Genomic DNA, 56,951 nt, shown 5'->3' with positions numbered 1-56,951 from the left:
CCAATGAGCGGACCTTCGACCGCAAGGTGAAGGAAGCAATTCTTTCGATGCGGATCGAGCAGGCCTATTCGAAGGACAAGATCCTCGAACTCTATCTGAACGAGATCTATCTCGGCATGGGGTCCTACGGCATCGCGGCCGCGGCACTCGGCTATTTCGACAAGTCCGTCAACGAGCTGACGATCGAGGAGGCGGCCTATCTCGCCGCCCTTCCCAAGGCGCCCGAGAACTACAATCCCTTCCGCAATGCGGACCGTGCGCTCGCGCGCCGCAACTGGGTCATCGGCCAGATGGAGAGCAACGGCTTCATCACCGCCGCCGAGGCCGAGGACGCGCGCTCCAAGCCGCTCGGCGTCAATCCGCGTCCTTCCGGCACCTATCTGGCGACGGCCGAATACTTCACCGAGGACGTGCGCCGCGAGATCGTCGAGCGCTACGGCATCGACGCGCTCTACGAGGGCGGCCTTTCGGTGCGCACGACGCTCGATCCCAAGATGCAGGGCTATGCGCGCGAGGCGCTGCAGCACGCCCTCGTCAAGTTCGACGAGGCGCACGGCTATCGCGGGCCGGTCGAGACCGCCGAGATCGGCAGCGACTGGGGCCAGACCCTCGGCAAGGTCAACGGCCTGTCGGACGTTCCGGAATGGCATCTTGCGATCGTTCTTTCGGCCGATGCCGACAGCGCGAGTATCGGCCTGCAGCCGGCCCGCAACGCCGGCGACAAGCTCGACGGCGAGCGCCAGATCGGAACCATCCGCAAGTCGAACATGGCCTGGGCCATGCGTCTTGCGACGCCAGAGCGAAAGGGAACGGTCGGATCGGTGTCCGAGGTGCTTCACCGGGGCGACGTCGTCTATGTTCAGGCGACCGACGAGGACGGGCAATGGCGCCTTCGCCAGCCGCCGGAAGTCCAGGGCGGCCTCGTCGCCATGGAGCCGGAAACCGGCCGCGTGCGCGCCATGGTCGGCGGCTTCTCCTATGCCGAATCCGAGTTCAACCGTGCCTCCCAGGCCTATCGCCAGCCGGGCTCCTCGTTCAAGCCGTTCGTCTACGCGGCAGCGCTCGACAACGGATACACGCCGGCCTCGGTGATTCTCGACGCGCCGATCTCCATTCCCGACGGCCGCGGCGGCTTCTGGACCCCCTCCAATTACGGCGGCGGTTCGGCCGGCCCTTCGACCCTTCGGCTCGGCATCGAGAAGAGCCGGAACCTGATGACTGTGCGGCTCGCGCGGGACATGGGAATGAAGCTCGTCGCCGAATATGCTGAGCGTTTCGGCGTCTACGACAAGCTCGCGCCCTTCCTGCCGATGTCGCTGGGAGCCGGCGAGACCACGGTGCTGCGCATGGTCGGTGCCTATTCGGTTCTCGCCAATGGCGGGCGCTCGATCGAGCCGACGCTGATCGACCGCGTCCAGGACCGGTATGGCCGCACGATCTACAAGCACGACCAGCGCTTCTGCGCCGAATGCAATCCGGGTGACTACGCCGGTCAGGCCGAGCCGGAGCTCGTCGACGAGCGTGACCAGGTCCTCGATCCGATGACCGCCTACCAGATCACCTCGATGATGGAAGGCGTCGTCCAGCGCGGCACCGCGACGAGGGTCAAGGAGCTGGGCTTCCCGGTCGCCGGCAAGACCGGAACGACCAATGAGGAGAAGGACGTCTGGTTCGTCGGCTTCACGCCCGATCTCGTCGTCGGCGTCTATCTTGGCTACGACCAGCCGCGCCCCATGGGCAAGAGCGCGACCGGCGGCGGCATGGCGGCTCCCGTCTTCATCGACTTCATGTCGAAGGCGATGGAAGGCCAGCCGCCCGTGGACTTCGTCGTTCCTGAAGGCATGGAACTCGTCGCGGTCAATCGTTCGAACGGCATGCGCGCGTCCGGTGAAGGGGAGGGCGTCATCATGGAGGCGTTCAAGCCGGGCACCGGACCTGCCGACAGCTACAGCGTCATCGGCATGGATGCGATCGCCTCGGACGTCCAGCGCGGTGTGGTGTCCGAACAGACGCGACAGGCCATTTCGCAAGGCGCGGGCGGGCTTTTCTGAGCCCGCTTCACCTAGCCAAGACGGTCCGATCCCGTTATACCGCGACATGAAAAAGGGACGGCGCTCGCGACCGTCCCTTTTCTTCGAGCCCTCCGCCGCAGCGCCGTCGGAGACCGTCCGCTCGCAGGATCCCAGGGTCCTGATCATCCAAGGAGGACAGCGCCGTGCGCGCCGAAATCGAACACATCGTCGACGAGACCAAGCAGACCATCGGGCTGCTGAGGAGGCATCTTTGACTGGGATCAGGCACTTCGTCGTCTCGACCATCTGAACAATAAGGCCGAGGACCCGTCCATCTGGGACGATCCGTCCGAGGCTCAGGCCCTGATGCGCGAGCGTCAGAGTCTGGAATCCAGCATCACCGCGATCCGCGAACTCGAAGGCGCCGTCGAGGAGAATGTCGAACTCATCGCCATGGGCGAGGAAGAGGGCGACAGTAGCATCGTCGAGGAGGCCGAGGCCACGCTGAAGGCGCTTCTGGCCGATGCCAGCAAGCGGCAGATCGAGACGCTTCTGTCCGGCGAGGCGGACTCCAACGACACCTATATGGAAGTCCATTCCGGCGCCGGCGGCACCGAGAGCCAGGATTGGGCCTCGATGCTGCAGCGCATGTATCTGCGCTGGGCCGAGCGCTCCAAGTTCAAGGTCGAGGTTCTGGAAGAGCAGGGCGGGGAAGAGGCCGGCATCAAGAGCACCACGCTCCTGATCAAGGGCCACAACGCCTATGGCTGGGCGAAGACCGAGTCCGGCGTGCACCGTCTGGTGCGCATCTCGCCCTATGACAGCCAGGCGCGCCGCCATACCTCGTTCGCATCCGTCTGGGTCTATCCGGTCGTCGACGACACTATCGATATCGAGGTGAACGAAGGCGATGTGCGCATCGATACCTACCGGGCCTCGGGCGCCGGCGGCCAGCACGTCAACACGACCGACTCGGCCGTGCGTATCACGCATCTCAAATCCGGGATCGTGGTCCAGTGCCAGAGCGAGCGTTCGCAGCACAAGAACCGGGCGACCGCCTGGAACATGCTGAGGGCGCGTCTCTACGAGGCGGAGCTGGAGAAGCGCGAGGCCGAGGCCAATGCCGAGGCGGCGTCCAAGACCGATATCGGCTGGGGACACCAGATCCGCTCCTACGTCCTCCAGCCCTATCAGCTGGTGAAGGACCTGCGGACCGGGATCGAGAGCACCTCGCCCCAGGACGTGCTCGACGGCAAGCTCGACGACTTCATGGAGGCAGCTCTCGCGGCCCGTGTGGAAGGCAAGCTCGCCTCCGTCGAGGACGCGGACTGACGCCGAGAGCTTCGGACCCGATTTGAGAATCGGGTCCGAAGCTCCGGCTGATCGTTGACGCATCGGATGGTCCGGAAACCGGGCCCACTTTTCGGTCCGATGCTGTAGACGCCAAGAGAGGCGGCGATCCACTCGCCGCCCCTCTCCGGAAAATCAGAAACCGTCAGCTGAGAGTTTCGAGCTTGCGTCCGGCCCGGATGAACCCCATCGGGTCCACCGCCTTCTTGCCGCGCCGGATCTCGTAGTGAAGATGGGGACCCGTGCTGCGTCCGGTCGAGCCGACGGCGCCGATCGTCTGGCCGCGTTCCACCTTGTCGCCCGGCTTCACGTCGATCCGCGACAGATGGCCGAACCTCGTTCTGACATCGTTGCCGTGATCGATCTCCACCAGATTGCCGTAGCCGCCTGCGCGCTTGGCGCGCACGACCGTGCCGGATGCCGTGGCGCGGACCGGCGTTCCGGTGCGCACGGCGTAATCGATGCCCGCATGGAGCGCTCTGCGCCCAAGGAACGGGTCCTTCCGGACGCCGAAAGTCGACGACATCAGGCTCGCATCCATCGGTGCGGCGAAGGGGAGGCCCTCCGAAAGCCCCCTCAGGCCCTCGAGACGCTCGAGCGCGGTGTCGAGCTCGGCATAGTGGACGTCGAAATCCAACTCGTCGGGGACCGGCTCGAAGGGACCTCCGACGCCGCGTTCGGCCCTCGTGCCCGGACGAATGCCCACCGAGGCGAGGACGGACGAGATCTGAGTGGTCCGGTCCTGCGCCTGCGACACGAGGAGCCGCAGATTGGAAATCTGCTGGAGCTCGGCCACATCGATCGCCTCGCGAAAATCGCCCAGGGTTTCCGGCGAGATCTCGATATTCGACTGGCGTAGGGAGGCGGTCTGCAACGGATCGAGGATCGGGCTCTCCTGCGAGGCCGCATCCTGTGGGTCCGCGTCCCGGTTCGTTGAGGATAGTGTGGCCGCCGGCGTTCTGAGGGCACCGGGTCCGGCCTCGGCTTCGGCCTTGATATAGGCGTCTGCGGCCGATCCGGGGCGAGGTGTGGGCACCGGCATGTCGATCCGATCGACGCCCGGCAGGATGCCGTTCTCGCGGGCGCGCCGGAACAGCGGCTCCAGCCGCTCGTAGCGCTCGGCGATCACCTCCTGCTGGTCGAGCAGGAGGTCGACCTTGGATTCGAGCATCTTCTGGGCCACGAACTGCCGGCTCGTCGCCTCGTCGAGCTGGGTGCGGAGTTCGGCGAGGCGCAGTTCGTAGGAGTGGCGAAGCTCGCTCTCGCCCGGAACGGCCGGCACCGCCTCGACTGGTCCGAAGTGGTATGTGGCCGCCGTCAGGCACAGGCCGCAGATGACCGCGACGAAGCCGCTTCGAACGAAATGGCGTCGTTCCAGGGTGATGTGGCGGACCGTTTCGCCGCGAGCGACGACGAAGGTGATCGGCTGCCTGCGTCGACCGAAGCTTTGCCTTTGTCCTGTCGTCGCTGTCATGGCTGGAAAAACGCCCCGATTCTCGTCTACGATTGCAGGGGACGATCGCTTGTCTGCGACACGCTCCGTTTCGCCGCATTAGAGCCGCTTAACCTTAACAAAGGCTTTCCTGCGCTCGTGCGAGGGGCGAGCGCGCACCGGAAGACCGATGGGAAGGCGATCCAGGAAGGAAAAGCAGGACGCGGATTCGCGCGGTCTGGCGGGCCTGGATTAGAGCAAAATCCCGCTTCGACATTTGCCGGCAAAGCGTGTGAATTCGGCAGTCCGATGCCGTTATCCAGCGCGACCGCATTCGCCGGGAGGGGCCATCCTCACCACCCGGCGAGGCCTCCTAGAACAGGCCGAGCTTCTGGCAGTTGCTGTAGACGATCAGCTTCTGGGTGCCCGTTTCGGCAAGGCTGCGCAGATAGACCGCATCGCCGCTCCGATCGATCTCGGATCGGAAGATCCCGCTTCGCTTCTGGCTTCCATCGGAGGAGGCGGCGGAATAGAGCCCGCAGGTCTGGATGCGGCCGCGTCTGTCGCTGCCGGAATTGGTTCGCAGGATCGTGAGGGCCCAGCCTGGCGGCAATTCGCGGGTCAGGGCGATCCGCTGGGCCTGTTCCTCGCCCTGGGTCAGGGCGGCGGAGACGGTCGGCTCGAACTTGGACCTCGAAGACGTGCCCGACAATTGGTCGACGAAGCCGGGCATATCCGGCATCGACATGGTCGGGAGGCGAAGACCGCTATTGCCGCAGGCCGACAGGATGCAAACCAGAGCGGTGACCCCTGCGAACGAGAATATCCGTCGCGCGCTCCTTCTTCCGCAAACCATCACTGTCACCGCAGCCGGATCATGGATTGATACGGTCCGTTCTCGTCATGTCGATCGGAAGGTGGGGAGGCTTGCATTTCCGTGGTTTCGCGCCGTTTGATGCCTGCATGAAGGGTTAACACAGGCGCGGCCTCTGCACCAAGGGGTCGCAGGCCGACAGCGCAAGGGATGCCGGGAGCGGGTCGGGCGATCCACAGACCTATCGATACGCTTTCGCGCGCCGCGCCGGTCGATCCAATGTGCTGGGAAAGGTTCGCGGCCCGGGGGCGCGAGATATCGATGGAGGCCTCGGCCGGAATCGAACCGGCGTGCAAGGATTTGCAGTCCTCTGCGTAACCACTCCGCCACGAGGCCCCGTGCGGCGCTAACTAGCCAGTCCGCTTCGCTTTCGCAAGGGCTTTCTCCTTGCCCCGGCACTCATGGACCCGGATGGCCTGCGACCTTCGGCGTGCCTTGCCTTCGCCTTGCTCGCGGTGGAAAAGATCGGGAACGAGACGAAAGGGGCGAACAGCCCGCAAAACCGAATGGCGGCGGTTTTCGATGAATGCGTTGGCGCGCCGGATGCGGCAGGACGAATGTGAATGGCTGGAGACGGGCATCGCCGGAGAGGCCGTGCTGCTCGATCCTGCGGGCGTGATGGTTCATCCCGCCTCGAAGACGCTCGTCGTCTCCGATCTGCACATCGAGAAGGGCGCCGCCTTCGCGCGCCGTGGCATGATGCTGCCGCCTTACGACACGGCGATGACGTTGACGCTCCTGGAACGGGTGCTCACGCGCCTGCAGCCGCGCCGTGTGGTCTGTCTCGGCGACTCGTTCCACGACCGACATGCGGCAGCCGCGCTTCCCGAGATTCACAGGCAGACCCTGCGCAGGCTGATGACCGGCCGGGACTGGACCTGGATCATGGGCAATCACGATCCCGAGCCGCCGGCCGATATCGGTGGCGATGCGTGCGAGGAGCTTGGCATCGGCGATCTCGTCCTGCGCCATGTGCCGAGTGCTTCGCCCGCCCATGGAGAAATCGCGGGCCATCTTCATCCGGTCGCCAAGGTCCGTGGCGGCGGAAGGGCCGTGCGGGGAACCTGCTTCGTCGGCGACGGAACCCGGCTGATCATGCCCTCCTTCGGGGTGACGACTGGCGGCCTCAACGTGCTGGACCGCGCCTATGCGGGCATGTTCGACAGGCCGCGTGCCCGGGCCTTCGTCACCGGCATGCGCAAGGTCTATCCGATCGGCTTCGGCTCCCTCTGCTGAAGCCGTCCGGCTCAGATCACCGCTCCGAGAACAGCCCGGCATCCTCGCCCGCCAGAAACAGCTCGCCATCCCTGCGCCCGGCATCCCAGGCCGCATGCAGCTTGTCGCGATCGGTAAAGTCGATCTTGTCGGCCGGCACCTCTCCCGAAGGCTGGACGTAGAGCCGGCGCGGGGTCTGGGGCAGGTTCCGGAAGCGACGGGTGAGAAGGATGAGCGATCGTCCCTCGTCCGGTTCGGGAATTGGCGCCTTGGTGGTCATGCCGCCATCGATGACCTTCTCGCCGTCCCAGCCCTCGACGTTGAAGACCGGCGGGATGACGGCGGCCGCGCAGATGAGGTCGACGAGGCGGCCTTCGCGTGCCGCGAGCCGCGCATCGATGAGATCGTTGTCGGCGCCGAGTGCTTCGGGCCATTTCACATGCGGGGTCGAGCGGACCGCAAGGTCGAGGAGATAGGCGGCGATCAGGGGAAAGGTCGACCATTTGGGAAACCTCTCGGTCGGCGGATGGGCGATCATCACCTGGAAGGCGGGTCCGTCTGCGATCGCCTCGATGGCGTCCGCATCGAAGACCTCGCCGACCACCTCACGGTAGATCCTTTGATGGGGCGTGATCCCGTCCTCGTTCGCCTCCTCAAGGCTCGTGCTGACATTGTGACCGCGATCGGCGAAGGCCTCGCCCATCACGGCGAGGAGCTTCTCCTCGCGCCGCGAGATGAAGCAGGCAGCCGACAAAGCCCCGCCCGAGGCGCCGGTGATGCGCTCTGGCTCCAAGGCGAGCGGCCGCCTCACCACCTCGCAGAAGCCGCCATGCCAGAAGCATCGGGTCCCGCCGCCGGAAAAGATCAATTGCCGGAACGGATCGTCCCGAACGCTGGCGAGGATAGGAGAGGCTGGGTCCGCCATGGCAAATTCCCGTTCTTCGTGTGAAGGACGCCGGTCGTGCGACCATCGAACAAAAGCCCCCGACTTGCGACGGGGGCTCTGGACTTGAGGGCTGCAATGGACCGAGGCGGACGGGGCAATCACTGCCCCGCCACCATTCGCGACCGTATCTCTGCGGGTTAGAGGACGATGTTCGTCCGCGTCCCGTCAGATCCGCTCGACGCACATGGCAACACCCATGCCGCCGCCGACGCAGAGGGTCGCGAGGCCCTTGCGCGAGCCGCGACGCTGCATCTCGTGGATCAGCGTGTTGAGGATGCGGTTGCCAGACGCGCCGACCGGATGGCCGATGGCGATCGAGCCGCCGTTGACGTTGACGATCTCCGGATCCCAGCCGAGATCCTTGTTCACGGCACAGGCCTGTGCGGCGAAGGCTTCGTTCGATTCGACGAGATCGAGATCCTCGATCTTCCAGCCGGCCTTTTCGAGCGCCTTGCGGCTCGCCGGGATCGGGCCGGTGCCCATGATCGCCGGATCGACGCCCGCCGTCGCCCAGGAGACGATGCGAACGAGCGGGGTGACGCCGCGCCGCTCGGCTTCCGCCTCGCTCATGAGGACCGTCGCCGCGCCGCCGTCATTGATGCCCGATGCGTTGGCGGCGGTGACGGAGCCTTCCTTGTCGAAGGCCGGACGAAGCTTGGCGATGCCCTCGGCGGTGACGCCGTACTTGATGTACTCGTCCGCGTCGATGACCGTATCGCCCTTGCGGCCCTTCACGGTGAAGGGGACGATCTCGTCCTTGAAGCGGCCGGCCTTCTGGGCTTCCTCGGCGCGGTTCTGCGAGGTGGCGGCGAACTTGTCCTGCATCTCGCGGGTGATCTGCCACTGGTTCGCGACGTTCTCCGCCGTATTGCCCATGTGGTAGCCGTTGAAGGCGTCGATCAGTCCGTCCTTCAGCATGGTGTCGACGAGCTTCAGGTCGCCCATCTTCTGGCCCTGGCGAAGATGCTGGGCGTGGGGGGCCATCGACATGGATTCCTGCCCGCCGGCCACGATGATCTTCGCATCGCCCATGGCGATCTGCTGCATGCCGATGGCGACGGTGCGAAGACCCGAGCCGCAGAGCTGGTTGAGGCCCCAGGCAGTCGTCTCCTTCGGGCAGCCGGCGGCCATGGCGGCCTGACGGGCGGGGTTCTGCCCCTGCGCGGCGGTCAGGATCTGCCCCATGATCACCTCGTCGACCTCGCTCGGGTCGACCTTGGCCCGCGACAGGGCCTCCTTGATCGCGGCGGCCCCGAGTTCATGGGCCGGCACGTTTGCAAAGCCGCCATTGAAGGAGCCGACGGCGGTACGGGCCGCGCCTGCGATCACGATGGATTGTGTATTGCTCATATTCGGTCTCCCACTGTTCTTTGCGTGATGGACACCGCGCTTGAACGGCGTCGCAACCGGTTGCCCTCGTCTGGCTCGCTCAAATTGAGCTTTGTACGCTCCAAGTCAAATCGAACTGCCCGTTCGTCAGCGGTAAGCTCGCCGTGCGAATCGCCGGGCTTCGACGCCGAAATTGGGGTCCGGCTCCGGTTTGGAAAGCGCGGGAAAGTGTGCCACTCCTTCTTGCAGCGCAGCGTCGCGGGGAGCGATCCCGCAGCGGTGCATGAGCACTTGCCCTTGGGGATGCGAAGAGATGGCCAAGCAGTCCGACGTCACCGTGATCAAGAAGTACGCCAACCGACGGCTCTACAACACCGGGACGAGCCAGTACGTCACCCTCGACAACCTCGCGACCATGATCAAGAACAACGAGGAGTTCACGGTCCAGGACGCCAAGAGCGGCGACGACATCACCCATTCCGTCCTGACCCAGATCATCTTCGAGCAGGAGAGCAAGACCGGCCAGGCCTTGATGCCGACCGCCTTCCTGCGCCAGCTGATCGGCTTTTACGGCGATCAGATGCAGATGGTCGTGCCCTCCTATCTCGAACAGTCCATGTCCTCGCTGGCGCGCGAACAGGAGCGGTTCCGCGAAACGATGAAAAGTGCGGTCGGCCGGTCGCCCATGGAGCTGATGGAGGCCCAGGTGCGGGCGAACACCGAGATGTTCCGCAAGGCGATGTCGATGTTCAATCCGTTCGTTCACGAATCCGCGAAAGAGGGACAGGACAGTCGGCCCGGCCCCTCCGAGAACCAGCATGACGAGCTCGAATCGATGCGCCGACAGCTCGCGGAGATGCAGGACAAGATCGACAAGCTGACGCCGAAGGGCTGAGAAGGCCGATGCTGGTGGGCTGAGGCCAGCCCATCGCGAATCGATCGGGCGCCCCGCTCGAAGCCGGTACGCCGTTTCGGGTCGGCCCGGTTGCACGGCATGCCTCGGCCGCCACCCGGCATGAGCCCGAGGCGTGGTCAGGCCAGGAAAGCGTCGATTCCGGCGGCGATGGTTCGCAGGATCTCGCCGGCCGGGCGCGCCTCGGCAAGGCGTGCCGACTGGCCGGCCCAGGCCTGCATTCGGTCGATATCGCCATCCTTCGCCGCCGCCTTGCGCATGTTCGCCGTCAGGCCGCGCTGCACGGGGTAGGGGGCCGGCTCGGGCAGGTCGCCGCTCGCCACCGCCTCGGTATAGCGTGTGCGAATCGCGCGTCCGGTCCGGCCGGAAAATCCTCGTGTCAAAACGGTGCCTTCAGGCGCAAGGCCGGTGATGGCGTCCGCCCAGCCCCGGTTGGTCGCAGCTTCCGGCGTCCGCAGAAAACCGGTGCCGATCTGCACGCCGGATGCGCCGAGTGCGAGCGCCGCGATGGCACCCCGTGCGTCGGCGATGCCGCCGGCGGCAACGACCGGACATGAGACCGCATCGACGATCGCCGGGATGAGAGCAAGGGAGCCGATCGCCTGGCGCTCGGCATTCTCGGCGCGGAAGGCGCCGCGATGCCCGCCGGCCTCCGCGCCCTGTGCGACGATGACGTCGGCACCGGCCTCTACGGCCGCGCGCGCCTCCTCGGGCGTCGTCACCGTCGCGAACCAGAGGATTCCCGCCCGCTTCACCTCAGCGATCACCTGCTCGGACGGCAGGCCCATGATGGTGGAGAAGCCGAGCGGCTTTACCGCGATGACCGCCTCGACCTGCGCGCCGAAATCCTGCAGCGGCGCATCGCCCGCATCCGGCTCGACGGCAGGGCCCCAGTCCGAGAGTGCGGCCCTAATGCTCGCCTCGTGCCGGGCATCGCGCAGCGGTTCGGGATCGGGGACCCAGAGATTGATCAGGAACGGACCGTCCGAGCCGGCGCGGAAGGCGCGGGCCCATTCGGCGATTTCGGCAGGAGAGGAGAGAAGCGCGCCGCAGGAGCCGATTCCCCCGGCCTTACAGACCGCGATCGAAAGCTCGGGCGGACAGGCACCGGCCATGGGCGCAAGGCCGATGGAAGTGTGCGCGCCGGTCAGCGCCTGAAAATCGGCGATGCGTGCCGCGATCTCGCTGCGCATGATGTCTTGTCCTCCTCTTCACGTCCGTTCCGACCAGCGAGCCTCAAGCCGGAGGCAATGAAGGGTGCATGTGTGCAGAGAAGGCGCAAGACGCAAAAAACCCGGCGGCCTCGGAAGGCGCCGGGTCGAAACTTAAGCTGACGGCGAGGCGATCAGTCCTTCGGCGTCAGGATCTGACGGCCACGATACATGCCGGACTTCAGGTCCACATGATGCGGGCGACGCAGTTCGCCGGAGTTCTTGTCCTCGATATAGGTCGGGTTCTTCAGCGCGTCGGCCGAACGGCGCATGCCGCGCTTGGAAGGGGTGGTCTTTCGCTTGGGTACGGCCATGGTCTGCTCCGCTCGGGTTCGGTCCGCAGCATGGCATCCGCCATATCTCGCTCCGACCGAAACGTTCGTTGTTCGTGTCTTCGGCAAACCGGTTGATCTGCCGACAGCCCGTACCGACAAAGTTCGAAGCTTCGCAACGCTGTGCGAAAGGTCGAGCTTCACCATGACGGGAAATCTTGGGCTGGCCCATAGCAAAACTGGAGCCGTTTGCAAAGGGGCTCTCGTTTCGCGGGGCCGATATCTACCCGCTTTCGGTCTTCACGCAACCCACATAGCTGCCCGAGGCTCGCGCGAGCCTCTGGACCCTGTCTGCGAGCGCGTTCATGCGGCGGCTCGGGGCGGCCGGATTGCGGGTGACCGGACTGGGGAGGGTGACCGCAAGAAGCGCCGCCTGCCGGGCCGTTAGGCTGTCGGCGGAGCGGCCGAAATAGTGCTGGCTCGCCGCTTCGATGCCGTAGACGCCTTCGTCCCATTCGGCGATGTTCAGATAGATCTCGAGGATCCGTTCCTTGGAGAGGACGAGATTGAGGTAGAGAGCCAGTGGCAGTTCCAGCGCCTTGCGCACATAGGAGCGGCCGTTCCAGAGGAAGAGATTCTTGACCGTCTGCATCGGGATGGTCGAGGCGCCGCGCGTCTCCGCGCCTTCGAGGAATTCGTCGACCACCGAGGCCATCTCGCCCCAGTCCACCCCGTCGTGCCGGCAGAACTGGCCGTCCTCGGACATGATGACCGAATAGCGCATGACGGGCGCGATCTCATTCAGATCCACCCAGTCGCGAAGATAGGGCCGAAAGGAGAAATGGTCGCGAAGGATGAGTGTGGAGACCGGATGGATCGCCGGAATCGCGTAGATCGGCACGAGAACGACGGGAATGGCGACGAGCATCGATATCACGACGGCGGCGGCGATGAGGAACTTGCGCAGCATCGAGAAATCGGAACTCTTCGGATGGTCGAAACGAGGATGACGGTGGCGAAGTCCACCTCTTCGGTTTAGACGGCGCAGGACGATGGAGCAACGTTCCCGAATTGGGCAGGGCTCCGAGAAAATCCGCTGCAGGCCCCCGCGAGCTGGTCGTCCGGTCACGGGACCTTGCGCCGACAGGACGAGGCCAGAAGCTCCGATGTTCGAAGAACGCCTGCTAGTCGCCGCCGAACGGGTCGAGAATCGGCTGGCCGAGATCCTGTCGGTCGATGCGCCGGGCCGGCGGCAGGCTCCCGCACGGCTCGTTGCGGCCATGCGGCACGGGGCGCTCGGCGGGGGCAAGCGGCTCCGGCCTTTCCTCGTCATCGAGAGCGCACGCCTTTTCGGCCTGTCCGATGAGGCGGTGCTCGACATCGCCTGCGCGCTGGAAGCCATCCACTGTTATTCCCTCGTCCATGACGATCTTCCGGCGATGGACGACGACGACATGCGGCGGGGACGGCCGACCGTCCACAAGGCGTTCGACGAGGCGACCGCGATTCTCGCCGGCGACAGCCTGCTGACGCTCGCCTTCGAACTCGTCGCGGGATCGGAGGCGATCGCGCCAGCCGCGCGCCTCGCCCTCGTCTCGCTTCTGGCGAGGGATTCGGGCATGGCCGGCATGGCCGGCGGACAGATGCTCGATCTCGCGGCCGAAACGCAGGACCTGTCGGAAGACGAGATCGCCCGCATGCAGGCCATGAAGACCGGCGCGCTGATCGCCTTCGCCTGCGAGGCCGGGCCTGTCGCGGCGGGCGCGGGCGATGAGGAGCGGCGGCGACTGCGCCGCTTCGGCGAGATCGTCGGGCTCGCATTCCAGCTTGCCGACGATCTCCTCGACGAGACCGCCGATGCCGCGCAGCTCGGAAAGGCGGCCGGCAAGGACCGGGAGCGGGGCAAGAAGACCCTTCCCGCGCTCCATGGCATCGAATGGACCCGGAATCGGCTCGCCGTCCTCATCGGCGATGCGGAGGGCGAACTCGCATCCTTCGGTCCGTCGGCCGACGTGCTTCTGGAGGCCGCGCGCTTCGTCGCGAACCGCGATCGGTAGGCGCGGCGTATCTGGAACGTCACCCGGAATGGTTCGATCCGGCGGGGCAGGGGTTTGTAACGGGCGGCTCGGTGGGCCATAGCACCCCTCGAACGTTCCCTATCGAACCAGAGGTTCACGATGCTTCTCGCCCTCGGCCGCCTTTCGGCATTGTTCGGCCGCTTCTTCGCGCTCATCACGGTCCTGTTCGCCGTGCTCGGCTTCTTCCTCCCGAACGTCTTCACCGTGTTCGTTCCCTGGATCGTTCCACTCCTCGGCATCATCATGTTCGGGATGGGGCTGACGATCTCGTTTGCGGACCTGAAGGAGGTCGCGCGCCGCCCCTTCGACGTCGGGCTCGCCGTCGTCCTCCAGTTCCTCATCATGCCGCTCGCAGCCCTGGTGCTCACGCTGGTCATCCCGATGTCGCCGGAGGTCGCAGCTGGCGTCATCCTCGTCGGCTGCTGCCCGGGCGGCACCTCGTCCAACGTCATGACCTATCTCGCCAAGGGGGATGTCGCCCTCTCGGTCGCCTGCACCTCGGTCTCCACCCTTCTCGCTCCGGTGCTGACGCCTCTTCTCGTCTACCTGCTCGCGAGCCAGTACCTGCCGGTGGATGCCGGCGCGATGTTCGTCTCCATCCTTCAGATCGTGCTCGTTCCCGTCGTGCTCGGCATTCTGTGCCAGCGCTTCTTCTCCGGCGCCGTGAAGGCTGCGGTGACGATCCTGCCGCTGGTGAGCGTCACGGGCATCGTCCTCATCGTGGCGGCCGTCGTCGCCGTCAATCAGGAGCGTATCGCGACGAGCGGGGCGGCGATCCTCCTCATCGTCGCGCTCCATAACGGCATCGGTCTCGTTCTCGGCTACCTCGCCGCGCGGGCCTTTTCCGTTCCAACGCGCAAGGCGAAGACGATTTCCCTCGAAGTCGGTCTGCAGAATTCCGGCCTCGGGGCAGCTCTTGCGACCGCGCATTTCTCGCCGCTCGCTGCGGTGCCGAGTGCGATCTTCTCCGTCTGGCACAACATCTCGGGCGCGATCGCGGCGAACATCTTCGCCCGCATGGGCGATGCGTCGGCGAGATCCCGGACCGCTTCCGGCCGCTGAGAAACGGAGGTCCATACGGGCGGGAAACGCCTCCCGCCCGTATGGATCAGTTCTTCATGACCATGCAGGCGCCGCCCGCCTGGCGCAGGCGTCCGCAGAGCGCGTTCGCTTCCGATTGGGAATCGGCCCCGATGCGCACGGCGTAGATCGAGCGGCGCGGGCCCGTGCGGCGACGCAGGACCGAAGGCTCGGTCGATCCGATGATCGAGGCGTAGGCGTTCTTCACCCGGGCGAACATGCGCATGGCGATGTCCCGCCGCTCATGGCCGGCGACCTGCACGCCCCAGGGCTTGGGAGGAACGCCGGGCGTAGCGTCGTCCAGCGAGGCGAAGACCGCGCGCGTGCGCATGATCGGCAGCTTCTTGCACGACTCGATGAAGGAGAGCGTGTCGTCCAGCGGCCGCTTCTCGACGTCGCGTCCGGGCTCGAGAAACCATTCGACCGGGCGATGGGTGATGGCGTTGACGTAGTCGACCGTCTCATAGGGCAGGACACCGCTCGCCCCGCCCGCGATCCAGCGCTTCATCCGGTTGATGCCGCCATTATAGGCCGCGGCCGCAAGACCCCAATTGCCCAGCTCGTTTCGAAGATCGCGCAGGTATGAGGCCGAATGGTGGATCGCCTCCTCGTAATCGTAAGGGTTTGCGAGCCCGCGTTCGCGTGCCGTGTACGGCATGAACTGCGCAATTCCCCGCGCGCCGACCGGTGAGATTGCACCGACGTCGAACCGGCTCTCCTTCCAGATCAGGCGTGCGAAGAAGTCCGGATCCATCGAGACGCGCTCGGCATTTCCTGCGATGACGCGGCAGATCTCGGCGGTCGTCGGGGGCGATTTCGCGGGAGCCGGCGCGATCTCGGGCCGGATGGGGCCGATGAACGCCGTCTTCTCGTCCGGTTCGTTCGTCTCCGACGCAGAGGCGGCCTTGCCGGATTCGGGTTCGCTAGGATTCTCCCGGTCGTTGCCTCCGGCCTCCTCTGCGGCGTCCGGCGCCCTGTCTTCCAGAGCGCTCGTCGCGGCAGCCCCGATGGCTCCGGTCTGCTGTGGGAAGGCTGCGGAGGAGGACAGGAGAGCGGTGACGAGTACGAGGCCGGCGAGGGGTGATCGCGACTGCAATTGAAGTCTCCGCAGGACGGTCATCGTGTTCGCCGGCCGAGGCGTCATCCTTCGAGGAGACGGACCGGACGGCGACGCGAAAGAAGGTATGGCATTCGCCTCGCGGACCACGGGACGTGCGAGGCGGTGCGAAGAGATCGAACCGGTTCGTGACGCAAAGCCATGAGAGGCTTACGACATCTGCGGGTCGATCGCTACCGAAGCTTATCGTCGCAGAACCTCACGCCTCGGTTCGCGCGTGGTCCTTCGAGCCGAACCTCTTCTCGATATAGTCCGCCACCATCACCTCGAAATCGGCGGCGATGTTCGGCCCGCGAAGGGTGCCGGCCTTCTGGCCGTCGATGAAGATCGGGGCGGCGGGCGATTCGCCTGTGCCAGGCAGGGAAATGCCGATATCGGCGTGCTTGGATTCGCCCGGACCGTTCACGATGCATCCCATGACGGCAACGTTCAGCGCCTCGACGCCCGGATATTTCTCGCGCCAGACCGGCATGTTCCGACGGATATCGCCCTGGATCTTCTCGGCAAGCTCTTGGAACACCGTGGACGTGGTGCGCCCGCAGCCGGGGCAGGCCGCGACGACGGGAAGGAACTGCCGGAAGCCCATGGTCTGGAGGAGTTCCTGCGCCACCTGGACCTCGCGGGTGCGATCGCCGCCGGGCTCGGGTGTCAGGGAGACACGGATCGTGTCGCCGATGCCTTCCTGAAGAAGGATGCCCATGGCGGCGGAGGAGGCGACGATGCCCTTGGACCCCATGCCGGCCTCCGTCAGCCCGAGATGAAGAGCATGATCCGTGCGGCCGGCCAGATCGCGATAGACGGCGATGAGATCCTGGACGTTGGAGACCTTGGCGGAGAGAAGGATGCGATTGCGCGCAAGCCCGATGGATTCGGCGAGTTCGGCGGACATCAGCGCCGACTGGATGATCGCCTCGCGGGTCACGGCCCGTGCCGAACGCGGATTCGGCAGATCGTTGTTCGCGTCCATCAGCCGCGTCAGCAGCTCCTGGTCGAGAGAGCCCCAGTTGACGCCGATGCGAACGGGCTTCTGGTACTTGATCGCCATCTCGATGATGGCTCCGAACTGCGCGTCCTTCTTGCTCTTGAAGCCGACATTGCCCGGATTGATGCGATATTTCGCAAGCGCTTCGGCGCAGGCCGGGTGATCTGCGAGGAGCTTGTGGCCGATATAGTGGAAGTCGCCGACCAGCGGCACGTCGAGCCCGAGCCGTTCGAGCCGCTCGCGGACCTTCGGGACGGCCGCCGCCGACTCGTCCCGGTCGACGGTGATGCGCACGATCTCCGATCCCGCCCGCGAAAGCGCCGCGACCTGGGCGACCGTCGCGTCCACATCGGCGGTGTCCGTGTTCGTCATCGATTGGACGACGACCGGCGCCCCGCCGCCGACTATGACACCGCCCACGTCGACGCCGATGGTCCGGCGGCGTTCGAGCGGGCCGGCCTGAGGGCCTTCGAGGGGGATGGTCAAATCGTCCATGGTCGAAACTGCTCGTTGCAAGAGGTGATGGGGCGGAGGTGGGCCGGGATCATTCGCTTGTCAATTGACCTTCCGCCGATGGCACGCATGTGACGCTCTCAGCACCGTATGTCGCAGAGAGAGTATTGCACCCATGGAAGTCGGTTTCGGTCCGATCGTCGTCGTCATCGCATTTCTGGTCATGATCATGGCGGTTCCCATCTGGCCGTGGGCGCGGCCCTTCGGCTACCGCCCGACGATCATCCTCGCGATCGTCTTCATGATGGTCGCCGTCTACGTGGCGATCGGCGGATTCGGCTCCTTCTGACGCGAAGCGGGCGGGCGGGCGACGCTGCCGCCATCGGCGCTCCAAGGGCATGGAGCCGGGCGCGAGATGGCCGTTCAGCCCCGCTTCATGACGGAGCCTTCATAAGATGGGCCATGGCAATGCCCCAATGTCGGGATCATATCCGAAACGGAACGCGGCCTCGAGTTCATGTGGAACGGGCCGTTCGAGACGATGCCTCCGAGACCGGGGCGCAACTTTCTGAGATCATGAGTATGGTAGAAGCGATGAACCGAAACATGTCGTCCCACAAGGCACGGTCCTTTGCAAAGCGCCTGGCGCTTTCGGCCGCCCTCGCTTTCGGCGTGGCAGCCCCCACGCTGACGCTTGCCACCGTTCCCGCCAGCGCGCAGAGCGCCGCGCAGAGCATCGCGGATCACTTCTCGAGCATGTCCTCGCTGCATGGGGACTTCGTCCAGTTCGATCCGAACGGACGCCAGAGCGAAGGCAAGTTCTACATCGAGAAGCCCGGCAAGGTCCGCTTCGACTATTCCAACGCGCCGCTCCGCGTCATCGCGGACGGCTCGAACGTCGCGGTCAACAACCGTAAGCTCAACACCTGGGACACCTATCCGCTGTCTCAGACGCCGCTGAAGCTGCTTCTCGACCGTCGGATCGACCTGTCGGCGGCCAATATCCGTAGCGTGAAGGAGGAGCCGGACCTCACCACCATCGTGATGGGCGATCGCTCGGTCTTCGGAAATTCGACCATCACCATGATGTTCGATCCGAAGTCGAAGGACCTCAAGCAGTGGACCATCCGCGACAAACAGGGCCGGGATACGAGCGTCATGGTCTATAACGTCCAGAAGGGCGGCAATATCCAGGATTCCGCGTTCACGATCCCCTACACGGCGATCAGCCAGGGCCAGACCGGCAACTGATCGCCCAGGGCGGGCCGGCAAGGCCCGCCATTGCCCGCATTCCCTTCGCAGGAGCCTCGCAAAATCCGACTGGCTTTCAAGCCGGCGACCGCGAGGAGGCGTGACAAGATGACCTTCAAAGCGCCCCGGGGCCCGGTTCGACAGACCGGTCCGGGGCGCTTTTTTATTGAGAGATCGCGGACTTTCGGACGTTTCTCGACGCTGCCGGCTCAGGAAATGCCGGCCGACAGGAGCATGTGCATCGTCAGAATGCCGACCAGCTTCCGGTTCTCGACCACTGCCAGCGCATTGACCTTGTGCCGGGTCATGATCGTGAGAGCGGTGACACCCAGAATATCGGGCGAACATGTATAGGGGTTCGGCGTGAACACCTTCGAGACCGGCAAGGCGAGAAGGTCTCCCGTCATGTGCCGGCGCAGATCGCCATCGGTCACGATCCCGAGGACTTCCATGTCATCGGTGACGACGAAGGCGCTGCCGAGGCTCTGGGACGTCATCTGGAGCACGACTTCCGACATGCTCGCTTCCTTCTTGACGAAGGCGACCATCGGCATCGGGCGCATCAGCTGGCCCACGGTGCGCAGCGAGCTTCCGAGCTTTCCGCCCGGATGGAAGCGGTGGAAGTTGGCGGGCGTGAATTCGCGCTGTTCGAGAAGGGCGATCGCGATCGCATCGCCCAGCGAAAGCTGCAGCATGGTGGAGGTCGTCGGGGCCAGCCCGTGCGGACAGGCCTCCTTGGCGCCCGGCAGTTCGAGAACGATATCGGCCGTCGCGCCCAGCCAGCTGTCGCGCCTGCTCGTGACGACGGCGAGCGGGACGCCATAGCGCTGGCAGTAGGAGGCGATGTCGCCGAGTTCCTTCGTCTCGCCGGACCAGGAGAAGGCGAGGATCATGTCGTGGCTCGTCACCATGCCGAGATCGCCATGGCTCGCCTCGGCGGGATGCATGAAGAGGCTGGGCGTTCCCGTCGAGGTCAAGGTGGCGGCGACCTTCCGGCCGATATGGCCGCTCTTGCCCATGCCGCATACGATCACGCGGCCGGGCAAAGCGAGAACGTCGCGCACGAAGCGCAGCGTCGCCGCCCCGAGTTCCCCCTTCAGGGCCTCGCGAAGCGCGACCAGACCTTCGATTTCGATATCCATCGTCCGAAGGACGGAGGCGGAGAAACGATCTTCCGGAACGGCACTGGCTTCGACAGGAGGTTGGGTCTGCATCACATCGCTCCGAATGGCGGACAATCCCGCGGCTGGGAGATTTCAGGTCCCCGATAAGGGTCGGTCTCGTATGGCTTCCAGATCCCCGGAAGGTCGAGCACGCCTGCCGTTCTTCACGGGAAGGACGACACCCCGGCCGGCGTCGCGCCCTCCTGCTTGAGGTGCGGCGAAGCGGCGGTCGGGCCCGGCGTCAGGCAGGAAGGGCGATTAGGCCGAGGCCTGATCGTTTCGGCTCTTTTCGTAGTGTTCGCGTTCCGCCATCCAGAGATCGGCATAGTCGACATGCTGCCAGTTCTCGAACCACGGGCCGCCATTGGTGAAATGGATCGCGTTCGGAACCTCGTCGGGCTTCGGATATTCGCCTTCGAGGAAGTTCCAGCCGAGGGGCAGGGAGCCGATCATCGCATCGTCCGGCACCCAGCTGAAACGGTGGAGGAAGGCAGGGCTCTCGTTGTTCACGACTTCGGGCGTCAGCGCCTTCACCAGCGGATGGGCATTGTTGAACAGGATGAAGGACGACCAGTTCTTGCGCGGATAGCTCGCCTGCGCCTGCCCGTCCATCTTCGTGGCATTGGCCGGCGTGTAGTCGTGCTGGACCACGTGCACGGCCTTCTCCCGGCTCGCTCCTTGCGTCACCTTCACGATATCGGTGGTGAACAGGAAGTCGCAGTCGACGAAGACGGTCCACCCGTCATGGGCGGCGAGATAAGGGACGAGGAAGCGGGTCAGGGAAAACTCTGTCGCCGCCTTGTCGGCCGATCGGGTGTAGAGGCCGAGTTCGCGAAGTGCCGTCTGCTTCAGCGGATAGACTTCGATCTCCGCGCTCGCATGACGCAGGAGAGAATGCCGGCACACCTGCCAGGCGATGTCCTCTCGGCTGTCATAACCCACATAGACCTTGATCTTCTCGCTCATGAGACCGCTCTCGTATCGACTATTCCATATCCCCCTTGAAGGGAGTGTCTGTCCCTAGCAGCATCGGGAAGGCAGGGGAAAGACGGGCACCGGCTTCCCGAACCCAAAAGGATCGATGTTTCCGTGTTCGGCCGGCGCGATTATGGGCGGCAGAATGGATGGCAGACCGGTTCCGATCCGCATGGGATACGCTCCATCATCTGTCCCTTGAGAGCGGGCCGGACAAGGTCGGCCGGGTGCAACGGGTGCCAGCTTCATGTTTGCGATCAACTCTGTTATGAGCCCGCCGAACTTCGTGGAACGAGGCATGCGGCGTCCCTGTGATCAGCTTCGGACATATCGGACCGATGCCGGAGAGCCGGACCTGTCCGATGGCGCGGTCGAGCCTTTCGGCGCATGGAGACGGCGGACAAGAGCCGGGAGATCGCGGTGGGATGAGGCGGCCCGTTCGCGAGGAGCGATCCGGTCGGGTCGTCGTCTGTGGCTTGAAGACCGTGTTGGAAACCGTCACTACGGACGATATCGGCAACGACCGACCGGAGAGGCGGCTAGCTGAGTTCGGGCCACGGAAGATCGCAGGTTCTCCACTCCCTGGTCCTCGCGGTCGAGCGCAAAGACGTCGAACCGGCTGCGCGATCGCAGCCCTCGACGGTTTGAAGAAAGAACTGAAATGACAATGGCCGAAGCGAACCTCGAACCCGAACGATCGGAAAGGCTTCGCACGACCCTCGGGCGCCTTTCGGTCGCCTGGCAGGATCTGCGCGAGGGCATCGCGATGCGCGAGCTCTGGATCTTCCTGGGCTGGCGGGACGTGCGCAAGCACTACCGTCGCTCGGTGATCGGCCCGTTCTGGCTGACCCTTTCCATGGGTATCATGGTCGGAAGCTTGGGCTTCCTCTATTCCCAGATCTTCGGCACGGACATTTCGACCTATCTGCCGTTCCTTGCCGTCGGGTTTATCCTGTGGGGCTATATCAGCGGCACGATCACCGCAGCCTGCAACGTGTTCTCGGGCGCCGCGGCATCGATCCGGCAGATCCGTCTGCCGTTCAGCGTCTACATCTACCAGTTCGTCTGGTCACAGCTGATCAATCTCAGCCACAACTTTCTGATCTATTTCATCGTTCTCGTGCTCTTCAGCATTCCGATCGGATGGTCGGTCTTCCTCTTCCTTCCCGCGATGGCGCTCTACATTCTCAACGGCGTCTTCTTCGTGATGATCCTCGGCCCGCTCTGTGCGCGGTTTCGCGACATTCCGATGATCGTCGGCAGCATCGTCCAGGTCATCTTCTTCATGACGCCGATCCTCTGGAGTGCTGAGCAGATCCCGGACCGGGTCGCATTCGTCGCGCTGAACCCTTTCTACCACTTCATCGAGATCGCCCGCGACCCGCTTCTGGGTGGAACCGGCACGCTCACGAACTGGCTGGCCTGCGTTGGAATGACGATCGTCCTCGGGGTGATCGCGACCCTCTTCTTCGCACGGTTCCGAAGCCGCATCGCTTATTGGGCTTGAACACATGACATCCATCGAGCTGACCCATGTCACGGTCGACATTCCCATCTTCGATGCCGGCAGCCGTTCGCTGAAGAACAACGTCATGGCGGCTGCGACCGGAGGGCAGATCAAGCCGCGCGACGGCACCCGCAAGGTTTCCATCCGCGCCATCGACGACCTGACCCTCGATCTGCAGCATGGGACGAAGATCGGCCTCATCGGGCATAACGGAGCCGGCAAGTCGACGATCCTGAGGACGATCGCCGGGATCTACGAACCGAACGAAGGACGTGTGGACGTCGACGGCAGCGTCGCTGCCATGTTCGACATCGGCTTCGGAATGGACCCCGATTCCACCGGCTGGGAGAACATCATCCTACGCGGCATGCTCATCGGCTTCTCGCGCAAGGAAATCGAGGCAAGGGCAGCCGATATCGGCGAATGGAGCGGGCTCGGCGAATTCCTCGACATGCCGCTCCGCACCTATTCGAGCGGCATGTCCACGCGCCTCGCCTTCGCCGTCTCGACATCGATCACGCCCGATATCCTGCTCATTGACGAAGGCATTGGCGCAGGTGACGCGGCCTTCATCGACAAGGCGAAGGCGCGCCTCGAGGAGTTCATCGGCAATGCCGGCCTCCTCGTCATGGCGTCCCATTCCGACGATCTTCTGCGCCAGTGGTGCACCGAGGGGCTCTGGATGGAGCATGGCAAGGTGCGCTTCCACGGCCCGATCGACGAAACACTCGACCGCTACTCCGCCTCGCGAACCGCGTAGCGCTCCTTCCTGACCGCGCGATGCGGTCGTGCGAGGCCGCAAGCCGTCCCGTTCGCCTCGTCGCCATTGGATGCGCGACGCGGCGGGGAGCGAGCCTCCATCACGGCCATCAATCTCTTCTTGTCATGCCTCGCGCGTCGGACGACACTCTGCGATGCGATGGGGCGTGCAGGAGAGGGCTGACATGACGAGACAAGATGCGACGACGCTCACGGGGCTTCGGCCACTCGCCTTGTGGACGGGTGTCCTGATGATCTCCGTGCTGCCGACCGGTCTTTCCGCGCAGGAAAACGGTTATCCCCACGCCGACGAACCGATCGGCACCGTGGAAGAGATGTATGGCGGCAAATTGCTTCCCGACGAGGCGGTGTCGACCTTTCGCAATATCGACCGCCTCTTTCCCGTCCGCACGATCGAAGCCGGGGGCGAAGTCCACTCCCTGCCGAATGCGCCGCAGGATCTGGAGAGCCTGACCTTCGTCAGCGGCGAAAAGACCTACGACCTCTACGATTTCCTGGCCCTCGACAACATCACCGCACTTCTCGTCCTGAAGGACGGCAAGATCGCCTACGAGACCTATCAGCGAGGCAACACGCCCGAGACGCGCTGGATGTCGATGTCGATCGCCAAGTCGATCACCTCGACCCTTGCCGCGATCGCGATCGAGGACGGTCGTCTCGATGGCCTCGACGCGCAGGTGACCGAATACGTGCCTTCGCTGAAGGGCAGTGCCTATGACGGCGTGAGCGTGCGGGACGTTCTCATGATGGCGTCGGGCGTCGCGTGGAACGAGACCTATACGGACCCTGCTTCGGACCGCCGTGCGCTCCTGAAGGCGCAGATATCGCAGGAACCCGGATCGCTGATGGAGGTCATGGCTGCCCTGCCGCGGGCGGCCGAGCCGGGCATGCGCAACAATTACAGCACCGGCGAGACGCAGGTGCTCGCCGAGGTCGTTCGCGGTGCGGTCGGCAAGCCGCTCGCCGACTACCTGTCCGAGAAGATCTGGAAGCCATACGGGATGGAGGCCGACGCCAATTGGTGGCTCGATTCGCCCGATGGCGCCGAAATCGGCGGAAGCGGCATCAGCGCGACCCTGCGCGATTACGGTCGCTTCGGTCTCTTCATCCTCGACGAGGGCAGGATCGATGGCCAGTCCGTCCTGCCGGAGGGCTGGGTGCGCGAGGCGGCCGGGCCAAGCGAACTCGCCGACGGGAAACCCCTCGACTACGGATATATGTGGTGGACCGGCTGGACCGAGGCGTCCAAGGCGGACGGCGCGTTCGCGGCGGTCGGCATCCAAGGCCAGAACATCTACATCAATCCGGCGAAGAACGTGGTGATCGTCACCTTCGGTGCGCAGCCCAAGCCCGTCGGAAAGGAGCCGATCGATCCGATGGTGTTCTTCGATGCGGTCTCGGCAGCCTTGAAATAGGGCGTTTTCGCCCCGCTGACCCCGGACACCCGGCTCGGCAGTGTGGCACCTTTCGACGCTGAGGCAGACTGCCGGACCAACCGTTCATGTCCTCTGCTGCACAAGTGGAGGCCCTGCACGCGCCTCGGCGTTTTGACTGCAGTCTGATGCGTTCGTCAATCTTGCGGATAGGCTCTGCGCGTTCCCGGGCCCGCGACCATTTTCACATCCGATGAGCCCGCAATCGTGCGGAGCGGCGCCTGATTTCCCCAGGCCGATCCTTCACCGCGCTTGCATCCGTTCTATAGCGGGTCTAATAATATGATCATTGGTCTGGAGTTGGGAGGCTCGCACCGATGCCTTCACCGCGTCCGAAGACAAGTCGAACCGCAGAGCTCGCCGCCACTTACGGCCGGCGAATCGCGAGCGGCGCCCTGCGTTCGGGCGACGCGCTGCCGATCGAGAGCGAGCTTGCGAGCGAGTGGGGCGTGTCGCGCACGGTGGTGCGCGAGGCGATGCGGCTTCTCGGGGCGAAGGGATTGATCAAGGTCGGGCCCAAGGTCGGGACGCGCGTGCTTCCGGCTCAGGACTGGAACATGCTGGATCCTGATGTCATGGCCTGGCACCTGTTTGCGGAGGACCGGTGGGGGTTCGTGAGTGCGCTCTACGAGATGCGCCTCATCAACGAGCCGCCGGCGGCGCGGATCGCGGCCCAGCGGATTACGCAGGCGGATCGTGAGAGGCTGCGGGAAGCCTTCGAGCGCATGGAGCGATATCCGCGCGGATCGAGCGAACTGATCGCTGCGGATCTCGACTTTCATCGTATCATTCTGGAAGCGACGGGAAATCCGATCCTTCGCTCCCTCGGTGCGATGATCGAGAAGAGCCTGTCCATCTCGTTCTCGCTGTCATGGCGGCAGAACCCACAGGTCGAGACCCTGCGTCAGCATCAGCGGGTGCTCGATGCGATCCTCGGTGGCGATGCCGAGGCGGCCGAACTGTTCATGCGAAGGCTCATCGAGAGCGCCTTCGAGGACGTCAGTCAGGCGCTCGAGGGGGAGGGAGGCAGGGCTTCCGAGGCGCGCCGGCGCGTGGGAGACCCGGCCCCTTCGAATGTCGACAATGCACTCGCCGGCTGACGGCGGGGCGAAAAGTGAACCAATACAGGGAGGAAGCAGGATGAAACTGAAGAAGACACTCGTGATCGCCGCAGCGGCGGTCGGCCTTCTGGCCACGCAGTCGATGGGCGCACTCGCCCAGGACAAGGGCACGGTCGGCATCTCCATGCCCACGAAGTCGTCCGCTCGCTGGATCGACGACGGCAACAACATGGTCAAGCAGTTCGAGGAGGCCGGTTTCGCCGCCGATCTTCAATATGCCGACGACGATATCCCGAACCAGCTCTCCCAGGTGGAGAACATGGTGACCAAGGGCGTCGACGCGCTGGTGATCGCCGCAATCGATGGAACGACCCTGTCCAACACTCTCGCCAATGCGGCGGCATCGGGCATTCCGGTCATCGCCTATGACCGCCTGATCCGCGATTCCGGCGATGTGGACTATTACGCGACCTTCGATAATTTCCAGGTGGGCGTCCTTCAGGGGCAGTCGCTCGTCGACGGTCTGAAGGAGCGTTTCCCGGACGCCGAGACATGGAATGTGGAACTGTTCGGCGGCTCGCCCGACGACAACAACGCCTACTTCTTCTACGATGGCGCCATGAGCGTGCTGCAGCCGCTCATCGACGAGGGCAAGATCAAGATCGTCTCCGGCCAGACCGGCATGCAGACGGTCGGCACGCTGCGTTGGGACGGTTCGGTCGCCCAGGCCCGCATGGATAATCTCCTGTCGGCGAACTACACGAACGAGACGCTGCACGGCGTTCTATCCCCCTATGACGGTCTTTCCATCGGCATCATCTCCTCCCTGAAGGGCGTCGGCTACGGCTCCGGCGACATGAAGATGCCGATCATCACGGGGCAGGACGCCGAGGTTCAGTCGGTCAAGGCGATCGAGCGCGGCGACCAGTATTCGACGATCTTCAAGGACACCCGCGAACTGGCGAAGGTCACCGTCTCGATGGTCCAGGCCGTTCTCGAAGGCAGCGAGCCCGAGATCAACGACACCGAGACCTACAACAACGGCGTGAAGGTGGTCCCCTCCTACCTCTTGAAGCCTGTGCTGGTGACGAAGGGCGATATCGAGCCGGTGCTCGTGGAATCCGGCTACTACACCGAGGACCAGCTGAAATAAGTCTCAAGGGCGAAGGCGGGGCCGCGCTCGCGCGGTCCCGTCCAGCCAAATTTTCGTCTGCCCGCCGGCGGGCAGGCGAGGCATCGGACCGATGAGGGGATCATCGGCCCGATGCCGCAACCCGGTGTCAGATCTTCCCGAAGAGTGCGAGCATGCGACCCATCCTGGAAATGCGGGGCATCACCAAGACGTTTCCCGGCGTCAAGGCGCTCGACGACGTCAACCTGAAGGTCGCCGAGGGCGAGATCCACGCCCTTTGCGGGGAGAACGGCGCCGGCAAGTCGACGCTCATGAAGGTCCTGTCGGGCATCTATCCCTACGGGTCCTACGAGGGCGAGATCGCCTTTCGCGGCGAGGAATGCCGCTTCACGGGCATTCGGGACTCGGAGCGCCTCGGCATCATCATCATCCATCAGGAACTCGCCCTGATCCCGCTTCTTTCGATCGCCGAAAACATCTTTCTGGGCAACGAGCAAGCGTCCAAGGGCGTCATCGACTGGCGCGCGACCTTCGAGCGCACCGGCGAACTCCTGAAGCGCGTCGGTCTGAAGGAGAGCCCGCAGGAACTCGTTACCAATCTCGGCCTCGGCAAGCAGCAACTCGTCGAGATCGCGAAGGCCCTGTCGAAGGAGGTCAAGCTCCTGATCCTCGACGAGCCCACATCCTCTCTCAACGAGAACGATTCCCAGGCCCTGCTCGACCTGCTGCTCGAATTCAAGCAGCGTGGGATCGCCTCGATCATGATCAGCCACAAGCTGAACGAGATTTCGAGGGTCGCCGATTCCATCACCGTGCTGCGCGACGGATCGGCCGTCTCGACGCTCGATTGCCGCAACGGGACGGTGTCGGAGGGCGACATCATCCGCGACATGGTGGGCCGCTCCCTCGACGATCGCTATCCGCCGCGCGAGCCGAAGATCGGCGAGACGATGCTGGAGGTCCGCAACTGGACCTCGACCCATCCGCTGCATGCCGGGCGCAAGGTGGTGGACGACGTCTCGTTCACGGCGCGGGCGGGCGAGGTGGTGGGAATTGCGGGCCTGATGGGTGCGGGGCGCACGGAACTTGCCATGAGCCTCTTCGGCCGTTCCTACGGCACCTATGTTTCCGGCGAGATTCTGCTGCGCGGCAAGCCCGTCGACACCTCGACCGTCGGCCGGGCGATCGAGGCGGGCATCTGCTACGTGACCGAGGACCGCAAAGGCTATGGCCTGATCCTCGACGAGACGATCAGGCGCAATGTGCCCCTCGCCAACCTGTCCGGCATCTCCAACGGTCTGGTGGTCGACGAGCGCAAGGAGGCCCGGATCGCCAGCGAGTATCGCGACCGCCTTCGCATCAAGTCGTCCTCGATCGCGCAGGAGACCGTGAACCTCTCGGGCGGCAACCAGCAGAAGGTCGTCTTGGCCAAATGGCTCTTCGCCGACCCAGAGGTGCTGATCCTCGACGAGCCGACACGCGGCATCGATGTCGGGGCGAAATACGAAATCTATTCGATCATCGCGGAGCTCGCCGCCCAGGGGAAGGCGGTGATCGTCATCTCGTCCGAGATGCCCGAACTGCTCGGAATCTCCGACCGGATCTACGTGATGAACGAGGGCCGGTTCGTCGGGGAGATGCCGACGGCGGAGGTCTCGCAGGAAAAGATCATGTCGGCGATCATTCGCTCGTCGGGCCGCGGCTAAAGCCCGCCCATCCGTTTCAGGGAGGAAATCACGATGTCCCAGAACGTCGCAGGAGAGGGCGCCGCCGGCGCCAGGCGCGAAGGCGTAGGTCAGCTGGCCTTTCTGCGCCGCCATATGCGCGAATACGGCATCCTCATCGCGCTCGTCGTCATCATGGCCTTCTTCCAGGTGGCGACCGACGGCATTCTGATGCGGCCGATCAACCTCACCAACCTCGTCCTCCAGAACAGCTACATCGTCATCATGGCGCTCGGCATGCTGCTCGTCATCGTCTCGGGCCATATCGATCTTTCGGTCGGCTCGGTGCTCGGCTTCGTCGGCGCGCTGGCGGCGGTGATGATTGTGCAATGGGACATGAACTTCGTCCTCGCCAGCCTCATCTGCCTGATGGTCGGCGCCCTGATCGGCGCGGCGCAGGGCTACTGGATCGCGTATTGGAAGATCCCGAGCTTCATCGTCACGCTTGCCGGAATGCTGGTCTTCAAGGGTCTGACGCTCTGGCTCCTGGCGGGCCAGTCGGTCGGGCCGTTTCCGGCGGACTTCCAGCTTCTGTCCTCCGGCTTTTTGCCGGACGTCATCGACGTTCGCGGCTTCCACCTCGTCTCGTTCGTGATCGGCGCGGCAGTGGCGGCCCTGATCGTGGGCGTTGCGCTGAAGCACCGCTTCCAGTCGCGCGCCGGCGGACATGACGACGAGCCCTTCGGCTTCTTCATGGCCAAGACGATCCTCATCGCCGTCGCCATCCTCTATCTCACCTGGCTTCTTGCGACCTTCCGCGGCTTTCCGAACGTACTCATCGTGATGGCCGTGCTGATCGCCGCCTATTCCTTCGTCACCTCGCGAACCACGATCGGCCGGCGCATCTATGCCATCGGCGGCAACGAGAAGGCGGCCAAGCTGTCCGGCATCAATACCGAGCGGCTGACCTTCCTCACCTTCGCCAATATGGGCATGCTGGCGGCCCTTGCCGGACTGGTCTTCGCCGCCCGCCTCAACACCGCGACGCCGAAGGCGGGGCTCGCCTTCGAACTCGACGTCATCGCGGCCGTCTTCATCGGCGGTGCGTCCATGGCCGGCGGCGTCGGAACGATCGTCGGCGCGGTCGTCGGCGCCTTCATCATGGGCGTCATGAACAACGGCATGTCGATCCTCGGAATCGGCATCGACTACCAGCAGGTGATCAAGGGGCTGGTTCTCCTCCTCGCGGTCATCTTCGACGTCGTCAACCGCTCGCGCGCGGCCTGACGGCAAGGCGCGATCATCGCCGTGGCCGGCTTCGGCCACGGCATCGAAACATCGAACAGGCAAGCATGTCATGACCTCCATCCGTCTGGGTCTCGTCGGCGTCGGCAAGATCGCCCGCGACCAGCATCTTCCCTCGATCGCGGCCACCGCGGGGATCGAGCTCGTCGCGACCGCCAGCCGATCGGCCGGCGCGGACGGCGTTGCGAGTTACCGCAGCCTCGGCGAGATGCTCGCCGGGACGGAACTCGACGCGGTCGCCCTCTGCACGCCGCCCCAGGTGCGCCATGGGATGGCGCTCGAAGCGCTCGAGGCGGGCAAGCACGTTCTCCTCGAAAAGCCCCCCGGTGCGACCCTGAGCGAGATCGACGATCTCGTGGCGGCGAGCGGCAAGACCGGCGTCACCCTCTTTGCGACCTGGCATTCCCGGTTCTCCGCCGCGACGGAGCCCGCCCGGCGCTGGCTGGAGGGCCGAACGGTCGAGCGGGCCGAAATCGTCTGGAAGGAGGATGTCCGCCGCTGGCATCCCGGCCAGGACTGGATCTGGGAGCCCGGCGGTCTCGGCGTCTTCGACCCGGGCATCAACGCCCTGTCGATCGCGACGCGGATCCTGCCGGAGCCGTTCTTCCTGACGGGCGGCGAACTCGACACGCCGGAAAACCGGCAGGCGCCGATCGCGGCAAGGCTCGCCTTCACCGATCGCAACGGTCTCGATCTCACCGCCGACTTCGACTGGCGCCAGAAGGGGCCCCAGACCTGGGACATCACCGCCGAGACGAGCGATGGCGGCCGGCTGCACCTGTCGGAGGGCGGAAAGCGGCTTGTGATCGACGGCGAGACTGTTGTGACAAGCGAGGATGCGGAATATCGCGACATCTACGAGCATTTCGTGCGCCTCGTCCGCGAGCATCGCAGCGATGTCGACGTCTCGCCGCTGCGCCATGTAGCGGATGCTTTCATGCTGGGCCGGCGATGCCGGACCGAACCCTTCCACGACGACGAGAACGCCGCGTGACGGCGCTCCCCCCGATCCGCCGCGCCGCGACCCGAGTCGCGCCGGCACCTTCAATTCTTCTTATTCCGTGAGGCCTGAATCCATGTCCGATCATTCGAACCCGCCGAAGACCAAGCTGCGTTCCCGCGCCTGGTTCGACAATCCGGACAATCCGGACATGACGGCGCTCTACCTGGAGCGCTACCTGAACTACGGAATCAGCCAGGAGGAACTTCAGTCCGGCAAGCCGATCATCGGCATCGCGCAGACCGGTTCGGATCTTTCGCCCTGCAACCGGCACCATCTGGAACTCGCCAAGCGGGTGCGGGACGGGATCATCGAATCGGGCGGAATTCCGATGGAGTTTCCCGTTCATCCGATCCAGGAGACGGGCAAGCGGCCGACCGCGGCGCTCGACCGCAATCTGGCTTATCTCGGCCTCGTCGAACTCCTCTACGGTTACCCGCTCGACGGCGTGGTTCTCACCATCGGCTGCGACAAGACCACGCCCGCCTGCCTGATGGCGGCCGCGACCGTCAACATTCCGGCGATCGCGCTCTCGGTCGGCCCGATGCTGAACGGCTGGTTCCGCGGCGAGCGGACCGGCTCGGGAACGATCGTCTGGAAGGCCCGTGAGATGATGGCGGCCGGCGAGATCGACTATGCCGGCTTCATCAAGCTCGTGGCATCGTCCGCCCCGTCCACCGGCTATTGCAACACGATGGGCACGGCGACGACCATGAACTCGCTCGCGGAAGCCCTCGGCATGCAGCTTCCGGGCTCCGCCGCGATCCCGGCGCCGTATCGCGACCGGCAGGAGGTCGCCTACAAGACCGGCAAGCGCATCGTCGACATGGTCGCCGAGGACCTGAAGCCGTCCGATATTATGACGCGCAAGGCGTTCGAAAACGCGATCCGTGTCAATTCCGCGATCGGCGGGTCGACCAATGCCCCGATCCATCTCAACGCGATCGCCCGCCATCTGGGTGTCGAGCTTCACATCGACGACTGGCAGACGCTCGGAGAAGAGATCCCGCTTCTCGTGAACCTGCAGCCGGCCGGCGAATATCTCGGCGAGGACTATTACCATGCCGGCGGCGTGCCGGCGGTCGTCGCCCAGCTGATGGGGCAGGGGCTCATCCACGAGGATGCCCTCACCGCCAACGGCAAGACGATCGGCGAGAACTGCCGCGATGCCGAGATCGCCGATGCCAACGTCATCAAGACGTTCGACGCGCCGCTGAAGGAGCGCGCCGGCTTCCGCGTCCTGAGGGGCAATCTCTTCGATTCGGCGATCATGAAGCTCTCGGTGATCTCGCCGGAGTTCCGCAAGCGCTACCTGTCGAACCCCGACGATCCGATGGCCTTCGAAGGCAAGGCGGTCGTCTTCGACGGACCGGAGGACTATCACCACCGGATCGACGACCCGGCCCTCGGCATCGACGAGAACACGGTTCTCTTCATGCGCGGCGCGGGACCGATCGGTTATCCGGGCGCGGCCGAGGTCGTGAACATGCGGGCGCCCGATTACCTCATCAAGCGGGGCATCACCTCGCTCGCCTGCGTCGGCGACGGCCGCCAGTCGGGAACCTCGGGCTCCCCGTCGATCCTCAACGCCTCGCCCGAGGCGGCGGCTGGCGGCGGTCTGGCGCTTCTGAAGACCGGGGACAGGGTGCGGATCGATCTCGGACGCGGCACCGCCGACATCCTGATTTCCGACGAGGAGCTGGCCGAGCGCCGCCTGCGGCTCGAAGCCGAGGGCGGGTTCCCCTATCCGGACCATCAGACCCCCTGGCAGGAGATCCAGCGCGGCCTCGTCGGTCAGATGTCGACCGGCATGTGCCTCGAAATGGCGACCTCCTACCGCTCCGTCGCGCAGACCAAGGGTCTGCCGAGGGACAACCACTGATGACGGCAGATGCCGGCAAGCCGGCGGCCACCGCCGCCTATGCGGCCTGCGACTGGGGAACCTCGAATCTGCGGGTCTGGGCGATGTCAGCCGAGGGTGAGCCCCTGGCGGTTCGCCAGAGCGCGGACGGCATGGCGAATGTCGGCGAGGGCGGCTTTGCAACCGTCCTCGACGGCCATCTTGCGGAACTCGGCCTTGCCGAGGATCTGTCGGTCGTCGCCTGCGGCATGGTGGGTGCGCGGCAGGGCTGGGCGGAGGCGCCCTACCTGCCGGCGCCCGCACGCATTGAGGGGCTCGCGGTCCATGCCATCACCGCACCGGGGACGGAACGCGACGTGCGCATCCTGCCGGGGGTTTTCCTTTCGGGAGACGGCGCCGGTTGCGACGTCATGCGCGGGGAGGAGACGCAACTCTTCGGTCTGGCCCTTCAGGCTGGCGGCGATCATCTCGCCTGCCTGCCCGGCACCCATTCGAAATGGGCGAGGCTCGAGGCCGGCGGCATCGTCGATTTTGCCACCTTCATGACAGGCGAGCTTTTCGCGCTTCTCTCCAGGCACGCGGTGATCCGCCATTCGCTCGACGTGGATCTCGATGCGGCCGGCTATTCGGATGCCTTCGAGGCGGGCCTCAAGGATGGCTCGGCACGGCCCGAAGCCGTCCTCAACGAACTCTTCGCCCTGCGCGCCCGCGATCTTCTCACCGGCGCAGGCAAGGCCGATCTCACCGCTCGCCTGTCGGGCCTCCTGATCGGCTGCGAACTGGCCGGCGCGGGCAAACGCTTCGGCGAAGAGAGCAAGGTCGCGCTCGTTGCCTCCGGCATGACGGCGACCCTCTACGAGCGCGCCCTGCGCGCTGCCGGTTACACGGTCGCGACCATGGATGCGGAGGTCTGCGTGCGGGCCGGTCTCCACGCGGCCGCGCGCCATCTCTTCGATCTGGAAGGAGCACGCACATGACCATGTTCGAGGCGGACTGCCCCTGGCCCTCGCTCGATCGCGATCTCGTCGCGATCCTTCGCGGCATTCGTCTCGACGAGGTGGAGCCCATCGTCGGCGTCCTCGTCGAGACGGGCTTCCAGGCGATCGAGATCCCGCTCAATTCGCCCGATCCCTTCGTCTCGATCGAAAAGGCCGCACGGCTCGCCCCCGAGCATTGCCTGATCGGCGCCGGTACCGTCCTTTCGGTGGAAGACGTTTCGCGCCTCGACGATGTCGGCGGGAGGCTCCTCGTCGCGCCCAATGTCGACCGGGAAGTGCTCGAGGCGGCCCATTCCTTCGGCATGGTGACGATGCCCGGCGTCTTCACGCCGAGCGAGGCGTTCTCGGCGCTGAAGGCCAAAGCGTCGGCCCTCAAGTTCTTCCCGGCTTCGGTTCTGGGAGCCAAGGGCATTGCCGCGATACGAGCGGTCCTGCCGGCCTCGACGCTGGTCGGGGCCGTGGGCGGCGTCGGGGACGAGGATTTCGCATCCTATGCCAAAGCCGGCGTGCGGGCCTTCGGCCTCGGCTCCAGCCTCTACAAGCCCGGTTTCACCGCCGCCGAAGTGCGCGAGCGTGCCTCGGCGGCGGTCGAAGCCTTCGACCGCGCATTCGATCGCGCCTGACGGCTCGCCGGGGAGCCGGCCTGCGGCATCCCACCCGCCGACGCCCAAGACACGCAGTCATGAGGAGTAACCCGATGTCCGTATCCGCCATGCGCCCCTACAAGGGCGTCTATCCTGTCGCGCCGACGATCTTCCACGAGGACGGCTCGCCGGATATCGAGGGTCAGAAGCGGGCGCTCGACTTCATGATCGATGCCGGCTCAACCGGTCTGTGCATCCTCGCGAACTTCTCCGAGCAGTTCCTCCTTTCGGATGCCGAGCGCGACAGCCAGATGGCGCTCTCCCTCGAACACGTGGCCGGACGTGTTCCCACCATCGTCACGGTGAGCCATTTCTCGACCGATATCACCATCCAGAGGGCAAAAGCCGCGGAGGCTGCGGGCGCCGCGATGGTGATGGTGATGCCGCCTTATCACGGCGCCACCATGCGGGTCGGCGAGGCGCAGATCATGGCCTTCTTCCGCGCCTTGTCGGAAGCGATCACGATCCCGATCATGATCCAGGACGCGCCCATTTCCGGAACGCCGCTTCCGCCGGCGCTTCTTGCCCGGATGGCCCGCGAGATCGAGAATGTCAGCTATTTCAAGATCGAGACGGCCGGCGCCGCGTCCAAGCTTCGCGAACTGATTGCGACCGGCGGCGAGGCGATCGAAGGGCCCTGGGACGGCGAGGAGGCCATCACCCTGATGGCCGATCTCGATGCCGGCGCGACCGGTGCCATGACCGGGGCCGGCTATCCGGACGGGATCCGCCAGATCGTCGATCCCTTCTTTGCAGGCGATCGTCAGTCCGCGATCGAGGCCTATGGCCGCTGGCTTCCGCTCATCAACTACGAAAACCGCCAGACGAGCTTCCAGACCGCGAAGATCCTGATGAAGGAAGGCGGCATCATCGCCAGCGACGTGGTGCGCCGGCCGATCGCACCCGCCCATCCTGAGACCCGCGCGGGCCTGATCGAACTTGCCCGCACCCTCGATCCCCTCGTCCTGCGCTGGGCCCGCTGAAGGCTTTCTCGCGCAGATACCGAAGGCTCGCGCCTTCAAACTCACCAGAAGAAATTGGATTTTCCCATGTCCCTCGACCTCACAGGCAAGCACCTGATCGCCGGCGAATGGGTCGGCTCAGACAAGAGCTTCCGCTCCCAGCCTCTCGATGCGCCCGGCCGCGAGTTCAGCGCGGGAACGCCGGACCTTATCGATCGCGCCGTTCAGGCCGCCGAGGAGGCGTTCTGGTCCTATGCCTATCTCTCGCGCGAGGCGCGCGCGGCCTTCCTTGACACCATCGCCGACGAGATCGAGAAGCGCGGCGACGCGATCACCGAGATCGGAACCGAGGAAAGCGGCCTGCCTGCCGGCCGTCTCCACGGCGAGCGCGGACGGACCACCGGCCAGCTGAAGCAGTTCGCCAAGCATATTCGCGAGGGCGCCTATCTCGACCGGCGCACCGATCCGGCGCTGCCCGATCGCCAGCCCGCGCCGCGGCCGGAGCTGAAGATGATCCAGCGGCCGATCGGTCCGGTCGCCGTCTTCGGTGCCTCGAACTTCCCGCTCGCCTTCTCCACCGCCGGCGGCGATACGGCGGCAGCGCTCGCTGCTGGATGCCCCGTCGTCGTAAAGGGCCACGAGGCCCATCCCGGCACGGGCGAGATCGTCGCCCAGGCGATCCATGCGGCCATAAAGGCCCATGATCTTCATCCGGGCGTCTTCTCCCTCGTTCAGGGTGGCAGCCGCGAGGTAGGCGAGGCTCTGGTCAAGCATCCGCTGATCAAGGCGGTCGGCTTCACCGGATCGCTCGGCGCAGGCCGGGCCCTCTACGATCTGTGCGCGGCGCGGCCCGAGCCGATCCCCTTCTTCGGCGAACTCGGCTCGATCAACCCGGTCTTCGCGATGCCCGAGGCGGTGCGCTCGCGTGGCGCCGAGATGGGCAAGGCCTGGGTCGCCTCTCTCACCATGGGTGCGGGCCAGTTCTGCACCAATCCCGGCATCGTGCTCGTCGAGGACGGGGCGGGTGCCGATGCCTTCGTGTCTTCGGCGGTGGAGGCGGCGAAGGCGGGCGAGCGCCAGGCGATGCTGACCGACGGCATCGCCTCGGCCTATCGCGCCGGCTCCGAGCGGATTGCTGCGACCGAGGGCATCACCGCTTTGGCAGGCGAAGCCAATGCGAGCCGTCACGCCTCGCCCTGCCTCTTCGAGACCACCGCCGAGGTGTTCGAGGCCGACGAGACGCTCGCCGAGGAGGTCTTCGGACCGCTCGGCATCGTGGTCCGCTGCAAGGGGCTCGAAGAGATGGAGCGGATCGCCAGGGGGCTCGACGGTCAGCTGACCGTCACAATCCAGATGGATGACGGCGACAGCGACGGCGTGAAGGCGCTTCTTCCGATTCTCGAGCGCAAGGCCGGGCGCATTCTCGCCAACGGCTTCCCGACCGGCGTCGAGGTCGCGGACGCCATGGTCCATGGCGGGCCCTATCCCGCCTCCACCAATTTCGGCGCGACCTCCGTCGGCACGCTCGCCATCCGGCGCTTCCTGCGTCCGGTCTGTTTCCAGAACCTGCCGTCATCGGTTCTGTCCGAGGATCTCCGGTCTTAAAGCGCCGGGGACGCGGCGAGGCGGCTTGTGCCCGCCTCGTCGATTTGTAAGGCTCGCTTGCCGTTCACAACGGCATTCAATGGGAGGGGACGGGTTTCAGCACCCCGATCCTCCATCGCATCACACGGGAGGAGACCCGATGCTCAAACGTCTCGCTATCACCATTGCCGCCTTCACGGCGCTGACCGCGGCAGGACACGCCCAGGAAAGCTACGCGTTGAAGTTCCAGTCGAGCGACAATTCCGGTACGGCGGCCTTCGAGGTGCAGAACGCCTGGGCCGATCACCTGCGCGAAATGTCCGATGGTCGCATCGACGTGGAAATGCTGCCGGCCGGATCGATCGTCGAATATAACGAGACGCTCGACGCCGTCGGCGCCGGCATTCTCGGCGGCCAGATCACCGACAGCTCCTATTTCACGGGCAAGGACCCGGCCTTCGCTCTGATCGGCAACCCGGTCGGCGCCTATTCCTCGCCGGAAGAACTGCGGGCCTTCTTCGATCGCGGCGGCGGTTCCGAACTCTACAACGAGATCCTGGAGCCCTACGGCGTCCACTTCGTCGGCGCGGCCGCGCAGACCGCGGAGGCGATTCCCTCCAAGGTTCCGATCGACAGCGTCGAGGATCTGAAGGGCGTGAAGATGCGTGCCCCCGAAGGCATGGTGCAGTCCGCCTTCGCGGCCGCCGGCGCCTCGCCGGTCAACCTGCCCCAGTCGGAAGTCTTCACGGCGCTCGACAAGGGCGTGATCAGCGCGGCCGACGCCACGACCCTTGCGACCAACGACTCGATGGGTCTCCACGACGTCGCCAAGAACCCGATCTGGCCGGGCTTCCATTCACTTCCGCTGAACGAGGTCTCGATCAACAAGAGAACCTGGGACGGCATGTCCGAGGCCGATCGCAAGACCTTCACCGACTCGGTGACCTGGTATGCGGACGAGCTCGCCAAGCGCATCAAGGCCCGCGATCAGGAAGTCGCCGACAAGCTCGCCCAGCGTGAGGACGTCACGGTCCACAGCTGGTCTGAGGAAGAGAAGAAGAAGTTCCGCCAGATCGCGCAGGATCAGTGGGCCGAATATGCCGGCCGGTCGGAGAGCGCCCAGAAGGTCTACGACAAGCTGACCGCCTTCCTGAAGAGCGAGGGGAAGCTCTGAGCATCTGACGTGACTGCCGTTCGGGCCTTACGCCCGAACGGCGATCCAAACGGGGAGGAAACGGTATGGCCGATACGAGAGAACTCGCGGAAGCTCATGAGCGCATAGAGCAGAAGGACGTGCCGCAGGACGCCTTGTCGAAACTGATCACGCCCCTCGGCCTGATCTTCTCGATCCTGTTCCTGCTGGTCACCGCCTTCACGCTCTACGAGGTGCTGATGCGCTACGTCTTCAACGCGCCGACGAACTGGGTGCACGAGACGACGATCGCGATGACGGCGCTCTGCTTCGCCTTCGGCGGTGCCTACTGCCTCGGAACGGACCGGCATATCCGGGTCGTTCTTCTCTACGAGGCGGTCAGTCCGCGTTTCCGCCAGATCCTCGATGTCTGCATCTGCACGGTCGGCGCTCTGGCCTGCGCCCTGATGGCCTGGGCCGCATGGGGGCTCGCCTACAAGGCGTTCTACACGCCGAGCGGCAGCTTTCGCCTGGAGACCAGCGGCAGTGCCTGGAACCCGCCCACACCGGCCATCGTCAAGGCCTTCCTGTTCGTCACGCTCTGCGTGATGACGATCCAGTTCGCCCTCCAGGCGATCGGACACCTGCGACGCAAGCCGACCGACGAGCTCCATCATGGCGGCTCCGAGCATGGAGCACTCGATGTTTGATCTTTCTGCCCTCGGGATCGGCGGCGGAAGCATCGCCATGTTCGGCATGCTTCTGGCGCTCCTCGTCACCGGCATGCCGCTCGCCTTCGTCACCATCCTCGTCGCGCTCGTCTTCGCGCTGGGCTGGTTCGGGCCGATGGCGGTTCCGATCGTGACGACGCGCATCTATTCCTTCATCACCCAATACGTCTTCCTGTCGGTGCCGATGTTCGTGCTGATGGCCTCGGTGCTCGATCGATCGGGGATCGCGAAGGACCTCTTCGACGCCATGAAGCTGATCGCGGGGCGTATCCGCGGCGGTGTCGGCGTGCAGACCCTCGCCGTCTCGGTGATTCTCGCCGCCATGTCGGGGATCATCGGAGGCGAAATCGTGCTCCTCGGTCTTCTCGCTCTGCCGCAGATGCTTCGCCTCGGCTACGACAAGCATCTGGCGATCGGCATCGTCTGTGCCGGCGGCGCGCTCGGCACCATGATCCCGCCCTCGATCGTGCTGATCATCTACGGCCTTTCGGCCAATGTCTCGATCGGCGAACTCTTCACCGCGTCCTTCCTGCCCGGCGCGATGCTGGCAGGCCTCTATGCGGGCTACGTTCTCATTCTCGGCTATTTCAAGCCGCACGTCGCCCCGGTGCCGACCGAGGACGATAAGATGCCCCTGGCGGAGAAGCTGAAGCTCCTGAAGGGCCTCATCCTGCCGGCCATCGTCGTCGTCTTCGTCCTCGGATCGATCTATGCCGGTATTGCCTCGGTGACCGAAGCCTCGGCGATCGGCGTCTTCGGCGTCGTCCTGTCGACCATCGTGCGCGGCGAGTTCACGATGAAGCTGATGATCGACAGCGCGATCCAGACCTTGCGCACCTGCGGCATGATCGTCTGGATCGGCGTCGGAGCCACCGCGCTGATCGGGGTCTACAACCTGATGGGCGGCATCGACTTCATCAAGACGCTGCTGACGGGCATTTCGGACGAGCCGATCGTCGTCCTGCTCGTGATGATGCTGATCCTCGCGGTTCTCGGAATGTTCCTCGACTGGGTCGGTATCGCCCTGCTCGCCATTCCGATCTTCGCACCGATCGTCTCCTCGCTCGGCTACGACCTGATCTGGTTCGGCGTGCTGTTCTCGCTCAACATGCAGATCTCGTTCCTCTCGCCGCCCTTCGGACCGGCCGCCTTCTACCTGAAGAGCGTCGCGCCGCCGGACATCTCGCTCGGAACGATCTTCAGGTCGCTTGTGCCCTTCATCTGCCTGCAGGTGCTCGCACTCGCTCTCGTCATCGCCTTCCCGAGCATCGCGCTCTGGTATCGCTGACGACGGCTCGTCACTCGGACCGGAGCCTCGGACCCGATCCTCGAAGATCGGGTTCGAGGCTTCGATCGGCTTCCGACATGCCGGATGCTTCCGAAGTCTGCCTCCCGGTTCGCTCCGAAGCTCCTGGCTGCGGCTGAACGCAGAACGGCCCCGCCCGGGGGCGAGGCCGTGATCAAGATCCGATGGCGGAAGAAAGCCGCGGCGCGTCTCTATCGCGCCGCGGCTTTTCGGGTTTTCAGGCCGCCTTGCTGATGCTGCCTGCGGTGCGATCGGCGGTCAGGACCTCCATGGCGGCGCGGGCGCCGCCGGCGCGGTGCTTCACGCCGGCTGTCTTCAGACCCATCTCGACTCCCGAAAGGGTGCCCATCAGCATCAGGTCGTTGAAGTCGCCCAGATGGCCGATGCGGAAGATCTGATCGGAGAGCTTGGAGAGACCCGCGCCGAGCGACATGTCGAAATTGGCGAGAACCGACTTGCGGAACTCATCGGCACCCTTGCGCTCCGGCATGAGAACGGCGGTCAGCGAGGAGGAGTAGTGGGCGGGCTCGGCGCAGAGCACTTCGAGGCCCCAGGCCTCGACAGCCGCCCGCGTCGCCGCCGCATGCCTGTCATGCCGTGCGAAGACGTTCTCCATTCCTTCCTCGTAGAGAAGGTCGAGAGCCGTATCGAGGCCGTAGAGGATGTTCGTGGCGGGCGTGTAAGGGAAGAAGCCCTTCGAATTGGCCTCCAGCATTTCGCCCCAGCCCCAATAGGCGTTCGGAAGCCTGGCGGACTTCGAAGCCTCCAGCGCCTTGTTCGAGACCGCGTTGAAGGAAAGGCCCGGCGGCAGCATCAGGCCCTTCTGCGAGCCGGCCACCGTGACGTCGACGCCCCATTCGTCGTGCCGGTAGTCGATCGAGCCGAGGGAGGAGATCGTATCGACGAGGAGAAGGGCAGGGTGGTTCGCCGCATTAATGGCATCGCGCACCGCCTTGATCGGCGAAACACAGCCGGTCGAGGTCTCGTTATGGACGACGCAGACCGCCTTGATCTCGTGGCCGCTGTCGGAGGCCAGACGCTCGCCGATCGCTGCCGCATCTGCTCCGTGGCGCCAGTCGCCGGCGATGAACTCGGGCTTGAGGCCGAGCTTTTCGGCAAGCTTCTTCCAGAGGGTCGCGAAATGGCCGGTCTCGTACATCAGCACGGTATCGCCGGGCGAAAGCGTGTTGGTCAGCGCCGCCTCCCAGGCGCCGGTGCCGGAAGCCGGGTAGATCACGACCGGGTTCGTGGTGCCGAAGACCTTCCCGATCTTGCCGAACAGGCGCTGTCCGAGTGCCTGGAAGTCCGGCCCGCGATGATCGATCGTCGGCATGTCCATGGCCCGCAGCACCTGATCGGGCACATTGGTCGGTCCGGGGATCTGCAGGAAATGGCGTCCTGATGCGTGGCTCATGGTCTTCCTCCGAATGTCCGTCCGACAGGCGATTTCGCGGGATGCGGGGATTTGCCCCCTTGCGGACGACGCTGATTTCGCCTTTGATTGAATAATGAATTCATAATACAGTCAAGGGGCGTTCGGGCTTCGGGACTGGCGGGGGAGAACATTCGATGGGCGAGACGATCCACTCGGCATTGGGACAGCGGTTGAAGCGCAACGTGGCCGGAGACGTGCTCACGGACCGGTTTTCGCGCGGCCGCTACGCCACCGACGCCTCGATCTACCAGATCATGCCGGCGGCCGTGGTCGTCGCGCGGGGCGCCGACGACATCCTCGCCTCGATGGACGCCGCGCGCCTCGAGGGTCTGCCCATCACCATGCGCGGCGGCGGCACCTCCCAGTGCGGCCAGACCGTCAATTCCGGCGTCATCATCGATACCTCGCGTCATATGAACCGCATCCTCGAACTCGACGTGGCCGGCAGGCGGGCGGTGGTGGAGCCGGGCATCGTGCTCGACGATCTCAACCGCCTCCTGAAGCCGCACGGCCTCTGGTTTCCGGTGGACGTCTCCACCGCCTCGCGGGCGACCATCGGGGGCATGGCCGGCAACAATTCCTGCGGATCGCGCTCGCTGCGCTACGGCACGATGCGCGACAATGTCGTCGCGATCGATGCGATCCTCGCCGACGGCACGCGCTGCGACTTTCGCGAAATTCGTCAGGCGAGCGGCCATGGAAACGGGCGGGAGCAGCCGCCGGCCGATCTCGTCGCCTCCATGCTCGCTCTCGCCGAACGCGAACGCGCCGAGATCGCCTCGCGCTTCCCGGGCGTGCAGCGGCGTGTCGGCGGCTACAATCTCGATGCGCTTCTCGATGGCGGCGAGCCGATCAATCTCGCCCACCTCCTCGTCGGATCGGAGGGAACGCTCGGGATCTCGACGGCGATCGAGATCAAGCTGTCGCCGCTGCCGTCCAAGCACAAGATCCTCGGCGCCTGCCACTTCCCCACCTTCCGCGCCGCCATGGACGCCGCGCAATACATCGTGCCTCTGGGGCCGACCTCGGTCGAGCTCATCGATTCGACGCTGATCTCGCTCGCCGGAAAGATCGACATGTTCGTTCCGACGCTCGATGCCTTCGTGGAAGGGGAGCCTGCGGCGATCCTCTTCGTGGAATTCGCCGATACGCCCGAGGACAACGAGCGTTCGATCGCGCGGCTGACGGAGGTGATGGGCGATCTCGGCTATGCGTTCACGCCGGGGCGGACGGATCGCGGCGGTGTCGTGCCGGTGCGCGACGCGAAACTCCAATCGGCGATCGCGGAGATGCGGGCGGCCGGCCTCAACATCATGATGTCCATGAAGGAGGAGGGCAAACCGGTCTCCTTCGTGGAGGATTGCGCCGTGCCCCTGCCGCATCTGGCCGATTATACGGACCGGCTGACGGCGATCTTCGAGAAGCACGGGACGCGGGGCACGTGGTATGCCCACGCATCCGAAGGCTGCCTTCATGTGCGCCCGGTGCTCAACGTGAAGCTCGAAAAGGACGTCGCTACCATGCGTGCGATCGCCGAGGAGGCCTTCGCACTCGTGCGCGAATACAAGGGCTCCCATTCGGGCGAGCACGGCGACGGGATCGTCCGTTCCGAATTTCACGAGGCGATGTTCGGCTCGCGTCTCGCGCGCGCCTTCGAGGAGGTGAAGAGCGGCTTCGACCCCGAAAACCGTCTCAATCCCGGCAAGATCGTCGCCGCACCGAAGATGGATGACCGCACGCTGATGCGTTATCCGCCTGGCTACCGGGTGGAGGATTTCCAGACGGCCTTCGACTGGTCGGCCTGGCCGGGCGCTGCCGGCGGGCTTCAGGGCGCCGTCGAGATGTGCAACAACAACGGGGCCTGCCGCAAGGCCGTCGGCGGCGTCATGTGCCCGAGTTACCGGGTGACCCGCAACGAGCGGGACGTGACGCGCGGCCGGGCGAACACGCTGCGGCTCGCGCTTTCGGGCCAGCTCGGCGAGGACGCGCTCCTCTCCGACGAGATGGCCGAGACGCTGAAGCTCTGCGTCTCCTGCAAGGCCTGCCGGCGCGAATGCCCGACCGGCGTCGACATGGCGAAGATGAAGTCCGAAGTGCTCCATCAGCGGGCGAAATCCAAGGGATATTCCCTGAAGGACCGGATGATCGCCGGCCTTCCCCGCTATGCGCGTACGGCCGCCGGGATGGGGTCGCTTTTGTCCCTGCGCGAGAAGCTTCCGGGTCTTGCCGGACTTTCGGAAAAGCTGCTCGGCTTTGCCGCCGAGCGCACCCTGCCGGCCTTCCGTCGCGACTGGTTCCGCGATGGCGAGGGCGATGTTCCGCAGGCCGTCCGCACGGGCGGTCGCGCCCCTCGAAAGGATACGACGATCGATGTCCTCGCCGGCGATGCGCCGGACGATGCGATCGCCCTCAACCCCGAGGGCGCCGGAGCCGACACGCGCATGGCCGGCTCTCCGGCGCCCATGCGCGGCGCCGAACGGGGCCGGCATCCCGAGCCAGGCGGTGAGGCGCCGGCCGGTATCGTCCTCTTCGCCGATACCTTCGATCGCTATTTCGAGCCGGACATCCTGCGTGCCGCGGTGAAGGTGCTCTCGCATACGGGATATGCGGTGAGGACCGCGCGCTCGCCGAACAGTCGCCGCCCGCTCTGCTGCGGACGGACCTATCTCGCCACCGGAATGATCGACGAGGCGCGCCGGGAGGCCAAGGCGACGCTCGAAGCGCTGACGCCTCTTCTCGAGGCCGGCCACGTCGTCGTCGGGCTCGAGCCCTCCTGCATTCTGAGCTTCCGGGACGAGTTTCCGGCGCTCCTTCCGGGCAAGGATGCAGAACGGCTCGCCGTGCGCTCGTTCCTTCTCGAGGAGTTCCTGGCTTCGGAGGCCGAGGCCGGTCGTCTCTCGCTTCCCTTCGATGGCCTCGCGCGCACCGTGAAGCTGCACGGCCATTGTCACCAGAAGAGTTTCGGGGCGATGCCGGCCGTCGAGAAGGCCCTTCGCCTCGTTCCGGGGCTCGATCTCGAAGTGATCGAATCCTCCTGTTGCGGCATGGCCGGTGCCTTCGGCTACGATGCCGAGACGATCGAGGTGTCGAAGGCCATGGGTGAGTTGTCGCTGCTTCCGGCGGTGCGGGCGGCCCCGCAGGACGCGATCATCGCGGCCGACGGAACGTCGTGCCGGCACCAGATCGCGGACGGGGCCGGGCGCAAGGCTCTTCACGTGGCGCAGATTCTAGCCGATGCTCTCGCCGGGAACGAGAGTGCGAAGGGCGGCGATGACGCAAAGAGGTGAGGACTATGCCATCGAGGCGGTCGCCAGACCGTCTCTTTCGTCGGAGCTCGTCGAGCGTATGCGCGAGATGATCCTCGAAGGCGAGCTCGAGGCGGGAAAGAAGGTGCCGGAGCGCCGCCTGACCGAACTCTTCGGCGTCTCCCGCACGCCCTTGCGCGAAGCGATCAAAATCCTCGCCCACGAGGGCTATGTCGCCCTCGTTCCAAATCGCGGGGCCGTCGTCGCCGAGGACGACGAGGCAGAGATCGACGAGCTGTTTCCCATTCTGGCAGCCCTCGAGGGCTTGGCCGGCGAACTTGCGGCCTTGCGTGCGGACGAGGCGATGATCGGAGAGATCACCGAGCGCACGGATGCCCTGCGCCGCAGTTTCGAGAGCCGGGACCGCCTCGTCTATTTCGAGACCAACCAGGCGATCCACGACGGATTGCTGGAGGCGTCCGGCAACCGGTCGCTCATCCGCCAGCACGGCCTCATCGCGCGCCGGATCTTTCGCGCGCGCTATCAGGCCAATCTGTCGGAGATCCGCTGGCGCGAGGCGATCGAGGAGCACGAGGCGATGAGCGCCGCACTGAAGCGCCGCGATCCGGAAGGCCTCGGCCGCACGATGCGCGCCCATCTGATGAACAAGCTGCGCTCGATACGCGAGGGGCGGGAGGCAAAGCGAAAGGGCAGCGAGGCCCGGACCGCCGCCTCGGCTGGCGAATTCGCCTGAGGGCGGAGCCGGGACCCTGCCTGAAGTTGCCTCGCGCTGCCGCTACCGGCCCTTCCAAGCGGGTTTGCGCTTGGCGAGAAACGCGTCGACGCCTTCCGCGAAATCGGCGCTGCCATAGACGCGCTCGATCCAGTCCGCATCTTCGGGCGGTGTCGCCTTGAGGCGCAGGAACAGGGCCCGGCTCGCGGCGATGGTGAGCGGGGCGGCGCTCGTCAGCTTGCCGAGCTGCTTCTCGACCACCCCATCGATCTCCTCCCTGGAGGCGAGGAACGAGGCAAAGCCGATCTGATAGGCGCGTTCGCCGTCCATCATCTGGGAGAGGAGAAGCAGCGCCTTGGCCTGGGCGAGGCCGAGCACCCGTTCGAGCCGTGCGAGATTGCCGGCCGAGAGGCAATTGCCGAGGGTCTGCGCGATCGGCACGCCGAACCGCGCATCCGGCGTCGTGATGCGGATATCGCAGGCAGCCGCCATTGCGAGCCCGCCACCGACCGCCGCGCCTTCCACGACGGCGAGCGTCGGTGCGGGCAGGCTCTCGATCCGAGCGATCGTCGCATCGATGCGCTTTTCGTAGTCGAGCCCGTCGCGGCCACTCTTGAACGCGGTGAATTCCGAAATGTCGGTTCCTGCGACGAAGGTGCCTTCCGCGCCTCTGAACACGATCGCCTTCAGGTCCTCGCGCGCCTCCAGCTCGTCGCAGATCTCGGCGAGCCGTCCATACATGTGGAAGGTCATGGCATTGCGGGCCTTCGGCCGCGCGAACGTCACATGGGCGACGTCGCCGCGATAGTCGAGGTGGACCTCGCCGCGCCGCTCGCTCTCGCTCTTCACGTCACGCGCTTCGGACATTGTTCGCCTCCTTCCCGCTGGGGCCGAGACCGAGTTCGGCGAGGATTTCGTCGCGGTGTTCGTTGAGAAGCGGGGGATGCCTGCGCACCTGCTGCGGGGTGCCGCGCAGCTTGACCGGGAACCCGATATTGTTGACCCGGCCCTCGACCGGATGATCGATCGGCATCACCATCTCGCGCGCTTCGGCATGGGGATTGCCGAGCGCTTCGGAATAGTCCTGGATCGATCCGGCCGGAATGCCGGCGGCGAGCAGCGTCTCCACCCAGTCTTCGCGGGTGCGCGTCAGGAGAACGGTTTCGAGCTCCTCGATCAGCGCGATCCGGTTCTTCAGGCGTAGTGCATTGGTCGAGTAGTCGGGATGATCGACGAGATCGGAGCGATCGAGCAGGTCGCAGAGCTTGGCGAACATGCGGTCGTTGTTGGCCCCGAGCACGAAATAGCCGTCCTTGGCGCGGACGGCCTGATAGGGCGCGGCCATCTGGTTCGCGGTGCCGGTCCGTTCGGGGATCGTGCCCGTTCCCCAGTAGTTGCAGATGTCCCAGATCGCGAAGGACAGGCCCGCCTCGTAGAGCGATGCGTCGATATACTGGCCCTTGCCGCTTTTCTCCCGGCCGATGAAGGCACTGAGAACGGCGTAGACGGTGAAGAGCGCGCATCCGATATCGGCGAGCGGGGCGCCGGATTTCGCCGGCGGGCTGTCGGGATGACCGGTGATCGACATGACGCCGGAGGCGGCCTGGGCCATCAGGTCGAAGCCCGGCCGCTTCCACCAGGGGCCGGTCTGCCCGAAGCCGGAGATCGAGGCGTAGATGATCTTCGGATTGATCTTTGAGATCGCGTCGTAGTCGATGCCGAGCTTCTTCATGACGCCCGGCCGATAGTTCTCGATGATGACGTCGGCTGTCTTGGAGAGTTCGAAGAAGACGTTACGGTCCTCCTCGGCCTTCAGGTCGAGGACGATCGAACGCTTGTTGCGATTGAGGTTGATGAAGCCGAGGCTGTCGTCGCCCTGAAGCTTGAAGCCCATGGAACTGCGGGTCTGATCGCCCGTCGGCGGCTCCACCTTGATGACGTCGGCCCCCAGATCCCCGAGGAGCATGCAGGCGAAGGGGCCGGCCATGACCTGGCTGACATCGATCACGCGGATGCCTTCGAGGGGGAGGCGGTCGCTGTCCGCATTCATGGATATGTCGTCCTTTCGAAAGCTCGCCGGCACGACCGCTCCTTCTCGGAGAGGCCGTGCCGTGAGTGTTCGGATCAGTAGAAGATGTGGACCAGGAAGAGGGAGATCCCGGGCAGGTAGGTGCAGATCAGGAGCAGCGCGAGCAGCGCGGCGATGAACGGCAGGTTGACCTTGGTCGTCTCCCAGATGTCCGATTTCGCGATCGAACAGGCCGCGATGAGAACCGATGCGACCGGCGGCGTCTGCTGCCCGATGGCAAGGTTCAGCGTCACGACGAGGCCGAAATGGACCGGATCGATGCCGGCGGCCAGAACGATCGGCATCACGATCGGAACCACGAGGATGATCGCGGCCGCCGAATGCAGGAACATGCCGAGAAGCAGGAAGGCGATGTTCAGCATCAGGAGGATGAGATACTTGTTGTCCGTGACGCTGGCGATGCTCATGGCGAGCTTCTGCGGCACCTGCGCCTCGGTGAGGAAGCCGCCGATGAGGTAGGAGGCGGCGACGAGAAGCATCACAACGGCCGTCTGCAGGCCGCTGTCGACCAGCGCCTTGTAGAGCGAGCCGATATCGAATTCGCGGTAGACGACGATCGAGATGAAGAGGGCCGCCACGACCGCGAGTGCCGCGCCCTCGGTGGCTGTGACGATGCCGCCGAAGATGCCGCCGAGGATGATGACCGGAAGCATCAGGGCCCAGCCGGCTTCCTTGAAGCGGAGCCAGACATTGGAGATCTCGAAGCGTTCCTCAATGGGGAAGTTGTAGCGACGCGCCTGCACGTAGGCGGCGACCGCGAGGCAGATCGCGCCGACGATGCCCGGGCCGAAACCCGCGACGAACATCTTCACCACCGATTGCTGCGCCATGACCGCGTAGAGGATCATCGGGATCGACGGCGGCAGGATGATCGCCAGGCTCGATGCCGACGAGCAGATGGCGGCCGAGAATTCCTTCGAATACCCCTTGCGACGCATGGCCGGGATGAGGATCGAACCAAGCGCTGCGACGCCCGCGACGGCGGAGCCGGAGATCTCGGCGAAGAACATCGAGGCGCCGATCACCACGAAGGAGAGGCCGCCGCGAACGAAGCCGACGAGGGCGGAGGCGAAGGCGACGAGCCTCTTCGAGATGGAAGAGGCGTTCATGATCGAGCCGGCGAGGACGAAGAGCGGGATCGCCAGAAGCGGGAAGCTCGAGGCTCCCTCATACATGGTGAGAGCCATGTTGGGCAGCATGTCCGCACCCTGGACGGCCACGATCGCGACGATCGCGACGATGCCGAGCGCCACCGCGATCGGGACGTTCAGAAGGGCAAGCGCGAACATGCCGATGAGCATGTAACCAATGGTCATGAGATGCCTCCCGTTCCCTTGTCCTTGCCATGGCGCGCGTCGGTGGACACGGGCTCGGCGCCGCTCGGCTGCTGGACCTCGTCCACATGGCCGCCGAGCGCCTCTTTCAATTCGTGATCCATGAAATTGCCGCGCCGCGCGTCCTCGATCATCTCGGGGGTGCGCATGGCTTCCGCGATCATGAAGAGGACCGCGCCGAGCGGAATGATGCCCTGGGTGATCTGCACCGATACCGAGGGCAGCGAGGTCATCGTCATTCCGTCGAGGATGACGAGCACTTCCCAGCCGGCATAGGCGAGAAGGATGAAGAAGCCGAAGACGCAGAGTTCCGCGAGGATGACCGAGGCGACCCTCAGGTTCTGCGGCAGCGCGTTGACGAGGCCGGGGAAGCCGATATGCGCGCCCTTCGCGGCCGCGAGCGCGCTGCCGAAATAGGTCATCCAGACGAGGCCGACCGAGGCCACCTCGTCATACCAGGAGAGCGAAGCGTCCATGTAGCGAAAGACCGTCCCGGCGATGATCAGGACGGTCAGTGCCGCCACGATGAGGCCGGTGATGGCTTCGAGCAGGCGCTGATAGGAGCGTCTGACCAGTTGAAGCGATTGCATGGAGTTATCCAAGTGTGATGGAGCGATCGAAGCGCCGCGTTCCGCTTGCCCCTCCCGCAGGACAAGCGGGATCGAGCCGATGGGCGACACTGCGCCAACGGTGCGGAACGAGATGCGAGAAGGGGAAGACTATCGTCTGCGTCCGGTCCGGCCCCTTGCGGGATCGATCCAGGATCAATGCGCTCACGGGCACCCGCTCGGCGGCGGATGCCCGTGACGGGTCCGCGCTTACTGCCCTGCGAGAGACTGGGCCTTGTCGATCATGGCCTGCGAGCCTTCGACCGAGGAAGCGAACTGCTCGTAGATCGGCTTGCTGGCCTCGATGAAGGCCTCGCGGTCGACCTCGTTGACCTGCATGCCCGCATCGATCAGCTTCTGCAGAAGCTCCTCGTCGAGCTGGGCGGCGATCTCGTAGACCCGATCCTGCATCTCCACGGCGGTTTCCGTCAGGATCTGCTGAACCTCGGGGTCGAGGCGGCCGAAGCTGCGTCCCGCCGTGACATAGGCCGGCGTGTAGACGTGATTGCTCTTCGACAGGTAGTCCTGCACCTCGTAGAGACGCGAGGGATAGATCTGGGCGTAAGGGTTTTCCTGCCCGTCCATTACGCCGGTCTGCAGAGCGACGAACACCTCCGAAAAGGCCATCGGGCTCGGGGTCGCGCCATAGGCCTCGAACATCTTCACGCGCCATTCGCCGCTCGGCGTGCGCAGCTTGATGCCCTTCAGATCCTCTGGCTTCACGATCGGATGGCGATTGTTGGTGATCTGCCGGAAGCCGTTCTCCCAGACGCCGAGGACCTTGAAGCCCGACTCTTCGGCGACAGGTGCCATTTCGGGCATCACCACCTCGTCGCGGATCTTCGCCATGTGCTCGCGGTCGTTCACGAGATAAGGCATGTCGAACAGGCCGAAGATCGGGATCTGCGAGGACATGACGGAGGAGGGCAAAGCGAGATCGACCGTGCCGAGCTTCAGCTTCTGCAGCATTGCATTGTCGTTGCCGAGCTGGCTCGACCCGTAGACGACGACCTTCGCCTTGTCGCCGAGCTTCTCGTTCGCCTTCTCGGCGAACTCTTCGGCGCTGAGCGCGAAGAGCGAGCCGGGCTCGCCCACATGGCCGAATTTGACTTCCGTCTGGGCGAGGGCCGCCGACGTCGTGCCGAGAGCGATCGTCAGACCGATCGCGAGAATGCCACCGAATTTCATGGAGTTCCTCCCTGTAGATCCCGATGCGGTATCTCGCCCTTGTCGCCGGATGGCGGGCGAGGCCGCGATGGATGGGGACGGCGCTCGAGAACGCTCCCCCCTCTCGAAGGCGTATCTCCCAATACGCCCTTTCGGCCGGCGGCGATCCGCTCGCCGATTCCCGGACACATCCGGTGATCGGCATTCGAACCCCCGCGATTTACGACGGCCTTCAAACTTTATAATGTATAAAATATGCGGCGAGTCAACCGGCGGTTCGTAAGGTTGCAAGCCTTCTGCGGGCCCAGTGCGAGGAGAGGAGGCGTGGGTCGAGGGAAAGGTCGCATCGGACCCGTCGAATGGGTCGCGGAACAGAACCGAGCCGGCCTTCGAAGAGTGTGCTAAGCCGCTTTGGCGCGCCGGAACGGTCGCTTCGCCAGCACGCATGCACATGCTATCGCAGGTCGTCGCGGCATCGATTCGCGGCGGTTGCGTCCGATCGGTGCCGGGGCAGGTCTCGCGCCGTCCCGAAGGAGTTGAGAGAATGAGCAGAACGGGACCGAGAATGGCGACGATCGAAGGCAAGGAGGGCACGGGCAGCCTGCGGACGGGCCAGACGATCCGCCGGAACTATCTGCACGATACGGCCGCGACGCGGTTGCGCGAGATGATCCGCTCCGGCGCCTTCAAGCCCGGAGATCGCATCAACGAGGGCGATCTCGCGGTCTCCTTCGGCATTTCGCGCACGCCCATGCGCGAGGCGATCAAGATGCTGGCGGCGGAGGATCTCCTCGAGATCCTGCCCAATTACGGTCCGCGCGTGCGCCTGATCGATCGGGCCGAGCTCGTCGAGATGCTCGAGATCATCGCCATACTGGAGGCGACGGCCGGCGAGCGGGCCTGCGCGCTCGTCAACGATGCGGATATCGAAGAGCTTCAACGCCTCCACGATGCGATGCTCGACGCCTGGAAGGCGGGAGACAAGGCCGGCTATTTCGACCGAAACCGCCAGATCCACGATGCGATCGTCCGCCTGTCCGGCAATACGACGCTTCAGCGCATCTATCATTCGCTCTCGGGACGCATCCAGGTCGCCCGCTACTCCTCGAACAAGACGGACGAGCAGTGGAAGAGGGCGGTCGGCGAACATGAAGCCATGCTGCGCTTCCTGCGCGAGCGCGATGCCGCAAGCCTCTTCTCGGTGATGCGCGACCATGTTCGCAGTCAGGAAAACGTCATCGCTCTGGCTTATGGCGTCGAAGCCGACGCGGCCCGACGGGCGTAGTCGCGGCGGTGTTCTGCCGGCACGCGCATGCGTGACGAGTTCGATGAAGATCCGGCACTAAGTCTCTGACGAATAATCGCAATGCCGCTTCCGGTCTTGTCCGGTGGTCGGCGTCGCTCGGCCGGCAAGCTCCACCATGTCGCCGCTTCGTTTGCATTATGCGACTATATTTGCAATATCGTATGAATGATCGACGACCGTGCCGTGACCGCCCTTGCCGCCCTTGCCCATGCCGATCGCCTGGCGGCCTTTCGCATGCTCGTGCGCGCGGGACCCGGCGGCATGCCATCCGGCGAGATCGCCGAGGCGCTCGCCATTCCCGCAACCCGCACGAGCTTTCACCTCGCGGCTTTGGAGCGGGCAGGGCTGCTGCGTTCCTCACGCGATGGGCGCCGCATTCTCTACTCGGCGAACTACGAGGAAATGCGCGCGCTTCTCGCCTTCCTCACCGAGGATTGCTGCGGCGGAAAGCCGGAAATCTGTGCGGGGCTCGGCGATTTGACGAGCATCTGCCAACCGAAGGTCTCTTCATGAGCATCCAGATCTACCACAACCCCGCCTGCGGCACGTCCCGCAACGCGCTCGAGATGATCCGCCTGTCCGGAGAGGAGCCGGAGATCGTGGAATATCTGAAGACCCCTCCGAGCCGGGAGCGGCTCGTGGAACTCGTCGGCCTGATGGGCATCCGGCCCCGCGATCTCCTGCGCGAGAAGGGGACGCCCTATGCCGAACTCGGCCTCGGCGACGAGAGCCTGTCCGGCGACGACCTTCTCGATGCGATGATCGCCCATCCGATCCTCATCAATCGGCCGATCGTCGTCACCGAAAAGGGCGCAGCTCTCTGCCGGCCATCGGAGAGAGTGCTTGCGCTTCTCGACAATCCAGTCGCCTCCTTCACCAAGGAAGACGGCGAACACGTCTCCGCGGCGTCGGCGACATGACGTCCGGTTCGCCGGCCGACCTGCCGAGCGCGATGGACGAAGCTCTGCGCCCGATCGATGCTGCAGCCCTTGCCGCGCCGGGCAGCCCGATGCATGCGCCCCGCATTCTCGTTCTCTACGGCTCGATCCGCGAGAGGTCCTATTCGCGCCTCCTGTCCGAGGAAGCGGGCCGCCTCCTCGCATGGTTCGGCTGCGAGGTCCGGACGTTCGACCCGACCGGCCTGCCGCTTCCCGATGGCGCCGAGCCGGACCATCCGAAGGTGAGCGAACTGCGCGATCTGGCGGACTGGTCGGAAGGCATGGTCTGGGTCAGTCCCGAGCGCCACGGCGCGATGACGGGCATCATGAAGGCGCAGATCGACTGGATCCCGCTCGCCCTCGGCGCCAAGCGCCCGACACAGGGCAAGACGCTCGCGGTGATGGAGGTCTCCGGCGGTTCTCAATCGTTCAATGCCGTCAACCAGATGCGCATCCTTGGCCGCTGGATGCGCATGGTCACGATTCCGAACCAGTCCTCGGTCGCGAAGGCGTTTCTGGAATTCGACGAGGCGGGGCGCATGAAACCCTCCGCCTATTATGCCCGTGTCGTCGATGTCTGCGAGGAACTCGTGAAGTTCACATGGCTGATGCGCGGTCGCGGCGACTATCTGACGGACCGTTATTCCGAACGCGCCGAGGATGCCACCGCCCTGTCCGAACGCGTGAACCAGCGCTCGCTCTGACCCCCTTCATCCCCGCCTGTCAGCTTTCGGACGACCATGCTCGCTCTTGCCATCTTCATCGTCACCCTCGTCTTCGTCATCTGGCAGCCGAAGGGCCTCGGCATCGGATGGTCGGCGCTCGCCGGGGCGGCCGTCGCGCTCGCAACCGGCGTGGTCGACTGGGGCGATGTCGGAACGGTCTGGCACATCGTCTGGGATGCGACCTTCACCTTCGTCGCCCTCATCGTCATCTCGCTGATCCTCGACGAGGCGGGCTTCTTCTCATGGGCAGCGCTGCACGTCATCCGCTGGGGCAAGGGCAGGGGCCATCGTCTCTTTCCCCTGATCATCCTGCTCGGCGCCGTGATCGCCGCCTTCTTCGCCAATGACGGCGCGGCCCTTCTTCTTACGCCCATCGTTCTCGCCATCCTCCTGAGGCTTGAGGTCCCGGCCGCAGGTGCGTTCGCTTTCACCATCGCCTGCGGCTTCGTCGCAGACACGGCGAGCCTGCCCCTCGTCGTCTCGAACCTCGTGAACATCGTCACGGCGAACTTCTTCGGCGTCTCGTTCGATCGCTATGCGGCGGTGATGGTACCGGTCAATTTCGTCTCGGTGATCGCGACGATCGGCGTTCTCTGGCTCTGCTTCCGCAAGGATATCCCGGTCTCCTATCCGTTGGAGCGCCTCGAAGAGCCCCGTTCGGCCATCGCGGACCACGCGGTTTTCCGCGCGGCCTTTCCCCTGCTCGCCCTTCTTCTCGTCGCCTATTTCGTGACCGGCCAACTCGGCCTGCCCATCGCCTTCGTCACGGGCGCGGCGGCGGTCCTGCTCCTTGCGGTCGCGGGGCGCTGGTGGTCCGGCGGCCGAGGCGCGGTGGTGGATCTCAAACGGGTTCTCGCCGACGCTCCCTGGCAGATCGTCCTCTTCTCGATCGGCATGTATCTGGTGGTCTACGGCCTCGGAAATGCGGGACTGACCGAGATCGCATCCAGCGTCCTTTCCTGGCTTGCCGCCGAGGGAGACCTTGCTGCGACCGTCGGAACCGGCGTCGTCGTCGCCGCGCTTGCCTCGATCATGAACAATCTGCCGGCGACACTCGTCGGCGCGCTCGCCATCGACAGGGTAGACGTCGCCCCGATGACGCGCGATCTGATGATCTACGCGAATGTCGTCGGCAACGATCTCGGCCCGAAATTCACGCCCATCGGCTCGCTCGCGACCCTTCTCTGGCTTCACGTTCTCGCCGGAAAGGGCCAGCGCATCAGCTGGGGACAGTATGTGAAGGTGGGCGTGGTCCTCACCCCGCCGGTCCTCATCCTGACGCTGATGGCGCTCTGGCTCTGGCTCCCGCTCATATCCTGACGAGGGTGCCTGGGTCCGCCCGGTTCTTGCGAGCCACGGACTCAATTCAGGTGATGGGTCCGAGCGTCCGGCTTTCCGCTGACGTGACGGATGGTCCGAAAACCGGGACCAGTTTTCGATCCTATGCTCTCTGTCTCCCGATGCCGTCGGCGGAGAGCGGTTGAAGACCACATCTTGAGTTGAAGCCCCCATTTCGATGTGTACGCCGAGGCTTCTTCTTTGATGTGAAAGCCGAGGCCGCTTCGTCCGAAGAATGGCGCCGAAAGCCAACTGTCTCCGGCCTTTCGCAAAGCACTTCGCCGCCGGCTCCGACGGCAGGACGCCGCGAAGCGTCCGGCAGATTTCGTGCCTCCGACACGGCGATCCGAAAAACACGCCATTGGCGAACCTCTCCACTTGTCATCCGCCCCATCATCTTGGTAAGGAGCCGGCGCGCTTCCAACCGAAGCGCACGACCTGCATCCTCGGCAATCCGGCAAGACGACGCCGGCCATCCGAGCGTTGCGAACCCGCCCATGCGGGAACCTCGTGGAGAGGTGGCAGAGTGGTCGAATGCACCGCACTCGAAATGCGGCATACGTTAATAGCGTATCGGGGGTTCGAATCCCCCCCTCTCCGCCATGGATTTTCCACTCTCCGCCATTTAAAATCCCGCTTATTCACGCATTCGACCCGATCGACACACCCGTTTTGGGAGTGTGGGAATGTCGGTTTTGGCTGGTGTATCGTCCGGTGTATCGTGCCGTGTATCGCGTGGGGGGTCACCGAAGCGGACCGAATCGGACGTCAATCGACGCGGGGCGGGTCCTTTTCTCGTCCGGTCCGGGACGATCTATCTCTTTCAGGTCCGCCTTCCGAAGGATCTTGGTGGCGGTCGCTCGAGGCCGCCGATCCGTATCAGTCTCGGCGCCTGTTCGGCGCGCGAGGCACGGCGCAAAGCCGACCTCCTTGCAGCTCACGCACGGGGGCGGTTCGATGAACTGAGAGGCAGACGATTGGCTGGAAGCAAAGATGAGGACGGCGGGCCAGTGGAGGACAGGACGCCGACCTTCTCAGGAGAAACCTCGGAAGAGGCGCTGGTCGAGATGCGGGGATGGCTGAAGGCGTATCATTCCTTCATCGCTGGCGAGGCTCCCCGCCCGAGCCCGGAAGAAGAAGCTTCGTTCGAGGGAATGCGCGGGCTTGTCGCCATCGCGCGCGAGATCGCCAAAGGCTCCGAAGGCAATCCGCTGATTGTCGACAGTGCGGATATTCTGAAAGAAAAGTACGTCGACAAGTTCATGGCGACGGCGACGTCCGCAGACGCGATCAAGTCCGCAGATGCGAAGCCAGCTCCTGTGATGGCGCCTCAAGCTGCCGCTCAGGCGATTGAAACTCCGGCGGCAGCCGCTCCGCAAACGATGACCGACGCTCGGCAGGGCTTGTCGACGCCCTCACCAATGCAGGAACCGCTGGACGAGCATGGACAGAAGATCCCTGCATTCAAGCTTGATCGCCGCTTCGTGCAGCGTCCGGCCTCGACGATGCCGCTTTTCAGCGAAGTCTCGGACGACTATCTGGCGGCCCGGGAGGATGCTTCCGGGGGTAAGAACAAGGATCTCAAGACAGCCCGCTTTCGGCGGGACCTCTTCATCGAGCTGATCGGAGACCATCCCGTCGACACATATGACGGGTCCGACCTTCAGGCCTATATCAGTCTCCTGACCTTCTGGCCCGCCAGCGTCGCGGAACGTCCAAAGCACTTGACGGCGCGCGAGATCATCGACCGCAACCGCGATCTCCACGCCAAGCCGCTGGCGCGCAAGGCGCTTCAGGAGGGCTATGTCAGCATCGTCAAGACGATGATCGGTTACAAGGTCGCGACGCTCGGCTACAACAACCCGTTCACGTATGTTCGGGTCTGGTGGCCGAACACGGCGGCGCCTCCCGTTTCGGCCGAGCCTCTGAGCGCGGAAAAGATTTCCGCGATCTTCAAGGTCGGGGTTGAGAGCGGGCTTCTCGACAATGCCTTGCTTCCACTGCTCGGGCACTTGACCGGACGACGTCTCGGCCTGCTCATTCACCTGAAAGGTCACGACTTCCGCGAGAAGTATCACGGCGTTCACGTGGCGCAGACATCCGGGATCACGCAGATCAACGGCGTCTGGAAGCGTGTCCCATACAAAACGAATGCGAGCACGAACTTCTTCGTTCTCAACGACTTTCTCGATGAGATCGGCTTCGTGCATTGGGCGAAGGGGCTGGGCGACGCTTTCCTGTTTCCCGAACTCATGCGCCTTGCCGATCCGAGCAAGAGCG

49 protein-coding genes and 2 tRNA genes (1 of these 51 running past the window's edge) are annotated in these 56,951 nt (G+C 64.8%); 33 read left to right on the top strand and 18 right to left on the bottom strand.

Features of this window, described 5'->3' with window-relative positions; all coding sequences use genetic code 11:
* Positions 1 to 2,051, top strand: the 3' portion of a protein-coding gene (locus tag DYI37_RS16015) for a penicillin-binding protein 1A (RefSeq protein WP_116684280.1). Its footprint begins 394 nt before the window's first position; 2,051 of the gene's 2,445 nt are visible here — the last part of the coding sequence; its start codon lies beyond the left edge, outside the window; it ends in the stop codon at positions 2,049 to 2,051.
* A 164-nt stretch (positions 2,052 to 2,215) separates the two neighbouring features.
* Positions 2,216 to 3,344 (top strand): peptide chain release factor 2 gene (gene prfB, locus DYI37_RS16010; protein ID WP_116684279.1). Its coding sequence is split into 2 segments (ribosomal slippage): positions 2,216 to 2,284 and positions 2,286 to 3,344, totalling 1,128 coding nucleotides; the frame shifts between segments, so codons are not numbered across the junction.
* A 163-nt stretch (positions 3,345 to 3,507) separates the two neighbouring features.
* Here prfB and DYI37_RS16005 read toward each other — a convergent pair.
* The 3 genes from DYI37_RS16005 to DYI37_RS15995 form a co-directional block, all read right to left on the bottom strand.
* Positions 3,508 to 4,836: a M23 family metallopeptidase gene (locus DYI37_RS16005; protein WP_116684278.1), complete on the bottom strand. Its 1,329-nt coding sequence runs from the start codon at positions 4,834 to 4,836 to the stop codon at positions 3,508 to 3,510.
* A gap of 331 nt (positions 4,837 to 5,167) precedes the next feature.
* Positions 5,168 to 5,536, bottom strand: coding sequence for a hypothetical protein (locus DYI37_RS16000; protein ID WP_147307937.1), 369 nt, complete (start codon positions 5,534 to 5,536; stop codon positions 5,168 to 5,170).
* Positions 5,537 to 5,930: 394 nt separating this feature from the next.
* A tRNA-Cys gene (locus DYI37_RS15995) sits at positions 5,931 to 6,004 on the bottom strand.
* A 186-nt stretch (positions 6,005 to 6,190) separates the two neighbouring features.
* On the opposite strand from DYI37_RS15995, the gene pdeM reads away from it, so the two are divergent.
* On the top strand, positions 6,191 to 6,904 hold the full coding sequence (gene pdeM / locus DYI37_RS15990) for a ligase-associated DNA damage response endonuclease PdeM (RefSeq protein WP_116684276.1): 714 nt from the start codon (positions 6,191 to 6,193) through the stop codon (positions 6,902 to 6,904).
* Between the two features lie 16 nt (positions 6,905 to 6,920).
* Here pdeM and DYI37_RS15985 read toward each other — a convergent pair whose 3' ends face one another.
* Complete coding sequence (locus DYI37_RS15985) at positions 6,921 to 7,808, bottom strand: patatin-like phospholipase family protein (protein WP_116684275.1); 888 nt, start codon at positions 7,806 to 7,808, stop codon at positions 6,921 to 6,923.
* A gap of 186 nt (positions 7,809 to 7,994) precedes the next feature.
* Positions 7,995 to 9,179 (bottom strand): acetyl-CoA C-acetyltransferase, encoded by a 1,185-nt coding sequence (locus tag DYI37_RS15980; protein WP_116684274.1) that lies wholly within the window; start codon positions 9,177 to 9,179, stop codon positions 7,995 to 7,997.
* A 292-nt stretch (positions 9,180 to 9,471) separates the two neighbouring features.
* Between DYI37_RS15980 and phaR the strand changes: the two genes are divergently transcribed.
* Positions 9,472 to 10,053 (top strand): polyhydroxyalkanoate synthesis repressor PhaR, encoded by a 582-nt coding sequence (gene phaR / locus DYI37_RS15975; RefSeq protein WP_116684273.1) that lies wholly within the window; start codon positions 9,472 to 9,474, stop codon positions 10,051 to 10,053.
* Positions 10,054 to 10,190: 137 nt separating this feature from the next.
* On the opposite strand, the gene DYI37_RS15970 is transcribed toward phaR, so the two are convergent.
* The 3 genes from DYI37_RS15970 to DYI37_RS15960 all read right to left on the bottom strand — a co-directional run bounded on the left by DYI37_RS15970 (position 10,191) and on the right by DYI37_RS15960 (position 12,524).
* A complete protein-coding gene (locus tag DYI37_RS15970; RefSeq protein WP_116684272.1) occupies positions 10,191 to 11,264 on the bottom strand; it encodes an NAD(P)H-dependent flavin oxidoreductase in 1,074 nt (357 codons plus the stop codon).
* Positions 11,265 to 11,416: 152 nt separating this feature from the next.
* Entirely contained in the window at positions 11,417 to 11,596 is a 180-nt protein-coding gene (gene rpmF / locus DYI37_RS15965) for a 50S ribosomal protein L32 (RefSeq protein WP_116684271.1), read from the bottom strand.
* Positions 11,597 to 11,837: 241 nt separating this feature from the next.
* Positions 11,838 to 12,524: a biosynthetic peptidoglycan transglycosylase gene (locus DYI37_RS15960; protein ID WP_116684270.1), complete on the bottom strand. Its 687-nt coding sequence runs from the start codon at positions 12,522 to 12,524 to the stop codon at positions 11,838 to 11,840.
* 196 nt (positions 12,525 to 12,720) lie between these two features.
* On the opposite strand from DYI37_RS15960, the gene DYI37_RS15955 reads away from it, so the two are divergent.
* On the top strand, positions 12,721 to 13,611 hold the full coding sequence (locus DYI37_RS15955) for a polyprenyl synthetase family protein (RefSeq protein WP_116684269.1): 891 nt from the start codon (positions 12,721 to 12,723) through the stop codon (positions 13,609 to 13,611).
* Positions 13,612 to 13,731: 120 nt separating this feature from the next.
* Positions 13,732 to 14,694 (top strand): bile acid:sodium symporter family protein, encoded by a 963-nt coding sequence (locus tag DYI37_RS15950; RefSeq protein WP_116684268.1) that lies wholly within the window; start codon positions 13,732 to 13,734, stop codon positions 14,692 to 14,694.
* 46 nt (positions 14,695 to 14,740) lie between these two features.
* Here the strand turns inward: DYI37_RS15950 and DYI37_RS15945 are convergent, their stop codons facing one another.
* A complete protein-coding gene (locus DYI37_RS15945) occupies positions 14,741 to 15,832 on the bottom strand; it encodes a transglycosylase SLT domain-containing protein (protein WP_116684410.1) in 1,092 nt (363 codons plus the stop codon).
* Positions 15,833 to 16,028: 196 nt separating this feature from the next.
* On the bottom strand, positions 16,029 to 17,306 hold the full coding sequence (gene ispG, locus DYI37_RS15940; protein WP_116684267.1) for a flavodoxin-dependent (E)-4-hydroxy-3-methylbut-2-enyl-diphosphate synthase: 1,278 nt from the start codon (positions 17,304 to 17,306) through the stop codon (positions 16,029 to 16,031).
* 133 nt (positions 17,307 to 17,439) lie between these two features.
* Here ispG and DYI37_RS15935 point away from each other — a divergent pair, with 133 nt between their 5' ends.
* Together DYI37_RS15935 and DYI37_RS15930 are read left to right on the top strand one after the other, a co-directional pair.
* A complete protein-coding gene (locus tag DYI37_RS15935) occupies positions 17,440 to 17,613 on the top strand; it encodes a DUF3309 family protein (protein ID WP_116684266.1) in 174 nt (57 codons plus the stop codon).
* 257 nt (positions 17,614 to 17,870) lie between these two features.
* Positions 17,871 to 18,515: an outer-membrane lipoprotein carrier protein LolA gene (locus tag DYI37_RS15930; protein WP_245413962.1), complete on the top strand. Its 645-nt coding sequence runs from the start codon at positions 17,871 to 17,873 to the stop codon at positions 18,513 to 18,515.
* 209 nt (positions 18,516 to 18,724) lie between these two features.
* Here DYI37_RS15930 and DYI37_RS15925 read toward each other — a convergent pair whose 3' ends face one another.
* A complete protein-coding gene (locus tag DYI37_RS15925) occupies positions 18,725 to 19,657 on the bottom strand; it encodes a KpsF/GutQ family sugar-phosphate isomerase (RefSeq protein WP_245413961.1) in 933 nt (310 codons plus the stop codon).
* Between the two features lie 279 nt (positions 19,658 to 19,936).
* Positions 19,937 to 20,644, bottom strand: a complete 708-nt coding sequence (locus DYI37_RS15920; protein ID WP_116684264.1) for a glycosyltransferase — start codon at positions 20,642 to 20,644, stop codon at positions 19,937 to 19,939.
* 670 nt (positions 20,645 to 21,314) lie between these two features.
* Here DYI37_RS15920 and DYI37_RS15915 point away from each other — a divergent pair.
* From DYI37_RS15915 to DYI37_RS15840, 16 genes are all read left to right on the top strand, one after another.
* Entirely contained in the window at positions 21,315 to 22,160 is an 846-nt protein-coding gene (locus DYI37_RS15915; RefSeq protein WP_245413960.1) for an ABC transporter permease, read from the top strand.
* Positions 22,161 to 22,164: 4 nt separating this feature from the next.
* On the top strand, positions 22,165 to 22,920 hold the full coding sequence (locus tag DYI37_RS15910) for an ABC transporter ATP-binding protein (protein ID WP_116684262.1): 756 nt from the start codon (positions 22,165 to 22,167) through the stop codon (positions 22,918 to 22,920).
* 184 nt (positions 22,921 to 23,104) lie between these two features.
* Positions 23,105 to 24,355, top strand: coding sequence for a serine hydrolase domain-containing protein (locus DYI37_RS15905; protein WP_116684261.1), 1,251 nt, complete (start codon positions 23,105 to 23,107; stop codon positions 24,353 to 24,355).
* Between the two features lie 335 nt (positions 24,356 to 24,690).
* A complete protein-coding gene (locus DYI37_RS15900; protein ID WP_116684260.1) occupies positions 24,691 to 25,473 on the top strand; it encodes a FadR/GntR family transcriptional regulator in 783 nt (260 codons plus the stop codon).
* Positions 25,474 to 25,513: 40 nt separating this feature from the next.
* Complete coding sequence (gene chvE, locus DYI37_RS15895) at positions 25,514 to 26,587, top strand: multiple monosaccharide ABC transporter substrate-binding protein (protein WP_116684259.1); 1,074 nt, start codon at positions 25,514 to 25,516, stop codon at positions 26,585 to 26,587.
* Positions 26,588 to 26,739: 152 nt separating this feature from the next.
* Positions 26,740 to 28,272, top strand: a complete 1,533-nt coding sequence (gene mmsA / locus DYI37_RS15890; protein ID WP_116684258.1) for a multiple monosaccharide ABC transporter ATP-binding protein — start codon at positions 26,740 to 26,742, stop codon at positions 28,270 to 28,272.
* Between the two features lie 33 nt (positions 28,273 to 28,305).
* Positions 28,306 to 29,517: a multiple monosaccharide ABC transporter permease gene (gene mmsB / locus DYI37_RS15885; RefSeq protein ID WP_199520182.1), complete on the top strand. Its 1,212-nt coding sequence runs from the start codon at positions 28,306 to 28,308 to the stop codon at positions 29,515 to 29,517.
* 70 nt (positions 29,518 to 29,587) lie between these two features.
* Positions 29,588 to 30,529, top strand: coding sequence for a Gfo/Idh/MocA family protein (locus DYI37_RS15880; protein ID WP_116684257.1), 942 nt, complete (start codon positions 29,588 to 29,590; stop codon positions 30,527 to 30,529).
* Between the two features lie 82 nt (positions 30,530 to 30,611).
* Entirely contained in the window at positions 30,612 to 32,417 is a 1,806-nt protein-coding gene (locus DYI37_RS15875) for an IlvD/Edd family dehydratase (RefSeq protein ID WP_116684256.1), read from the top strand.
* Positions 32,417 to 33,373: a 2-dehydro-3-deoxygalactonokinase gene (locus DYI37_RS15870; RefSeq protein WP_116684255.1), complete on the top strand. Its 957-nt coding sequence runs from the start codon at positions 32,417 to 32,419 to the stop codon at positions 33,371 to 33,373. Before DYI37_RS15875 ends, DYI37_RS15870 begins: the two co-directional genes overlap by 1 nt.
* Before the next feature lie 2 nt (positions 33,374 to 33,375).
* The gene (locus DYI37_RS15865) at positions 33,376 to 34,017 is read left to right on the top strand and encodes a 2-dehydro-3-deoxy-6-phosphogalactonate aldolase (protein ID WP_116684407.1); all 642 of its coding nucleotides are present in this window, start codon (positions 33,376 to 33,378) and stop codon (positions 34,015 to 34,017) included.
* 74 nt (positions 34,018 to 34,091) lie between these two features.
* Complete coding sequence (locus tag DYI37_RS15860) at positions 34,092 to 35,021, top strand: dihydrodipicolinate synthase family protein (RefSeq protein WP_116684254.1); 930 nt, start codon at positions 34,092 to 34,094, stop codon at positions 35,019 to 35,021.
* Between the two features lie 66 nt (positions 35,022 to 35,087).
* The gene (locus DYI37_RS15855) at positions 35,088 to 36,605 is read left to right on the top strand and encodes an aldehyde dehydrogenase (NADP(+)) (protein WP_116684253.1); all 1,518 of its coding nucleotides are present in this window, start codon (positions 35,088 to 35,090) and stop codon (positions 36,603 to 36,605) included.
* Positions 36,606 to 36,744: 139 nt separating this feature from the next.
* Complete coding sequence (locus tag DYI37_RS15850) at positions 36,745 to 37,758, top strand: TRAP transporter substrate-binding protein (RefSeq protein ID WP_116684252.1); 1,014 nt, start codon at positions 36,745 to 36,747, stop codon at positions 37,756 to 37,758.
* Between the two features lie 65 nt (positions 37,759 to 37,823).
* Positions 37,824 to 38,426, top strand: coding sequence for a TRAP transporter small permease subunit (locus DYI37_RS15845; protein ID WP_116684251.1), 603 nt, complete (start codon positions 37,824 to 37,826; stop codon positions 38,424 to 38,426).
* Positions 38,419 to 39,735 carry a TRAP transporter large permease gene (locus DYI37_RS15840; protein ID WP_116684406.1) on the top strand — a complete coding sequence of 439 codons (1,317 nt, stop codon included), beginning with the start codon at positions 38,419 to 38,421 and terminating at the stop codon, positions 39,733 to 39,735. Before DYI37_RS15845 ends, DYI37_RS15840 begins: the two co-directional genes overlap by 8 nt.
* Before the next feature lie 235 nt (positions 39,736 to 39,970).
* Here DYI37_RS15840 and DYI37_RS15835 read toward each other — a convergent pair whose 3' ends face one another.
* Positions 39,971 to 41,167, bottom strand: coding sequence for a pyridoxal-phosphate-dependent aminotransferase family protein (locus DYI37_RS15835; RefSeq protein ID WP_116684250.1), 1,197 nt, complete (start codon positions 41,165 to 41,167; stop codon positions 39,971 to 39,973).
* Between the two features lie 155 nt (positions 41,168 to 41,322).
* Between DYI37_RS15835 and DYI37_RS15830 the strand changes: the two genes are divergently transcribed.
* Positions 41,323 to 44,475 carry an FAD-binding and (Fe-S)-binding domain-containing protein gene (locus DYI37_RS15830; protein ID WP_116684249.1) on the top strand — a complete coding sequence of 1,051 codons (3,153 nt, stop codon included), beginning with the start codon at positions 41,323 to 41,325 and terminating at the stop codon, positions 44,473 to 44,475.
* Entirely contained in the window at positions 44,459 to 45,187 is a 729-nt protein-coding gene (locus DYI37_RS15825; protein WP_116684248.1) for a GntR family transcriptional regulator, read from the top strand. The genes DYI37_RS15830 and DYI37_RS15825 overlap by 17 nt, the downstream gene beginning before the upstream one ends.
* A 42-nt stretch (positions 45,188 to 45,229) precedes the next feature.
* On the opposite strand, the gene DYI37_RS15820 is transcribed toward DYI37_RS15825, so the two are convergent.
* The 5 genes from DYI37_RS15820 to DYI37_RS15800 all read right to left on the bottom strand — a co-directional run bounded on the left by DYI37_RS15820 (position 45,230) and on the right by DYI37_RS15800 (position 50,385).
* Positions 45,230 to 46,033 carry an enoyl-CoA hydratase gene (locus DYI37_RS15820; RefSeq protein ID WP_116684247.1) on the bottom strand — a complete coding sequence of 268 codons (804 nt, stop codon included), beginning with the start codon at positions 46,031 to 46,033 and terminating at the stop codon, positions 45,230 to 45,232.
* A complete protein-coding gene (locus tag DYI37_RS15815; protein ID WP_116684246.1) occupies positions 46,017 to 47,216 on the bottom strand; it encodes a CaiB/BaiF CoA transferase family protein in 1,200 nt (399 codons plus the stop codon). The genes DYI37_RS15820 and DYI37_RS15815 overlap by 17 nt, the downstream gene beginning before the upstream one ends.
* A gap of 74 nt (positions 47,217 to 47,290) precedes the next feature.
* Positions 47,291 to 48,571, bottom strand: a complete 1,281-nt coding sequence (locus DYI37_RS15810) for a TRAP transporter large permease (RefSeq protein WP_199520180.1) — start codon at positions 48,569 to 48,571, stop codon at positions 47,291 to 47,293.
* Positions 48,568 to 49,179 (bottom strand): TRAP transporter small permease, encoded by a 612-nt coding sequence (locus tag DYI37_RS15805; protein WP_116684245.1) that lies wholly within the window; start codon positions 49,177 to 49,179, stop codon positions 48,568 to 48,570. Before DYI37_RS15805 ends, DYI37_RS15810 begins: the two co-directional genes overlap by 4 nt.
* A gap of 228 nt (positions 49,180 to 49,407) precedes the next feature.
* Positions 49,408 to 50,385, bottom strand: coding sequence for a TRAP transporter substrate-binding protein (locus DYI37_RS15800; RefSeq protein ID WP_116684244.1), 978 nt, complete (start codon positions 50,383 to 50,385; stop codon positions 49,408 to 49,410).
* A gap of 523 nt (positions 50,386 to 50,908) precedes the next feature.
* On the opposite strand from DYI37_RS15800, the gene DYI37_RS15795 reads away from it, so the two are divergent.
* The 7 genes from DYI37_RS15795 to DYI37_RS15765 all read left to right on the top strand — a co-directional run.
* On the top strand, positions 50,909 to 51,649 hold the full coding sequence (locus DYI37_RS15795; protein ID WP_425365057.1) for a GntR family transcriptional regulator: 741 nt from the start codon (positions 50,909 to 50,911) through the stop codon (positions 51,647 to 51,649).
* Between the two features lie 186 nt (positions 51,650 to 51,835).
* Positions 51,836 to 52,183, top strand: coding sequence for an ArsR/SmtB family transcription factor (locus DYI37_RS15790; RefSeq protein ID WP_116684242.1), 348 nt, complete (start codon positions 51,836 to 51,838; stop codon positions 52,181 to 52,183).
* Positions 52,180 to 52,590, top strand: a complete 411-nt coding sequence (gene arsC, locus DYI37_RS15785; protein ID WP_116684241.1) for an arsenate reductase (glutaredoxin) — start codon at positions 52,180 to 52,182, stop codon at positions 52,588 to 52,590. Before DYI37_RS15790 ends, arsC begins: the two co-directional genes overlap by 4 nt.
* Positions 52,587 to 53,312, top strand: coding sequence for an arsenical resistance protein ArsH (arsH, locus tag DYI37_RS15780; protein ID WP_116684240.1), 726 nt, complete (start codon positions 52,587 to 52,589; stop codon positions 53,310 to 53,312). Before arsC ends, arsH begins: the two co-directional genes overlap by 4 nt.
* Positions 53,313 to 53,348: 36 nt before the next feature.
* Positions 53,349 to 54,653: an arsenic transporter gene (locus DYI37_RS15775; protein ID WP_116684239.1), complete on the top strand. Its 1,305-nt coding sequence runs from the start codon at positions 53,349 to 53,351 to the stop codon at positions 54,651 to 54,653.
* A 530-nt stretch (positions 54,654 to 55,183) separates the two neighbouring features.
* A tRNA-Ser gene (locus DYI37_RS15770) sits at positions 55,184 to 55,274 on the top strand.
* Between the two features lie 83 nt (positions 55,275 to 55,357).
* A partial coding sequence (locus DYI37_RS15765; protein ID WP_342634949.1) for a DUF6538 domain-containing protein occupies positions 55,358 to 56,951 on the top strand: 1,594 nt, incomplete at its 3' end.

This window comes from Fulvimarina endophytica, assembly GCF_003403015.1.
GTDB classification, from domain to species: domain Bacteria; phylum Pseudomonadota; class Alphaproteobacteria; order Rhizobiales; family Rhizobiaceae; genus Fulvimarina; species Fulvimarina endophytica.
This window is presented reverse-complemented; position numbering and strand designations above follow the sequence as displayed.

What these genes read in the sequence shown, in the direction of transcription:
- DYI37_RS15935 (WP_116684266.1), top strand. Translation starts at nt 17,440, where the DNA reads ATGGAAGTCGGTTTCGGTCCGATCGTCGTCGTCATCGCATTTCTGGTC.
- DYI37_RS15775 (WP_116684239.1), top strand. Translation starts at nt 53,349, where the DNA reads ATGCTCGCTCTTGCCATCTTCATCGTCACCCTCGTCTTCGTCATCTGG.
- DYI37_RS15900 (WP_116684260.1), top strand. Translation starts at nt 24,691, where the DNA reads ATGCCTTCACCGCGTCCGAAGACAAGTCGAACCGCAGAGCTCGCCGCC.
- DYI37_RS15925 (WP_245413961.1), bottom strand. Translation starts at nt 19,657, where the DNA reads ATGGATATCGAAATCGAAGGTCTGGTCGCGCTTCGCGAGGCCCTGAAG.
- DYI37_RS15980 (WP_116684274.1), bottom strand. Translation starts at nt 9,179, where the DNA reads ATGAGCAATACACAATCCATCGTGATCGCAGGCGCGGCCCGTACCGCC.
- DYI37_RS15850 (WP_116684252.1), top strand. Translation starts at nt 36,745, where the DNA reads ATGCTCAAACGTCTCGCTATCACCATTGCCGCCTTCACGGCGCTGACC.
- DYI37_RS15790 (WP_116684242.1), top strand. Translation starts at nt 51,836, where the DNA reads ATGATCGACGACCGTGCCGTGACCGCCCTTGCCGCCCTTGCCCATGCC.
- DYI37_RS15910 (WP_116684262.1), top strand. Translation starts at nt 22,165, where the DNA reads ATGACATCCATCGAGCTGACCCATGTCACGGTCGACATTCCCATCTTC.
- DYI37_RS15960 (WP_116684270.1), bottom strand. Translation starts at nt 12,524, where the DNA reads ATGCTGCGCAAGTTCCTCATCGCCGCCGCCGTCGTGATATCGATGCTC.
- DYI37_RS15970 (WP_116684272.1), bottom strand. Translation starts at nt 11,264, where the DNA reads ATGCGCAGCGAGATCGCGGCACGCATCGCCGATTTTCAGGCGCTGACC.
- DYI37_RS15840 (WP_116684406.1), top strand. Translation starts at nt 38,419, where the DNA reads ATGTTTGATCTTTCTGCCCTCGGGATCGGCGGCGGAAGCATCGCCATG.
- DYI37_RS15805 (WP_116684245.1), bottom strand. Translation starts at nt 49,179, where the DNA reads ATGCAATCGCTTCAACTGGTCAGACGCTCCTATCAGCGCCTGCTCGAA.
- DYI37_RS15795 (WP_425365057.1), top strand. Translation starts at nt 50,909, where the DNA reads ATGAGCAGAACGGGACCGAGAATGGCGACGATCGAAGGCAAGGAGGGC.
- mmsB (WP_199520182.1), top strand. Translation starts at nt 28,306, where the DNA reads ATGTCCCAGAACGTCGCAGGAGAGGGCGCCGCCGGCGCCAGGCGCGAA.
- DYI37_RS15825 (WP_116684248.1), top strand. Translation starts at nt 44,459, where the DNA reads ATGACGCAAAGAGGTGAGGACTATGCCATCGAGGCGGTCGCCAGACCG.
- ispG (WP_116684267.1), bottom strand. Translation starts at nt 17,306, where the DNA reads ATGGACGATTTGACCATCCCCCTCGAAGGCCCTCAGGCCGGCCCGCTC.
- DYI37_RS15930 (WP_245413962.1), top strand. Translation starts at nt 17,871, where the DNA reads ATGTCGTCCCACAAGGCACGGTCCTTTGCAAAGCGCCTGGCGCTTTCG.
- phaR (WP_116684273.1), top strand. Translation starts at nt 9,472, where the DNA reads ATGGCCAAGCAGTCCGACGTCACCGTGATCAAGAAGTACGCCAACCGA.
- chvE (WP_116684259.1), top strand. Translation starts at nt 25,514, where the DNA reads ATGAAACTGAAGAAGACACTCGTGATCGCCGCAGCGGCGGTCGGCCTT.
- DYI37_RS15985 (WP_116684275.1), bottom strand. Translation starts at nt 7,808, where the DNA reads ATGGCGGACCCAGCCTCTCCTATCCTCGCCAGCGTTCGGGACGATCCG.
- DYI37_RS15920 (WP_116684264.1), bottom strand. Translation starts at nt 20,644, where the DNA reads ATGAGCGAGAAGATCAAGGTCTATGTGGGTTATGACAGCCGAGAGGAC.
- DYI37_RS15870 (WP_116684255.1), top strand. Translation starts at nt 32,417, where the DNA reads ATGACGGCAGATGCCGGCAAGCCGGCGGCCACCGCCGCCTATGCGGCC.
- DYI37_RS15945 (WP_116684410.1), bottom strand. Translation starts at nt 15,832, where the DNA reads ATGACCGTCCTGCGGAGACTTCAATTGCAGTCGCGATCACCCCTCGCC.
- arsC (WP_116684241.1), top strand. Translation starts at nt 52,180, where the DNA reads ATGAGCATCCAGATCTACCACAACCCCGCCTGCGGCACGTCCCGCAAC.
- DYI37_RS15860 (WP_116684254.1), top strand. Translation starts at nt 34,092, where the DNA reads ATGTCCGTATCCGCCATGCGCCCCTACAAGGGCGTCTATCCTGTCGCG.
- DYI37_RS15820 (WP_116684247.1), bottom strand. Translation starts at nt 46,033, where the DNA reads ATGTCCGAAGCGCGTGACGTGAAGAGCGAGAGCGAGCGGCGCGGCGAG.
- DYI37_RS15815 (WP_116684246.1), bottom strand. Translation starts at nt 47,216, where the DNA reads ATGAATGCGGACAGCGACCGCCTCCCCCTCGAAGGCATCCGCGTGATC.
- DYI37_RS15835 (WP_116684250.1), bottom strand. Translation starts at nt 41,167, where the DNA reads ATGAGCCACGCATCAGGACGCCATTTCCTGCAGATCCCCGGACCGACC.
- DYI37_RS15845 (WP_116684251.1), top strand. Translation starts at nt 37,824, where the DNA reads ATGGCCGATACGAGAGAACTCGCGGAAGCTCATGAGCGCATAGAGCAG.
- DYI37_RS15830 (WP_116684249.1), top strand. Translation starts at nt 41,323, where the DNA reads ATGGGCGAGACGATCCACTCGGCATTGGGACAGCGGTTGAAGCGCAAC.
- DYI37_RS15800 (WP_116684244.1), bottom strand. Translation starts at nt 50,385, where the DNA reads ATGAAATTCGGTGGCATTCTCGCGATCGGTCTGACGATCGCTCTCGGC.
- rpmF (WP_116684271.1), bottom strand. Translation starts at nt 11,596, where the DNA reads ATGGCCGTACCCAAGCGAAAGACCACCCCTTCCAAGCGCGGCATGCGC.
- DYI37_RS15955 (WP_116684269.1), top strand. Translation starts at nt 12,721, where the DNA reads ATGTTCGAAGAACGCCTGCTAGTCGCCGCCGAACGGGTCGAGAATCGG.
- DYI37_RS15865 (WP_116684407.1), top strand. Translation starts at nt 33,376, where the DNA reads ATGTTCGAGGCGGACTGCCCCTGGCCCTCGCTCGATCGCGATCTCGTC.
- DYI37_RS15855 (WP_116684253.1), top strand. Translation starts at nt 35,088, where the DNA reads ATGTCCCTCGACCTCACAGGCAAGCACCTGATCGCCGGCGAATGGGTC.
- DYI37_RS15950 (WP_116684268.1), top strand. Translation starts at nt 13,732, where the DNA reads ATGCTTCTCGCCCTCGGCCGCCTTTCGGCATTGTTCGGCCGCTTCTTC.
- DYI37_RS16000 (WP_147307937.1), bottom strand. Translation starts at nt 5,536, where the DNA reads ATGCCGGATATGCCCGGCTTCGTCGACCAATTGTCGGGCACGTCTTCG.
- DYI37_RS15875 (WP_116684256.1), top strand. Translation starts at nt 30,612, where the DNA reads ATGTCCGATCATTCGAACCCGCCGAAGACCAAGCTGCGTTCCCGCGCC.
- DYI37_RS15880 (WP_116684257.1), top strand. Translation starts at nt 29,588, where the DNA reads ATGACCTCCATCCGTCTGGGTCTCGTCGGCGTCGGCAAGATCGCCCGC.
- DYI37_RS15905 (WP_116684261.1), top strand. Translation starts at nt 23,105, where the DNA reads ATGACGAGACAAGATGCGACGACGCTCACGGGGCTTCGGCCACTCGCC.
- arsH (WP_116684240.1), top strand. Translation starts at nt 52,587, where the DNA reads ATGACGTCCGGTTCGCCGGCCGACCTGCCGAGCGCGATGGACGAAGCT.
- DYI37_RS15810 (WP_199520180.1), bottom strand. Translation starts at nt 48,571, where the DNA reads ATGACCATTGGTTACATGCTCATCGGCATGTTCGCGCTTGCCCTTCTG.
- mmsA (WP_116684258.1), top strand. Translation starts at nt 26,740, where the DNA reads ATGCGACCCATCCTGGAAATGCGGGGCATCACCAAGACGTTTCCCGGC.
- DYI37_RS16005 (WP_116684278.1), bottom strand. Translation starts at nt 4,836, where the DNA reads ATGACAGCGACGACAGGACAAAGGCAAAGCTTCGGTCGACGCAGGCAG.
- DYI37_RS15915 (WP_245413960.1), top strand. Translation starts at nt 21,315, where the DNA reads ATGACAATGGCCGAAGCGAACCTCGAACCCGAACGATCGGAAAGGCTT.
- pdeM (WP_116684276.1), top strand. Translation starts at nt 6,191, where the DNA reads ATGAATGCGTTGGCGCGCCGGATGCGGCAGGACGAATGTGAATGGCTG.